Below are 56654 nucleotides of genomic sequence, written 5' to 3'. Positions count from 1 at the left end.
CCTCGTCTGTGCTCGAGGGAATCTGCAATCGCAGTGCTGGTCCATCCTCGTTGAGCCAAATCGATAATGCTCGGAGCGTCAGCCTCGCTGAACCACGGTGTGGCATCGAACTCGATGCAGCGAACATTGTCGGCGGTATGACAAGTGGCGTGGATCATTGGATTCCTCCGTTTACCGGCTAGCTACCTGCGCCAGCATCGCGCTTCTCACATCGCTGCCTCGCACGCCCTCAGGCCTTGACCAAGTCCCCCAGCAGGTTCGCCGCCACCGTCAGCTTGGCGAGGGTCAGGCCGCTGGCAGCGATCTCCTCCACCGAGCGGCGGATACGCGTCGCCTCGGGGTGAGCCGCGAGCCAGGTCTCGACGGCCTGCTGGCCAGACTGGCCGGTTGCCAGCATATCGGCGGCCAGTCTCCTTTCGGCGCCGGCGATCTGCTCGACGGCGCGATCGATGGCCATGCGTTCGAAATAATCGTTGGCCGGCACACTGCGTGCGGCGGCGATGATGCGGTCGAGACGGAAATTCGCCTCGGCGGCGTAGAAGGTCGCAGCGGCATCGCCGATGGGGCGCGTGGTGCGCTCGGCAACCGTCACGATGTCGGGAGCCGAGACCAAAGCGTCAAGATCGGCGAGCTCTCCGGCGAGGCCGGCCGGGACACCGGCGTCGGCGAGTTCCTGCCGCCGCTTGACGCGCGCGGCTTGCAAGTCCGGCGGCAAGGCAGTGTCGAGCCCGGCGACGATCTGGCGGATCGCCGGGCCGAAGCGCGCGACGACGGCCTCCAACCCGTCCTTGAAATCGGCATTGCGCACGTACCAGACCATGCGGGAGAGCAGGAGATCCTGCACTGAAGCGTAGAGGGATAGCTGCAGCTGCCCGTCGATGCAGGCGTCGAGCGCGTCGATCGCATCATTGAGCCACTTCAGGCCGTAGCATTCATCGACCGCCACATAGGCCATGACGATGGTCGGGATATCGGCGTCGGTCTCGTCGATCAAGCGCACGACGCAGGCCGGGCCGCCGCGATTGATCACCGCATTGGCGAGACTGGTCGCGATGATCTCCCGCCGCAGCCGATGCAATCCGGCGGCGGTCGGGAATTTGTCCTGAACCTCGCGCGGAAAATACTGGGAGAGTTCGCGGGCGAGATAGGGGTCATCGGGCACGCTGGTGACGAGCAGGTCATCGTAGAGGGTCAGCTTGGCGTAGGCGAGCAGCACGGCAAGCTCCGGCCGCGCGAGGGACTGGCCGCGCCGTGTGCGCTCGGTGAGCGCGGCGTCGTCGGGCAAGAACTCCACAGCGCGACTGAGCAAGCCGCGCTGTTCGAGCGACTGCATCAGGCGAGTGAGGAAACCGGTCTCGGCCACACCCTTGCGCTCGGCCAGCGACAGCGCCAGCGTCTGCAGATAGTTGTTGCGCAGCACCAGCACGCCGACCTCGTCGGTCATCGCGGCAAGCAGGCTGTTGCGGTCAGTGGGACTGAGGCGTCCCTCGCGTTCGGGACGCGCCAGCGCGATCTTGATGTTGACCTCGACGTCGGACGTGTTCACGCCGGCCGAATTGTCGATGGCGTCGGTGTTGAGCTTGACGCCCTTCTGCGCCGCTTCGATGCGACCGCGCTGGGTAACGCCGAGGTTGGCCCCTTCGCCGATCACCCGGGCGCGCACGTCGCCACCCGCGATGCGGATTGGATCGTTGGCGCGGTCCCCGACCTGGTCGTCGCTTTCCCCGGAGGAGCGGACATAGGTGCCGATGCCGCCAAACCACAACAGGTCCGCGCGAGCCTTCAGGATCGCCGTCATCACCTCGAAAGGCGTGGCTTGCGGCTTGTCGAGATCGAGCAGCGTGCGCACTTCCGGCGCAAGCGGGATCGCCTTGAGCGAGCGCGAGAACACGCCGCCGCCCTGCGAGATCAGCGACTTGTTGTAGTCCTGCCAACTCGATCGCGGCAGATCGAACAGGCGCTTGCGCTCGGCGAAGCTGGTCGATGGATCGGGTGAAGGATCGATGAAGATGTCGCGATGATCGAAAGCCGCCACTAGCCTTGTCGCCGGCGAGAGCAGCATGCCATTGCCGAAAACGTCGCCCGACATGTCGCCGACGCCGACCGCGGTGAACGGCATGGTCTGAATGTCGGTGCCGAGCTCGCGGAAGTGGCGCTTGACCGCCGTCCAGGCGCCGCGCGCCGTGATCCCCATCTTCTTGTGATCGTAACCCTGGCTGCCGCCAGATGCGAAGGCATCGCCGAGCCAATGGTTCTTCTCGGCCGAGATCGCGTTGGCAACATCGGAGAAGGTGGCGGTGCCCTTGTCGGCGGCGACGACGAGGTAGGGGTCGTCGCCGTCGTGGCGCACGGTGGATTCGGGCGGCACGACGATGTCGCCGTCGAGATTATCGGTGAGTTCGAGCAGCGAGCGAACGAAGATGCGATAGCTTTCGGTGCCCTCCGCGAGCCAGGCGTCGCGCTTGGAAGGCGGCGGCAGGCGCTTGGGCACGAAGCCGCCCTTGGCTCCGACCGGCACGATCACGGCGTTCTTGACCTGCTGCGCTTTCACCAGGCCGAGGATCTCGGTGCGGAAATCCTGCGGCCGGTCGGACCAGCGCAAGCCACCGCGCGCAACCTTGCCGAAGCGCAGGTGGATACCTTCGACACGAGGGGAATAGACGAAGATCTCGTAGAGCGGTCGTGGAGCGGGCAAGTCGTCGATCCGGCGCGCCTCGAACTTGAAGGAGATCACCGGACGCGGGTGTCCATCCTCGCCGATCTGCCACAGATTGGTGCGAACGGTAGCCTGCACCAGATTGGTGAAGCGGCGCAGGATGCGGTCTTCATCGAGCGAGGCGACGGATTTGAGCTGTTCCTCGACCTCGGCAAGCAAAGCCGCCTCGCGCGCCGCGCGCTCGGCCTCCGTCAAGGCGAGGCGCGGATCAAGGCGGGTCTGGAACATCGCGACCAGACTGGCCGTGATCGCGGCGTTCTTGCGCAAGGTCTCCCACATGTAATCCTGGGTGAACGGAGCGCGGATCTGGTGCAAATAACGCGACAGCGCCCGAATGGTCGAGACTTCCCGCCAACTTAGGGCGGTGCGCAGGATCAGGCCGTTATATCCGTCAGATTCGGCGCGATCGGTCACCACCGCCATGATCGAGGCTTCCAGGCGATGGCTGAATTCCGGGTTGATCTCGATGGGCAGGCCGTCACTGGTCTCGATCGTCATGTCGTGCAGCCAGACCGGCGCAGGCCTGGTACCGGGCACGACCTGATAGGTGCGTTCGTTGACCACACGCAGGCCGTGATTTTCGATCACCGGCACGCGGTAGGATAACGACAGCGGTACGGCGTCCGAAAACACCTTCAGGCCGAAGCGCCTCGGATCGTCGCCTTCGATGCGGTAAACCGAAATCGTCACCGGGCGCGCCGGCGTCAACTTTTCGACGGTCGTGATATCGGCGATCGCCTGTTCCGCGCCGAACACCTCGGTATAGCCGCCGCTGAAGGCCTGGGCATATCGGTTGGTGAGCATGCGCGCCCGCATGCCATCGGTCGACGCGGTAAGCGCGGCCTTCAGCTTGTCGGCCCAGGTCGCGGCAATGGCGCTGATCCCGGCTTCGAGCAGGGCGCGGTCGACGACGGGCGTTTTGCCTTCATAGCGTCCGATGATGAAGTGGACGCGCGCAAGCGCCCCTTCCGGGAATGATACGTAGGAGGCGGACAGCTTCCCTTTGTAGGCCTGCGCCAAAAAGGCTCCGACGCGCGTGCGGACGTCGGTGTCGTATTTGTCGCGCGGAATGAAGGTGAGGATGGAGACAAAGCGATCGAACTTGTCGACCCGCGGCAGCGCCCGGACGCGCGGACGCTCGTAGAGGATCAGGATCTCGATGACGAAGTTGTAGAGCGTGTCGACGTCGATCTGGAACAGCTCGTCGCGCGGATAATCTTCGAGAATATGCATCAGCGCCTTGCCGGAATGACCGTTCGGGTCGAAGCCCGCGCGCTGCAGCACCCGCGAAACCTTGTGGCGAACATAAGGGATCTGCCGTACCGAGCGAGTATAGGCGCCCGAGGTGAAAAGGCCGACGACGCGCAACTCGCCTTCGAGCCGGCCGTCGGGCGAGTAGAGTTTGATGCCCACATAATCCATCCGGGTGCGGCGATGGACGCGGCTGGAGACATTGGCCTTGATGACGATCAGCAGGGTCGGCTCGTGCATGAACTCGCGGATTTCCGGTGTCATCACCACCATTTCGCTGCCGCGACGCAGGACCTTCACGTCCGGATCGCGCAGAATGCCGAGGCCTTCGCCGGTTGTAATGTCGTCCGACGCGTCGCTGTCGGGCGAGAAGCGATATTTGCGCACGCCGAGGAAAGTGAAATTGTCCGCGCAGAGCCATTGCAGGAACTGATTGGCTTCGGCGAGTTCGTCGATCGGCAGCGGCGGCGGATTGGAAGAGAACGTCTTGATCGCTTCCTCGACACTGTCACGCATGACGCGCCAGTCGGCAACGCAGGCGCGGACATTGTTCAACGTCCTGGTCAGGCCGTCGATCAGCTTCTGGCGATCGGAATCCGCATCCAGGCGGGTGATGTGGAGATGAATCAGGCTTTCGCGCGCGCCCTTTGCTCCGTCCGGCAGTGCTTCCCCGTAGAATCGCAGCAGCTTGCCTCCATCGTCGCGCTCCACCGCGATGATCGGGTGAGCGACCAGGGTGACCTCGAGGCCCTGATCGGCGAGCTCCGCCATGGTGGAATCGAACAGGAAAGGCATGTTGTCGTTGAGAATTTCGAGCACGGAAATCTCGCGTCCGTTCGGCAACGTCGGATTGACGACGCGGATATCGGCGCTGCCGGCCGTGCGCCGCTGCACGTGCTCCCAGGCCTGCTCCGCCAGCAGGGCAAGCGAGGCGGCATCGTAATTGGCGAGATCCTCGATATTGGTGTAGCCGAACAAGGGCTCGGCAAAGGCCCGGGGGCTCTTGCCCGCTGGCACGCTGCCCGCTGCATCGCGGATCAGGGCTGCCCGGGCCTTGTCGTCACGCCACGCCATAATGTCCTCCATTTGCCGTGCCGTCCGATCGCAGCCGCGACCATCCGCTTGATTCTGGAGTGCATCTCTTCGTGCGTCGCGATCGAATGCTACGCGAAATCCTAGCTTCGACGGCTGCCGACGACAATACTACGATCCCGCAGCGAACGGCGCACGCTGTCGTGAGGCGTGCTGAATTTCGCTTGCGACAGCGGGTGGGCCGAAGACGGTGGCCGAACGACTGGGGCAGGAAAAATCACATGCAATTTCAATTATGTAATGGGTTCGCGCCACCGTTCGGCAGGGATGTCGTATCAGACGGTGGCAGTCAGCGACGGCGGGCAGCGACTGCGCTCAGGTCAGGTCTTTCGGCATCGTGATGCCGAAGCGGAGAATCTGGCGATGGATGGTCGAACGATCGACGCCGCGTTCGCGTGCCACCTGCGAGACATTCCAGCGATTGTTGCGCAACGCCGCAAGTAGCGCATCGGCTTGCCGCGACGTCGCCGCTCTGCCACGTACCGGCTTTCCGGAGATATCCTCACCCAGGGGATGAGCGATCCGGTCCGGCAGATCGGCAAGATCGATCGTGCCGTCGTTCGACAGCGCGCAACCATGATCGAGCGCATTGATCAGCTCGCGGATGTTGCCGGGCCATTGGTACTTGAGCAGCGCGCTGCGCGCGCTTGCCGTCAGCGCATAGTTGGCCTTGTGCTCCGTCGAAAGCCGATGCAGGGATTGATCGATCAGCCACTCGATATCGGTGCGCTGACGCAGCGGAGGCAGCGCAAGCACCGCGCCGTTGAGGCGGAAATAGAGATCCTCGCGGAACTGCCCCGCCTTCACAAGCGCGACGAGGTCGCGATGGGTGGCAGCGATGACGCGGACATTGAGCGGGACCGGCCGGGTGCGGCCGACCGGGGTCACCTCGCGCTCGGCGAGCACGCGCAACAGGCGCGTCTGCGACGAGATCGGCATGTCGCCGATCTCGTCAAGGAACAGGGTGCCGCCGTCGGCTTCGAGCACGAGGCCCTTCTTGCCCTTGGCCGCCGCTCCGGTGAAGGCGCCTGCCTCGTGGCCGAACAGCTCGCTCTCGATCAGGCTTTCCGGCAGCGCGGCGCAGTTGACGGCGACGAACGGTCTGCCTGCCCGCGCACTGACCGAATGCAGCGCCTTCGTCAGGTGCTCCTTGCCGGTGCCGGTTTCGCCGGTGATGAGCAAGCCCATCTGGGTGTTGATGAGCTTGGCGGCGCGCGTCACCACGTGATGCATCGCGGGATCGCCGCGGAACAGGTTCCGTAGTGGCGCCGGAAGCGCCGACTCACTGCGGGAGGACGCCGGCGCCGCCAGCTTGTTCGGGGGCGGCAAGGTCTGCGCGAACAGCGTCGTGCCGCTGTTGGCTAGTCGTAGCGTGCGTTGGCCGGTGGGGCGCGAATGGGCGAAGCGCGGCAGATCGTCGATGGTGCATTCGAAGATGTCGGACACGCCGAAGCCGTCGGCCCGCAGGCGAAGGTCCGGACGCTTGGCCAGTTCGCGGGCGAGCAGCTGCCTTGCGCGATTGTTGAAGCCGATGATGTGGCCGCTGCTATCGACGGCCATCACATAGTCCGGATCGACATCGGCGAATTCCGCGGAGCCGGACAGCTTGATGATCCATTCCTGCCGGAAACGGTTCAGCAGATTCGCATTCTCGATCTTGTGAGCAAACGACTTGACCAGTTGCAGCGCCAGGAACTGGCTGGCCTTCGGTTCCGGCGAGCGCAGCGCGGAGATATCCAAGACCGCAGCGAGCTTGCCGCTGGGATCGAAGACCGGCGCGGCCGTGCAGGTCAGCGGAATATGGGTGGCGTCAAAATGGTCGGATTGATGCACCGTCAGGGCTTCTTCGGTCGCGATGCAGGTGCCGACTGCGCAAGTGCCGGCATGCGGCTCGTTCCAGTCGGCGCCGAGATAGAGGCCGGCCCTGCGAAGCGTGTTGTTGAATGTCGGGTCGCCGATGAAATCCACCGTGATGCCCCTGGCATCGGTGAGCAGCAGCACATAGCCGAGTCCGGCGATCTGACGATACAGCATCTCGACGCCGAAGCGCGCCGTGTGCAGGAACTCGTCCATGGCGTCGCGATGCTCGCGCAGCCGCCCGGACGTTACGATATGAGCGTCGCGCAGCACCAACGGATCGAGCTTGTGTTCGGAGACGCATCGCACCCACGACTGATGGATGATTGCGTCACGCGCGCTGCTCTGGCCGTCCGCAACGCGAACCAGCTCGTCGATGTGCGCAGCCCGCTCCGTCGTCACGGCTGATGCTCCTGGATGTTTCCCCGCACGTTGTTGCGTCGAGTGTCACTCGGATTGTGCCGCCGATCAAGTTTGTTGCGTGCAACACCTGTTGCATGACGCAACAAGTGAGGCGGCCTGGCGCCGACAGCTAACGCGAGGAAATGCCGAGCGTTTTTCGAGATTCGCCGCAATGGCATGAGGCTTGCTGACACGGTGGTCGAGGCAAGATTCGACCTCGCTAACAAACGCGCCGGACCCACGACGCAAAGGCGATCGACGCCGGCATATGGGAGAATGAAACCATGCTCACGAAGGCCCCGGACGGAAAGATCACCGCGCTGCTCGACGAGTTCAACGTCGCATTGTCGTCGGGTGACATCGAACGCGCGATCGCGCTGTTCCAGACCGATTGCTACTGGCGCGATCTGGTCACCTTCACCTGGAACATCAAAACCATGGAAGGCAAGGATCAGATCCGCGACATGCTTCAAGCGCGGCTTGCGGATAGCAAACCGTCGGGATGGCGCATTGCCGATGGCGAAGCCGCGAGCGAGGCCGGCGGCATCATCGAGAGCTGGATCGAATTCGAGACCGATGTCGCGCGCGGCTATGGTCACCTGCGCATGAAGGATGGACGCATCTGGACCTTGCTCACCACCATGGCCGAGATCAAGGGACATGAGGAAAAGTCCGGCTCCACCCGTCCGCTCGGCGCCAAGCACGGCCATGGCAAGGACCGTAAGAGCTGGCGCGAGGAACGTGACCAGGAAATCACCGAGCTGGGTCATGCAAAACAACCCTATGCGCTGATCATCGGCGGTGGCCAGGGCGGCATCGCGCTTGGCGCGCGGCTGCGGCAATTGAACGTGCCAACCATCATCATCGAGAAGAACGAACGCGCCGGCGATTCCTGGCGCAAGCGATACAAGTCGCTCTGCCTGCACGATCCGGTCTGGTACGACCATCTGCCCTATATCGACTTCCCGAAAAACTGGCCGGTGTTCGCGCCGAAGGACAAGATCGGCGACTGGCTGGAGATGTACACGAAGGTCATGGAGCTCAACTACTGGAGCTCGACCACGGCGAAGTCGGCCAAGTATGACGAGAAGGCCGGGGAATGGACCGTCGTGGTCGAGCGCGACGGCAAGGAGATCACGCTCAAGCCGAAGCAGCTCGTGCTGGCGACCGGCATGTCGGGCAAGGCGAACTGGCCCACCTACAAGGGGCAGGACATCTTCAAGGGTGAGCAGCAGCATTCCTCGACCCACCCGGGGCCGGAGAAATATCGCGGCAAGAAGGTGGTGGTGATCGGCTCCAACAACTCCGCCCACGATATTTGCGCGGCGCTATGGGAAGGTGGCGCCGACGTCACCATGGTGCAGCGCTCGTCCACGCATATCGTGAAATCCGACACGCTGATGGATATCGGGCTCGGCGCGCTCTATTCGGAGCAGGCGGTGGCGAGCGGGATGACCACGCGCAAGGCCGATTTGATCTTCGCCTCGTTGCCCTACAAGATCATGCACGAATTCCAGATCCCGCTCTACGAGCAGATGCGCGAGCGCGACAAGGATTTCTACGCCGCGCTGGAGAAAGTCGGCTTCATGCATGATTGGGGCGACGACGGCTCCGGCCTGTTCATGAAGTACCTGCGCCGCGGTTCGGGCTATTACATCGACGTCGGCGCCTGCGATCTCGTGATCGACGGTTCGATCAAGCTCAAGAGCGGCAAGGGCGCTGCGGTGCGGGAACTGACCGAAACCGGCGTCAGGTTCGTGGACGGCAGCGAACTCCCCGCCGATCTCGTCGTCTATGCCACCGGCTATGGCTCGATGAACGGTTGGGCCGCCGACCTGATCTCGAAGAACGTCGCCGACAAGGTCGGCAAGGTCTGGGGTCTTGGTTCCGATACCACCAAGGACCCCGGCCCGTGGGAGGGCGAGCAGCGCAACATGTGGAAGCCGACCCAGCAGGAGGCACTTTGGTTCCACGGCGGCAATCTGCACCAGTCGCGGCATTACTCCCAGTATCTGGCGCTGCAACTGAAGGCGCGGATGGAAGGCATCCCAACCCCGGTCTACGGCTTGCAGAAGGTTCATCACCTCGGTTGATCGACCGGGCGATAACGAGGTGTCGGGCGGATCGTCGTGCGATCCGCCCCCCGACAGATTGGATGGAGATCGAACTGTGCCGATCGCCGTCCAGCTTCGGGCCGATGCCTGCGAGACAGCCGGCACCGATTGCCTTCCCGGTTGACCACGATACTGGCCGGTCTGCCAGCTTCCCGCAGACCGGCCTCGCCTCAATGATGAGCCGACACGCTCTTCATGCATTGGGACAAGAGATCGGCACCGGCAAAGTGGCCTACATCGCCCAGGCTGATCATGCCAACCATCCGCTTGCTCTTGTTGATCACAGGCAGTCTGCGAATCTTCAGCGTTTCCATGTGATGTATAGCTTTCGTCAGATCGTCGTCTTCCCGGCAGCAGTGGATGCCTTCGGTCATCACATCCCGCGCTGTGGTGCGCGCAGAGTTGAAGTCCTTGCTCGCGAGACCTTTGCAGACGAGGTCGCGATCCGTCACCATCCCGATCAGACGATCGTCTTGCCCGATCGGAATGCAGCCGATGTCGTGCCCTTGCATCAATTTCGCGATTTCGGTGATTGGCGTGTCGGGGCTCACCCAATCGACGCCCTTGTGCATCACGTCCTTGACTTTCATGGAGGACCTCCCGTCCAAGGCAGCACCCCCTCGCTCGCAATTATACAACAGAGCTGGCGCGACTGCATGCGTGCTGCGCCTTAAGGCACGATGAAACCGGGTCGAAGCGTTATCGCGCTCGAGCCCCTTGCTTGAGCATGATCTCCGCGCAAGCGCGTTCCTCCCTTGCCTCGGGGAAGAGCCGCTTCGCACCCCTCCGGATCATGCTCCAGTCGGGGCGCACAGATAGATGGTCCCGCTGTCACGCCGCCTCAGTCATGCGCACTGAAGCTGCCATGCAGGGAACCGGCGGTCAGGCGTGCGAATTGCGCACGACCGAGATGAAGCAACGTCTCATGATCGCCGGCTTCGATATAGATCTCGGGCTGCATCCGGATGCTGTCATCAACGATAACGTCGAGCCCGTAGCAGCTACCGGCGGCGGGAACCGCCCCGTGCGTACAGTCCGTGAACAGCCGATCGATCTCGCCTTCAGCGGCCATGGCGATATCGTCACCGAATCTCGCCCTGAGATCCGCCAGCCTGAGGTGATGCGATGCCGGCAGCACGGCGAGCAGGTACCCGTCGTTGCGGCGCAGCACAATGGCCTTGGCCAAGCGATCGCCCGAGACGTGACAAGCCTGGGCGGTAAGGGCTGACGACATCGTCAGTACGTGCGGGATTTCGTCGTACTCGATGTTTTCTGCAGCGAGATAATTGTGCAGTTTGGAAGAAATGGTCATGGCGTCACCTCCGGTGCGACATGCAACCATCCACCGTGGTCCTGCCCGCCGCACGATGAGCGGCTGCGTGGTTCTCAAGACAGAACATAGGTCTTGTCGCAGGACACTGCAATTCGATCCCTAACGGGGGCGCCGCGCCAAGTTCAAGTTCCGGGCCTTGTCCAGATTGCGGGCCTCGGCCAGCGCCGCCGCGCTCGGCAACAGGGCCGACGCAAGGTCGGCCTCGGTGAAATCTGCGCCGGCGACATTGGCGTCGGATAGGTCGGCTCCCGCAAGGTCAGCTCTATGGAGGCTGCAGTTCGCCAAATTGGCATTCTGCAGTTGCGCAAATTCGAGATCGGCGCGCGAGAGATTGGCGCCGCTTAAATCCGCGTTCCGCAGATCGGCGGATTTGAGCACGCCACGCATCAGGCCCATCGATTGGTTGCGCATATCAGCGCTCAGATCGGCGCCCGCAAGCCTGGCCCCGATCAGGCTGGCACCGGAAAGATCGGCGGTTATCCGAGCGCCGCTCAAGTCGGCGCCGCCAAGCTTGGCGCGTTGCATCTGCGTGCCGAGCAGCGATGCCTTGACGAGGGACGCCCCTGTCAAGTCTGCGTCGATTAGCCAGGCCTGGTTCAAGATAGCCCGATCGAAGCGGGCGCCTTTCAGATTGGTCTGGTTGAGCTTTACGAGATGAAGGTTGCCGCCGGAGAAGTCGAGGCCCGAGAGATCGAGGTGCGACAGTCGCTTTCCATCCAAATCTGCAGTGCGTCCGTCCCCTTGAGGGATCGATTTGAGGAGCGCATCGACCTCGGCGCGCGTCATCTCCGACGCCGTCATTTCCGGACTGTTGAGGTCGACACTCCGCAGCATGTCCTGCGACACGGCGTCAGTCGAATCAACCAGCACCGCCGCTATTGACACAAAGGCAAATGCGAGACGAAACGACATCGCCGTCTCTCCGCCGCTCAGAAACCCGGTATTGTCTCTTGTATTCTCCGGGTTGGCCGCGCCGTCAGGTTAGCTGGCCGGCTCCGGCCTATGCCAGAGTATGAAACCGGATATCGATCCTGGCAATGCCAGTGACCGTCTCAGCCGGAGCAGGACGAGGCGAACCAAGCCAGGCGCGGAATATGGTCGGGCACCTTCATGCCGCCGGAGGAATGGCGCCGGCTCAACCCGAGGCCTTGTCCCGATTGACGGGACGCCGCCAACACCTCGCGATGCATCACCGAGCCAGTTAACGCAGGATCAGCCGGCCGCGCTCGTCAACTAGCGCCGGAAAACGGGCCGCGAGAGTAGCGGTGAGCGGCGCATTCTGCTCGGCCACTTGAAACGTCATTCGGCCGAGCCGGTAGCCCGCCCCGAAGGCGGCGGCGAGATTGTCGGACGAGACCACGACAACGGATTTAGGCTTGCTCGTGTCGGTGAACGTCACCAGCGTCGGATAGTCCTTCGGGCGCAGGACGCCGGATGGCTTGGCTTTGACAGCCGCGCTCATGGTTCTCGCGTTGTCGCCGGACGGAAGTGGCGGCGCCAGCTCGCGATAACCGAGAACCTGGACGACGATATGCGTCATGCTGCTCAGATAGCTGTAATTTCGATCGTAGTTCGTCGCGAACAGAACCTTTCCGTCGCCAAGATCCACAAATGGGGCTTCGCCGTGCATGGTGAAGCCACCACCCCAGTCGGAACCACCGGCGCCCGGCATCGGGATCAGGAATTCCCGCTCAAGGCGCAGTTCCATCACTGAAGAGCCGGACTTCAACCCGCCGGGGGTTTCGACCTCGATGGTCATCCGGTAGCGCAAAGATGCCTGCGGCGTACTGCATCGGACCAACAGCCACGCCAATGCAATGGCCATGACGGCAAGAATGACAGGCCGTTTCAAAAGGACACCTTTGCGCAGCCAGCAATCGGATATTGGCCGTCTTTCGCTTCGCTGATCATTTGGCTGCCACCGGCAACCGCCTTTGCGGCGGATCTGTCAATTCGATACATCCACCCGCACATGTTTGAAGTCGTACCGTTCAAGATCGGAGCGGGAGATCGAGACGACGAGGTCGCTGACGTCGCCGCATCTGAAATGCGTGAGATTGTTGCTCGGAAATTGCAGCAGCATGACCGAGTTCGGCTTGTCTTCGATAAAGTCCGCGCACCAGCCGCGCGGGGCGCCGCCGATCTGGAGCGTGGCTTGCTCGGCGTCGAACGCCCAGTCGGTCTCAAGCGGATGCCGGGCCGCCGGGATCACTGCATCGGGATCGTCGGCGTAAAGCTGCTTGGCGATTTCGGAGCGCAACACCCTGTACCCCGTCGACCAAAACTCCGGCAGCGCCTGATCGGCCGCACGCTCATCGAGCAGCCGATAGAGCGCGGTCCACTCGTCGGGCACGAACGCGGCCTCGCTCTGGCGATCGCGGATCCTGCGCATGACCGCTTCCAGCTCTGCGACGAGCGCCTCGGCCTTCTGCTGCCTGCTCCGTGCGATGGCGGGCCTCTGGCCCTCGCTTGCCTCGGCCGTTCCGAACCTGCGCAATTGCTCATGCGCCCAGTCGCGCTCGCTCTCCGCGCGCCCGCGGGCGTCTGCCCAGCTTTCGGGCGGCGGCAGCCCGCGACCATGCGCCATCGTCGTCTCGAGCGCCGCGGCGTTGTCGATCCAGAACGCGTAGTACAGTTTGCGAATCCCGCGAACCCGCGCCGCATAGGCTTCCCAGTCCTGCGGAAACTTCTCCCTGTATTCCAGCCAGCCGGCGAGATCGGCTGAAACGCCCCTGTCGGGCGACGGCATCCGTACGTCGGCCTGAATATCTCGTTCAAGGTCCTGAATGAGCCGAACCAGCCCGGCATATCTGCGCCCTTGCTCGGTATCGGGCGGAAACAGAGGCGCTTTCGATTTCACCCAGATCGGCGCCAGAAAACCCTCGCCATTGGCGAGCTCGATTTCCGACTTGTCGAGCGCCGCAACGAAGCTGCCGCCACGCTGCAAGGTGATCTCGTTGTGCAGCTCCCTGATGCGCAGGACCAGTTCGGCGTGGGACAGCCAGCTTTGCAACGAGAATGGCTGCTCCGCTTCGGAACGTGCCAACGCCTCGCGCAGCCGTTCCGCTGTTTCAGCGAGTTGCTCGAACGCAGTCACCAGCTCCTTGCGCGGCTGCTTGAGCCGCGCTTCCTGCTGCCGCGCCGCGTCGGTCAGACGCGCCGCCCACGCCCTCGATTGGGCAAGCACCTCCTGCACGAGCAGTTCGAGCGTTCTCCAATCGATCGGCTGAAGCTCCCACGATGCGATGGCGAAAACTGCATCGGCAGAAGGATTGCGCCGCAGCCGGTTTGGAACGCAGCTTTCGCCGTCGACGGGATGCACGAAGTCGAGCGGCCATCTGGGCGGCGGTGCCAGCAGCCCGTCATACTTGTCATCGACCCAATACAGACCCGTGGCGCTCTTCTGCCAGGCGCGTTCGTTGCGACGTTGCGGTCCGAGCGTCGGTTGATGGATCACTTTCACGTCGATACGGCCGGACACGGCTGCGAAAAATGCCAGCCACCCCGCCCTCGGACCGACGCCGCCCCACAGGCTGGGCGGCAAGGACGCGCAATTGATCTGGCAAAGAAACTGATACGGCTGGCCGTCCCTGCTGGGCCATTGGAAGGGATCAGGAAGTTCTGGATTGCCGCCGATCCAACCGATCTCGGCTGCCGCCGGACAAGCCGGAATCGCAGCGCGCAGCCAGACTGCATTCTGGTCATGCGCGGCCGGGTCCTCATCCGAGGCCTTGGCAAGCATCTCCAGATTGTACGTTAGGAACTTGGCAATAAAGTCCTTCATCGCGCGCCGCTCCTCAACCTGGGCCGGAATATTGGCGTCGATTCAGGATTGCGTCATCCAAATTCTGTATCTTGGAAAGCGAGTTCTTAATTCCTGCGGACGGGCGCGCTTGATCAGGTAAAGGCCAGGACTGTGCTACGCGCCATTTCGCCGCACGTTGGGCGGCGCGGCGCGACCGCAGCGGCGCCGCTCACATCGACGATCGCACGAACGTCCGTCCAAAGTCGCCGAACGCGCCATCGACCGCTGACCTCTCGAGCCGATCGTCGCTCCAGCCGAGCCATTCCGTAAACACCTCGCCTGTGTGTTCGCCGAGCATCGGCGGCGGCGTGGAAGGTGGCGGCGGTTCGTCGCCGAACCGCGTCGGCCTCGCGATGAACTTCACATCTCCCGCCGCCGGATGGCTGATGGTCTGGACCATTCCCCGCTGCGTGAGTTGAGGCGTTTCGCAGACCTCGCCGACCGACTTGATCGCGCCGCACGGAATGCCCGCCGCGCCGAGCGCCTGCAGCCAGTCGGCGCGACTTCGCCGGGCAAAGATCGGCGAAAGGATCGCGACGAGCTCGTTGCGGCTCGCCGCACGCTTCGGAGCGGTTGCGAAGCGGATGTCCTCGCGCAGCTTCGGACGGCCGACGACGCCGCAAAACGCCGCCCAGAACTTGTCGTTCGCGACCCCGACATTGATCCAGCCGTCACTCGCCTCGAACGGTTCATACGGGCTGATGGTCGGATGGACATTGCCGCGGCGCTTCGGGCTTTGTCCCGAGGCGAAGTACATGCCGGCGTTGAACGTCAGCAGCGACGCCATGGCGTCGAGCATGGAGACGTCGACCCGGCCGCCCTCGCCGGTGCGGCTCTTGCGCATCAGCGCGGCCAACACCGAATGCGACGCATAAAGGCCCGTGACGAGGTCCGCGATCGACGTGCCGACCTTGGTCGGCGGTCCGTCCGGATCGCCGGTGATGTCCATCACGCCGGATTCGCCCTGCAGAATCAGATCGTAGCCGGGGCGCGCGGCGTCGGCACCGGTGCGACCGAATCCCGAAATGCTGCACAGGATGATGTCGGCCTTTCGGGCGCGCAGCGCGTCGAAGCCGAGCCCCCATTTGTCCAGGGTGCCGGGGCGGAAGTTCTCGATGACGACGTCTGCGACGGATGCAAGATCGAGCACCGCGTCGCGCCCAGCCGGCGACTTCAGATCGATGGCGCAGCTTCGCTTGTTGCGGTTCACCGACAGAAAATACGCACTCTCGCCGCCGACGAAGGGGGGTCCGTAACGGCGGCTTTCGTCGCCTTGACGCGGATCCTCGATCTTGACGATGTCGGCGCCGAGATCGCCGAGCTGCATCGTGGCAAACGGGCCAGAGACCACCCGGCAGAGGTCGAGGACCCTGATGCCCGACAGCGGCTCGCGATCAGACGATCGCATCGGCGAGGTCCTTCATCGACGGCACCAGGATATCGGGCTGATGCGGCGTGATGCCGAACGGGCGGCTGCGCCGATCGATGAAGGCCGTCCGCATGCCGGCGGACTTGGCGCCGATGCAGTCGAAGGCATGATTGGCCACGAACAGCACCTGCGCGGGCTTCACGCCCATGATCTCGGCCGCTTTCGTATAGGTCGCGACATGCGGCTTGAACGAATTGGCTTCGGCCACCGAGATCACGCGATCGAACGGGACCTTGTGGTACTGCTTCGCGGTCTCGAGCATGTCCGGATCGCCGTTCGAGAGCACGACGAGCTTGTACTTGCGTTGCAGCCGCGCGAGTGCGTCCGGCACCTCTGGAAACGGCAACAGCTTCTCGATCTCGCCCACGAGGTAGCGCACATCGTCCATCGTATAGTCGATCTTCGCGCGGTCCATGACGTGGGCAACCGCGCGGTGCCCGATCTCGCGATAGGGCGTGTGCTCGCGATGCAGCAGCGCATCGATCATCGAGTTCTCGAAATGCGTGCGACGCCACCACGTGACGAAGGAATTCGGATCGCCCTTCCAGCCCTTCTTCTCGAGGAACGGCGCCGCGATCCTGGTCAGGCCGCCCTGCATGTCGACGACCGTGCCGTACTGGTCGAACATGCAGATCTTCACGTCGCGCTTGATCGTCTCAAAGCTCATTGGTGCCTCCTTGGTCCTGATCGATTGATACGCGCTGCGCCATCATGGATGAAATGGATTTGTTATCTCTCGTCATTCACGATATGAATGATGAATGAACCTTCGATCCATCGACCTCAATCTGCTCGTCGCGCTGGACGCATTGCTGACCGAGCGTCACGTCACCAAGGCGGCAGACCGGGTCGGCCTCAGCCAACCCGCGATGAGCAATGCGCTTAACCGGCTGCGCGCGATGTTCAAGGACGAACTCCTGGTGCGGACCACAACCGGGATGAAGCCGACGCCCCGCGCCACCGAACTGGCGGAGCCGCTGCGCCAGGTTCTGCGTCAGGTCGAGCGCGTGATGGCGAGCGACGCCGGCTTCGATCCAGACCGGACCGAACGCACCTTCACGATCAGGATGTCGGACATTCTCGCATGCCTGCTGCTGCCGCGGCTCGCCGCAACGCGGCCGCCGGAGGGCCGAATTTCCTACAACACGATCCATCTGCCGCCCGCCCTGACGATCGATGCGCTGGAGCGGGACGAGATCGACGTCGCGGTGAGCATGGGGCTCGAGCATTCCGCATCGATCCGTTCGGAAACGCTGCTGCGAGACCGCATGGTCTGCCTGATGCGACGCGGACACCAGATCAAGCGCGCACGGCTGACTTTTGAGCGCTTCATCGCGCGGGAGCACATGAAGGTCTCGATGAGCCCGACCGATCTTCGCTTCGTCGACGACGTGCTCGCCGAACGCGGCCATCGAAGACGCATCGCCCTGAACGTGCCGCATTGGCTGGTCGTGCCCCATGTCTTGAAGAAGACCGATCTGCTCGCGGTGATGCCGAGGCACCTCGCGACCGTGCTGATGGACGATGATCTGAGGATGGAGGAACTGCCGTTCGAATCCGCGCCGTTTGACTGGATGTTGTACTGGCACCGCAGATACGATCAGAGCAACGCCAACGGCTGGCTCCGCGACCGGATCAGGGCGGCGTGCTCCGACCTGAACTAGGCGCCGAGGTCCGCCGGCCTCCGCGCCATGGGCGATTGACGTGCTGCCTCGGCGTCCGTGACGGCCGATGCGTCCTCTAAAGAGCGCCCCTTGGTCTCGAAACCGAACACGAGGAAGACCACGGCTCGGAAGACGAGGATGCCGGCCAGGGTCGTCAGCACGCCGGTCAGCCCCTGCCAGGCGAAGGTCGCAACCACGACGTATTGAACCAGCGCGGTCGCGATGCGTCCGGATGTGGCGCAGATCGCCGTGCCGCGAAGCCGATACCGCGTCGGAAACAGTTCGGGGACGTGCATCGCGAACCCGGTCGCCAGCATCACGTAGATCGCCGTGATCAGCAGGAAGCCCACACCCGCGAGCGCAACACCATCCGGCATGTATGGATAGGCGATACCGAGCGCCGCTGCCGCAATCGACGAACAGACGATCGACAGCCTGCGTCCGAGCCGGTCCGCCAGCACGAGCCCGATCAGCGATCCGACCGGGCCGCCCAGCGCCATCACCGTGGTGTAGCCCAGCGAGGAAACCACGCTGTGGCCGCCCTTGACCATGAAGGTCGGCAGCCAGCCGATGAACCCGTAGAGGCTGAAGCCGACGACGATGTGCAACAGGCTGCCGAGCAGCGTGCGCGCGAGATACGGCGGCTGGAACAGACGCCAGACCGCGCCGGGAGACTCCTGCACCGGCGCGCGGGCAGCGACGGCAGGCAGTGTCGCCTTGCGCGCGGCCTCGACTTCGATCGCCGACAGGATCTTCTCGGCTTCATCGGCGCGTCCGTTGGCGGCGAGCCAGCGCGGCGATTCCGGCATCGACTTGCGCAGAATCCAGACGACCATCGCAAGGCAACCGACAAGGCCGAACATGTAGCGCCATCCAAGCGTCGGGATCACCCACAGGCCGACCATGGAGGATACGAACAGCGAGAAATTGGTGATCACGGCCAGCAGCCCGATCCAGCGTCCACGCGAGGAAGCCGGCACGAATTCCGTCAACGTCGCGTAGCCGACCACGATCTCTGCGCCGAGGCCAATGCCGATGATGAAACGCAGGCCGATCAGGACCATCATGTTCGGCGCGAAGGCCGCGGCGATCGAGGCGAGGCCAAAGATCGCGAGGTTCATCTGATAGGAGAAGCGGCGGCCGAACCGATCGCCGAGGATGCCGGAGCACCACGCGCCGATCGTCATCCCGACGAAGGTCGCGGAGACGAATGCGGCGTTGAGCTCGAGCGTCGACCAGCCTGCCTTGAGCACGGCGCCCAGCACGCCGCCGGCCAGATAGATATCGAACGCGTCGAGGAACATGCCGGCGCCGATCAGGGCCAGGATGCGCCAGTGGAATCCGCAGATCGGTAGCCTGTCGAGGCGCGCGCCCGCGTTGATGTCGATGTCGGCGGATCGCGCCATGCCAAACCTCCCTGCCCGGCCTTTGGCAGCCGGATGCTCCGGGCACCGATTGATGACGCGCAGGGGGTCGTCGTCCAATTCAAATCGAAAATTCGACTATTTGGCGCAGTGATGAAGCTGACGCGACCGCACCGTCGCGTTCCATCCTGACACCGAGCTGACTTGCATTCGCCGTCGTTAACGATCCCGCCGTCGCGCGAACTCGAAATCACGGTGTCAGCACAAACATTCACAACGGGTTCATGTCGCCGCCACTATTCGACTCCAACGCTGGGGGAAGAAGATTGGAGTATGTGCCATGCGCCGCATCGCCGGACTGCCTTTCGCCTTGGCTCTCAGCCTCTGCTGTCTCTCACCGCTCGCGCCAGCACGCGGGCAGCTTGCCATCGGCATCACCGTCAATGCGGCGCCGCCGCCATTGCCGGTCTATGTCCAGCCGCCGATCCCCGCGCCCGGCTACATCTGGACTCCGGGCTATTGGGCATGGAACGACGACACCGGTTACTACTGGGTGCCCGGCACATGGGTGCTTCCGCCTGCGCCCGAATTGCTGTGGACCCCCGGCTATTGGGGCTGGAGCGACGGCGCCTACGCCTTCCACGCCGGATATTGGGGCGCGACCGTCGGCTTCTACGGCGGCATCTCTTATGGCTTCGGCTACACCGGCGTCGGCTATGAGGGCGGCTACTGGCGCGGCGGCAGCTTCTTCTACAACAGCTCCGTCAACAACATCTCGAACGTCTCGGTCACCAACGTCTACAACAAGACCGTCGTCAACAACACGACCAACGTCAGCTACAACGGCGGCACCGGCGGCACCACGGTGAAGCCGACGCCGCAGCAGCTCGCGGCCCAGAGCGGGCACCACATGGCCGCGACCGGCGAGCAGACGCGACACGCGGAAGCGGCGATGAAGAATCCGGCGCTGACGCTCACCAACAACCATGGTCATCCGGCGGTCGCGGCGACCGCGCACGCAGCACGGTTCAGCGGCGCCGGCGTGGTGGCCGCGCGCCCGGGCAAGCCGATCGCGGCGCCGCCGCCCCGACATGCGCAACCCACGGCCGCACACGCCTTGCCAACGGGACATGCTCTCCCGACGGGGAATGCTCCGCCGCCAGGACATGCCCTGCCGACAGCAAATGCTTCGCCGGCCGGACACGCTCTACCGACGGGGAACGCTTTGCCGCCGGGACACGCCTTGCCGACTGCGCATACTCTCCCCGGTGCCGGCGCACATCCCGCACCCGCGCCGCACGTCGCTCCGCCGGCGTCAAGACCGCAGCTCGTGCAGCATGCACCGCCGCAGCCACGCGCGGTCGCGCATCCACCGGCGCCGCGCGTCGCGCAAGCGGTTGTGCATCGGCCCGCGCCCCCGCATGTGTCACGACCGGCGCCGCGGCCTCATCCCGCTGCGAGGCCGCATCCGGCGGCACGCCAGCACTCATGATCGGGCTCATCGGCGTGCCTGCAAGGGCACGCCGATGTCGTATGAGACCCCATCGCGCGCACCACGACCGCGATGCGATCATCATCCCTGACTTTTGGGCGCGAAGCGCGCCGTCAAGCCAGCGCGTCGGCCGCACAGCTGATCCCGTCGTAGATCTCCTCGAGATCCGCCTCGGTGACGCAATAGGGCGGCATGACGTAGATCGTGTTGCCGAGCGGCCGCAGCAGCAGATTGCGGCGTTCGAAGAAGGCCTGAAGCTTTGGGCCGATGCCGGCGAGATAGCCCGCATCGCTCGCCTTCAGATCAAGTGCGGTGACGGTCCCGGTGCGGCGGACGTTCTCGAAGCGCGCGTCGGCACGGAACGCGGCGAGCAGACGCTCCTGCATCGCAGCCACCGCGGAGACGCGCGCGCCTGCACCGTGTTGCCAGAGCTCGAGGTTTGCTTTTGCAGCAGCGCAGGCGACCGGGTTTGCCGTGTAGGAGCTGGAGTGGAAGAAGGTGCGCGAACGATCACTGGAATAATGTGCGTCGTAGATCTCCGCACGGCACAGCGTCACCGCGAGCGGCAGCGAACCGCCGGTGAGGCCCTTCGAATAGCAGGCGATATCGGGCCTGACGTCCGCCTGCTCGCAGGCGAACAAGGTGCCGGTGCGGCCCCAGCCGGTCATCACCTCGTCGGCGATGAAAAACACGCCAGCGGCTGCGCAGATGCGTTTCATTTCCTTCAGCACCCAGGGCGGATACATCAGCATCCCGCCCGCACCCAGGATCAGCGGTTCGACAATGAACACTGCCGCGGATTCCTTCCTGCACGCGGCTTCGAGCGCGTCGAGCGTCGTCTGTTCATAGCCAGGCGCCGGAAACGGGATCGACGCGACGTCGAACAGCAGCGGCTCGTAAGCCCTGTTGAAGACGCCGCGCGCGCCGACCGACATCGTCCCGACCGTGTCGCCATGGTAGGAGTTTTCCATCACGATGATCTGCGTGCGCGTCGCGCCGATATTGTGCCAGTAGCCGAGCGCCATCTTCAGCGCCACCTCGACGCTGGTCGAGCCAGAGTCGGAGAAGAACACGTAATCGAGCCCGTCGGGCGCCAGCTTCAACAGCTGCGCGGCGACCTGCTCGGCCGGATCGTGGGTATGGCCCGCGAAGATGATCTGGTTGAGCTGCTCCGCCTGGTCCTGGATCGCGCGCACGATGTGCGGATGGCAATGGCCGTGGGTCACGACCCACCAGGATGCGATCGCATCGATGATGCGGCGATCATCCGCGGTGTAGAGATAGGCGCCCTCCCCACGCACGATCCTCGTCATCTCGCCGTGCAGCGCGTGCTGGGTGAACGGGTGCCAGATCGGCGACTTCCGAGCGGATGTCATGGATTGAAATCTTCCCGCCGGAACGACGCCTTGAACGCTGCCTGCAGCGTGTCTGCCGCAAGCGGAGCAAGCCAGGGCAACCGGCCTAGCCGGCGCACCTGCCCGATCTCGCAGATCGCGCGCTCGCTCTCGGGATTGCTCTCGCCGATGAATGCGATCCCGTGAATGTCGATCCCGCGCGTGCGCAGCGCCTCGACCGACAACAGCGAGTGATTGATGGTGCCGAGCGCGGTGCGGGCGCACAGCACGACCGGAAGGCGCCATCGCGCGAAGATATCGATATAGAGCGTGTTGCCGTCGAGCGGCACCATCAGCCCGCCGGCGCCCTCGATCACCAGCGGACGGTCCCCGGCATCGGGCACGCCGAGCGCGGCAGCGTCGATGCGCACGCCGTCGAGTGCGGCAGACTGATGCGGCGAAGCCGGCGTTCGAAGCCGGTAACGTTCCTGCACGATGCGATCCGCCGGGAGCCCGCCAAGCCGTGCGACCAGTTGCGCATCGGTTTCCTCCTCGAGGCCGGCCTGAACCGGCTTCCAGTAGCGCGCGCCGAGGAAGCCGGCGAGGCCCGCGCAGAACACCGTCTTCCCGATCCCGGTATCGGTGCCGGTGATCACGATCCGGCTCGTCATCGCGACCAGCCTTTGGTCTCGTCGACCAGCGCGTCGAGCAGCGCGCGCACGTCGTCCTCGTCGACATTAAGGGTCAGCGCAATCCGCAACCGGGCAGAGCCTGCCGGCACGGTCGGCGGCCTGATGCCTCTGATATCGAAGCCGCGCGCCTGCAGCGCAGACGCCAGCTGCATCGCACGCGCATTGTCGCCGACGATATAGGGCACGATCTGCGAGCGCGACGGGCTGCGCCAACCGCGCAGGTCGAGCTCGCGATGCGTGAACGCGACCAGTTTTGCCAGGCGCTGCTGATGCAGGGGCTCCTGCTGCAGGATCAGCAGCGCCTCGCGCACGGCGACGGCCACAAGTGGCGACGGTGCAGTGGCGAAGATGAACGGGCGGCAGCGATTGACCATGAAGTCGCGCAGCACGGTCGAAGCGGTGACCAGCGCGCCGGCGGCGCCCAGCGCCTTGCCGCAGGTATGAACGATCACGAGGTTCTCGCGCCCCTCATAGGACGCCGTCAGCCCACGCCCCTGCTCGCCATAGACGCCGGTGCCATGCGCCTCGTCCACCATCAGGAACGCGTCGTGCCGGTCCGCGATGGCGACGAGGTCGTCGAGCGGCGCGACGTCGCCATCCATGCTGTAGACGCTTTCGACCACGATCCAGGCCCGGCCCGTGCCGCCCTCGGCACGCCAGCCGCGAATGGTGTCTTCGACCGACTGGGGATCATTGTGCGCGCTGATCCGGAATTCGGCCCGGCCGGCCCGCGCGCCTTCATGGATGCTGGCGTGCACGAGAGAATCGAGCACCAGGAGATCGCCGCGCTGCGGCAGCGTCGTCAGCACGGCGAAATTGGCGACATACCCGCCGCCGAAGAACAGCGCCGTCTCGGCTCCAAAGAACGCGGCGGCTTCGGCCTCTAGCCGTTCGTGCTCCTCGCAATTGCCGCGCAGCAGCCGCGACCCACCGGCGCCGATCGGTGTGCCGGCCCCGAGCGCGGCCGAGACCGCATTCTTGATGCGCGGCGCGTTCGCGAGCGCCAGATAGTCGTTCGAGACGAAATCGATGCCCGCGCGCGGCTTGAGACCGCGCAGCCGATCGTCCTTGCTCAGGGCGTGCAAGGCCGCGGCGTAATCAGCGACCTTGGCCGCATGGATTGCGCTCATGCTTCTCTCTCAGATTTGTAGTTGGTCGCGCGGCGAATCCCGCCGCGCGCGTGCCGGAGGTGCGCTCAGGCGAGGGCGGAGTTGATGCCGAGCCGGTCCAGCAGATTGGCGTCGCGATCGCGCTGCGGGTTCTTGGTGGTCAGCAGTACATCGCCGATGAAGATCGAATTCGCGCCGGCGAGGAAGCACAGCGCCTGCAGCTCGTCGGTCATGTATTGCCGTCCGGCCGACAGCCGCACCACGCTCTTCGGCATCATGATCCGCGCGGTGGCAACCAGACGCACCAGCGCGATCGGATCGGGCCGTTCCGCGGTGTCGTTGACCGGCACGCCCTTGACCTCGTTCCACAGATTGATCGGAACGCTCTCCGGATGGCTGGGAAGATTGGCAAGCAGCATCAGCATGCCGAGCCGGTCATCGACCTGTTCACCCATGCCGATAATGCCGCCGCAGCAGACCTTGATGCCGGCGTCGCGCACATGCGCGAGCGTATCGATGCGATCCTGCAGGGTGCGGGTGGTGATGATCTTGTCGTAGAACTCGGGCGAGGTGTCGACGTTGTGGTTGTAGAAATCGAGGCCGGCGTCGGAGAGACGCTCGGCCTGCTTTGGCGTCAGCATGCCGAGCGTGACGCAGGTTTCCATGCCGAGGCCCTTCACCGCGCTGACCATGTCGCAGACCTGATCGAGATCGCGGTCCTTCGGACTGCGCCAGGCCGCGGCCATGCAGAAGCGGGTTGCGCCGGCATCCTTGGCGCGCTGCGCGACCGCGACAACTTCATCCCGCGGCATCAGGCGGGTGGCCTTCAGGCCGGTGTCGTAATGCGCGCTTTGCGAGCAGTAGCCGCAGTCTTCCGGGCAGCCGCCGGTCTTGATGCTGAGCAGGCTCGCGGTTTCGACATGGTTCGGATTGAAGTTGGCGCGATGCACGCCTTGCGCCTGAAACATCAGATCCGCGAACGGCAGGTCATAGAGCGCTTCAGCCTCGGCACGGTCCCAGGTCTTGCGGGGCGCTGCGCTGGTGCGGCTGTCGGTCCGTTCGATTTCCACGACATCAACCATATGGCTTGCTTTCTCGTTTGCTGTGGATCATAGATAATCTGGTATATTATCTATGATCTGTGGACTTAGAACGATGCTAGCCGAGCCCGAACGCGCGCGCACCCGTTTTTACGATAGATAATCTATGACGAGCGAAGGCGCGAACACGACCACCGCGGGGCGCATCGCCGAAGCGATCGGCGAGCGCATCATCAACTGCGAATTGCTGCCGGACGCGCCGCTGCGGCAGGATCATGTCGCGCGCGAATTCCATTCGAGCCACGTGCCGGTGCGCGAGGCCTTCAGGCAATTGGAGGCGCAGCATCTCGTTGTTGCGGTGCCGCGACGCGGGGTGCGGGTCGCGCCGCTCGACACCAGGTCGGTGAAGGAAATCGCCGAGATGCGCGCCGCGCTCGAGGTGGTGGCGTTGCGCAATGCCGCCCCCAGGCTCACATCGGCCCATCTGGCACGGATCGAACTCGCCATGATCCAAGGCGACAATGCCGAGACGGTGCAGGATTTCGAGATGGCCAATCGCGCCTTTCACCATGCGCTGGTGGCGCCGTGCGCGATGCCGCGGCTGCTTGCCAGCCTCGACGGCCTGCAGCTTGCGAATTCGCGACTGGTGTTCGCGATGGCGCGCAACGCCGGCTGGCGGCCGCGGCCGAGCCAGGATCATCGCGTGATCCTGCAGGCGCTGCGCGCACGCAACATCGAACAGGCCTGCAGCCTGCTGGCGCGGCATATTCAGACTATCGAGCGGCTTGCCCTGCCGGCAGCGTGATCACTTTGCTCCGAATCGAGCGGCGGACTCCGGTTCACCTCGCCCCGCGTGCGGTCGCGTGCGGGGAGAGGTCGGAACGCATCGGCAGATGCGTTCCGGGTGAGAGGGGGAGTCTCCGCGAGAGTATCTGTCTCCGCGTGTGCGGAGGCAGCCCCTCACCCCAAACCCTCTCCCCGTAAGAACGGGGCGAGGGGACGCGCCGCCTTTGCGACCGCCATTCAATCTAATCCCATCACTCTCTAAGCGATCGCGACGATCTCCAGCTCCTGATCGCCCGAGCCTGCGACGTCGCCCAGGGCTTTGCCCATCAGCGACCTCGCTACCGGCGAGACAAAGGAAATCGAGCCTGCCTTTGGATCGGCTTCGTCCTCGCCGACAATGCGATAGGTCTGCACCCGCCCGTCGGCGCGGCTGAAGGTCACCGTGCTACCGAAGGCAACGGTTTCGGTGGAAGCAGGGTCAGGCACGACCTGCGCGGTGCGGAGCCGCTCCGTGAGATAGCGCGCGTCGCGCAACGGAACCGCCGACTGCCGCCGCCGTTCGTTGACGTCGTCCAGCTGCTGCGCGGCCTCTAGGGCCTCGCGTGCCGCCTGGAGCTCACGCTCCAGCGCCTTGCGTCCTGCTTCGGTCACCAGGTTGGGATGCGGCGAAATGGGGCGGTCCGGCAACAGCGTTTCGGACGCGGTCTCGGCACTTTCTTCCTTGGTGAAGGCAACGCTCAATCCAGAACTCCATCGATGAGGCCAGCAGCATAGACCCGCCCCACGCGCCTCCCTAATGCGCGAAGGGATTAGGCAGTATCTAATGCGAGGCAGGCTGTTCCGCCTTGGTCCGTCTGCCGAAGCGGTTCTTTACACCCTCGCGCCAGCCCTGGAAGGTGACGAACAGCATCGGCACCAGGAAGATGCCGACCGAGCTTGCGGCGAGCATACCGCCGAACACCGCGGTGCCGACCGCACGGCGGCTGATTTCCGCGGCACCAGTCGCGACCACCAGCGGCACCAGGCCGAGGATGAAGGCAATTGATGTCATCATGACGGCGCGGAAGCGCATTTGTGCGCCCATCGTCGCGGCCTCCGCGATCGGCTTGCCGGCCTCGCGCTGCTCCTTGGCGAACTCGACGATCAGGATGCCGTTCTTGGCGGCGAGCGCGATCAGCACCACGAGGCCGATCTGACCGTAGAGATCGAGGTTGAGGCCCGCGAGCTTGATCGCAAGATAGGAGCCGAACACGCCGACCGTGACCGATAGCAGCACGGGAATCGGGATCGTCCAGCTCTCATACAGCGCGACCAGGAACAGATAGGCAAACAGCACCGCGAGGCCGAGAATGATGCCGGTCTGGCCGGAGGCCGCCTGCTCCTGATAGGCCGTGCCGGTCCACTCGTAGGAATAGCCGGAAGGCAGCGTCGACTTGGAGAGCTCGGCCATCGTCGCGATCGCGGTGCCCGAGGACACGCCCGCCGCCGGGCTGCCGTTCACGGTGACCGAACGATAATTGTTGTAGCGCGTGATCACCTGCGGTCCGGTCACGATGCGCAGGCTTGCGATCGAGCGGATCGGCACCATCTCGCCGCCGCTGTTGCGCACATAGATCTGCCAGATGTCGGGAATGTCGCGGCGATCGGTGGCATCGCCCTGCACATTGACCTGCCAGGTGCGGCCGAACAGGTTGAAGTTGTTGACGTAGATGCCGCCGAGCGTGGCCTGCAGCGCGGTGAAGACGTCGGCCATGTTGAGGCCGAGCGCCTGCGCCTTGGCGCGATCGATATCGAGATAGACCGACGGGTTGGTCGCGGTGAAGGTCGAGAACACGCGGGCCAGATTCGGATTGCGGTTCGCCGCGCCGATCAGCCCGCCCATCACGCTGCTGAGCGAGGCCGGATCCTGCCCTTCGAGCGCCTCGAGCTGATATTCGAAACCGCCGGAGGTCGAAAGCCCGATGATCGGCGGCAGGTTGAATGGCAGCACCGAGGCCTGACGGATCTGCGATCCCCCGACGAAGGTCTGCCCGATCGCAGCCTGCACCGAGTCGGTGACAGCCTTGCGATCGGCGAACGCCTTCATGCGCGCCACCATGAATGCCGAATTCGGCTCGCTGGCACCGTCGAGCAGCGAGAAACCGATGATCGACAGCACATGGTCGATCGCCGGATTCTTCTTCAACAGCGCCTCGACCTGCTTGGTGACCTCGCTGGTGCGTGCCACCGACGCGCCGTCGGGCAATTGCACCGCGATGAAGAAGGCGCCCTGATCCTCCTCGGGCAGGAAGCCGGTCGGCGTGATCTTCGACACGCCGAACACCGCGCCGGCAAACACCAGCACCGCGACCAGCGACAGCACCGCCACACGAACCAGCCGTTGCACCACGCCGGCATAGCGGTCGCGCACCCAGTCGATGCTGCCGAGCACCCGTCCCATGATGCCGCGGCGCGGCCCGCCGTGGCGCAGGAACACGGCGCACAGTGCCGGCGACAAGGTCAGCGCATTCAGCGCCGAGATCACCATCGCGGCGCTGATCGTCACCGCGAACTGGCGGAACAGCGTGCCGGAAATGCCGGGGATGAACGCGATCGGCACGAACACCGAGAGCAGCACCAGCGAGATCGCGATGATCGGCGCCGTGATCTGCGCCATCGCCTTCTTGGTGGCGTCGGCCGGCGATAGCTCCGGCTCCTCCTCCATGACGCGCTCGACGTTCTCGACCACGACGATGGCGTCGTCGACCACGATGCCGATCGCCAGCACCATCGCCAGCAGCGAGACTGTATTGGCCGAGTAGCCGAGCGCCAGCAGCACCGCGAACGCGCCGATCAGGCTGACCGGAACCGCGACCGCCGGGATCACCGTGGCGCGCAGATTGCCGAGGAACAGGAACACCACGATCACGACGAGCACGAAGGCTTCGCCGAGCGTCTTCATCACCTCCTTGATCGTATCGGACACGAAGGTGGTGGAGTCGTACTGTACGAGATAGGTCAGCCCCGGCGGAAACCGCTCCGACAGCCGCGCAAGCGTGGCCTGCACCGCCTTGGCCGTGGTCACGGCATTGGCGCCAGGCGCGAGATAGATGCCCATCGGCACGCCGGGATTGCCGTCGATCCGCGACTCCGAATCCATGTTCTGCGCGCCGATCTCGACACGAGCAACGTCCCTGATCCGCAGCACCGAGCCATCCGGATTGGCCCGCAGCACGATGTCGCCGAACTGCTTGGATGTCGTCAGGCGGCCCTGCGTCTGCACATTGAACTGGAACTGCTGGTCATTGCTGATCGGACGCGCGCCGATGCGGCCGACCGGCGCCTGCACGCTTTGCGCCCTGATCGCGGCGATCACGTCCGACGGCGCCAGGTTGAGGCTGGTCAGGCGCTGGGTGTCGAACCAGATCCGCATCGAGTAGTTCAGCTTCGCGAACAGCGAGGCCTGTCCGACACCAGGCGTGCGCGAGATCGCGTCCAGCACGTTGATGATGGCGTAGTTGGTGATGAACAGCGGATCCTGATCGCCGCTCTTGCTGTACAGCACGATGAATTGCAGCACCGCCGAGGATTTCTTCTGCACGGTCAGGCCCTGCGCCTGCACCTCGGTCGGCAATTGCGCGAGCGCGCTCTGCACGCGGTTGTTGACGTTGACGGTGTTGATATCGGGATCGGTGCCGAGCGCGAACGAGACCGTCAGCGTGTAGCTGCCGTCATTGCCGCTGGTCGACTTCATGTAGAGCATCTTGTCGACACCCACGACCTGCGCTTCCAGCGGCTGGGCGACGCTCGATTCGACCACTTCGGCCGATGCGCCGGGGAATACGGCGGAGACCGTGACCTGCGGCGGCACGATGTCCGGAAACTGCGCGACCGGAATCTGCATCAGCGCCAGCGCGCCCGCGATCGTGATCACGAACGCGATGACGATCGCAAGCCGCGGACGATCGACGAAGACGGCAGAAATCATGGGTTATTGCCCGTCGATTTCGGCGCGCTGCTCGCGCCGCCATCCGCCGAAACCTTCATGCTCGACTGGATCAGCGCGCTGACGGGCCCCGGCGCCACCACCTCGCCCGGCTTGACCTTCTGCAACCCCTCGACGACGACCTTGTCGCCGAGCGAGATGCCGCCCGTCACCGCCGCAATCGTTGCGGTCGATTGCCCAAGCTGGATCCGCCTTTGCTCGGCCTTGTTGTCCGCGCCGACGACATAGACATATTCGCCTTGCTGGTCCGACAGCACCGCCGAACGCGGGATCGCGAGCACCTCGACCGGCTGCACGCCTTCGAGGAGAACGGTCACGAACTCATTGTCGGTGAGTTCGCGGAGCGAGCCGCCGGCCGCGACGGAGGTATATGTCGGCGGATTAGGGATGGTGCCGCGCAGGGAGATGGTATCGGTGTTCTGCGCGATCGTGTTGTTGACGAAATTCAGCTCGCCGGTCTTGTCGAAGAGCCGGCCGTCCGGCAACCGCAGGCGGATGACGACGGCCTTGAAGCCGCCGCGCGTCGCATAACGGTCGCGCAGATCGAGCGCCTCGCGCACCGGCACGGGAAAGGTGACATACATCGGGTCCTGGCTGACGATGGTCGTCAGAGTTCCCGAGCTCGGCGTCACGACGTTGCCCTCGGTGACCGCGGTGCGTCCGATCCTGCCGTCGATCGGCGAGTGGATCATGGTGTAGTCGAGATTGATCTGGGACAGGTCGACCTGCGCCTGCGCGGCCTGCACCTGTGCCTCGAGGCTCTGCTGGTTGGCGACCGCCGCATCAACATTGGATTGCTGGCCGGCCGGGCCGCCCATCAGGGCCTTGGCGCGATCGGTGGTCAGCTTGGCGTTGACCAGCGTCGCCTGCAATTGGGCGACCTGTGCCTTCTTCGATGCGAGATCGGCCTCGAACGGTCCGCGCTCGAGTTGATACAAGAGATCACCGGCCTTGACCTCGGAGCCCTCGACAAAGTTCCGCTTGTCCAGGAACGCGGTCACACGCGCCACCACGTTGACGCGGTTGGGGGCTTCGATGCGTCCGAGAAATTCATTGGTTTCGGTGATCGGCCGCTTCACCGCCTCGAACACGCCCACGGCAGGAGGCCCGGGCGGCCCCGCCTGGGCATGGGCCGCCGATACTCCCGCCGCCATTAGTCCCGCCGATACGAGAAACTCTGCCAAGCCACCGAGCATGCGTTCCGTACCACTCATGCAGTCCAACCCTTCGGCTACCAACAGACGCTACGAGACGGATATGACGTCGAGTTCCCTCAGACCCGAAGGTCAGGATGGGCAGTGCGTTGCAGCAGATCATAACGCGGCCAATCCGACAATGCTGTAAGCTGATCGCGATCGTTGCGCCGATCCCGACGACAGCCAGCTTTGTGAAGCGCTGCGACGCCACCATGACACAGCCATTGCGGCCGCGCGGACCGGCTCAGTGCATGCCGCCGTCGCCGAAAGCTCCCGTCAATGTGATCCCACACGAGCGCACTCTCGGTACCCTCGAGGTCAGGCTGCGCTCACAACGCGATGGCGTTCTTCAAGCGAGAGGTGTCTTGATAGGCTGGCGACGCCAGACGTTCGGATAGCCACGGCCGCGCGCGCTTGCCGCTGACCTCGTGCACACCGTCGAAGATATCCATGTCGATCAAATGCGGATGGCCTGACGATGCGTAGACCGACTGCATTTGAGAAAACTTTTCATCCCGCCCAAGTTCCAGCGCGTTTGCACCGTCACGGCTCCCGATCTCGACGAACAGCGGGCACGGGCAGAGCAAGTACGCCAGCTCCGCGCCGGCGTACTTGGCGCGGCCGTTGCTGAAATGAATGTAAGCCGCGAGTTCGACGCCGAGATTCCTGGTGATCACGGATGACATCAGGAACTTCTTCTCGTCGCGCATATATCCGGACACGACAGTCGGCCGCATCTGCCCCGTCGCGGCTTCCAGATGCAGCGCGAGAAAGGCGCCCCAGGACACCCCGTAGACGCCGACATTCAAACCCGACACGCCGGTGAGCTTTCTGCAAACGATTTCGCCGGCGTCGAGCGATGCGCATGACACGTTGTGGGCGGAGATGCCGTGAGATGCCAGCATCGCGGCGATGTTGTTCTGGCTCTCCTGATTTCCGATCTGGACGATGTAAGGACACCAGACGACGTAACCGTCCCGACATAGCCGTTTGCCGAGCGCGTTCATGTAGTCCTTGTCGGCATCGTCGAAGCAGCGCTCCGGCGTGCTCGCCATGCCGTGGCCGAGCAGGATCAACCCCTTGAATTCTCCGTCGGGAATTCCAAGACATCCGCGCACCGGCACGCCGCATTCCAGATCGAACTCGACCTTCACGACCGAGAAGCCATCCGCCGGCGCGCGCCAGAGCACCCGGATCTCGTCACGCGACGGCCGATAAAGCCGCCGCGCCCGGAACAGAGATCGCATCTCTCCGCGAATCTCCGAACCGGTTGCGACCGCATGCAGCCTGCCGCTTGCCGCGATATCGAACAACGACCGGCAGAACTGATCGTAGCCAAGGGTCGGCAAGTCGACATTCGCGCATGATCCCTGGCAATGGCCCAGCGCCAGCCTGTCGCTGCCGGCCCGCGACGAGGGGCCGACCAGCGTCATCAACAATCCGGAAAGCGCCCTGCGGCTGATCATCGGCCCTCCCCGAGCCGACGATGGCTCGCATGAATGTCAGAGGTGGCCGCTTAAAAAGCGCGATCAGACCCGGTTTGAATCGTCATCGCGCCTTAGGCCGCCCGTTAGGCATGATCCTTTTCGAAAAACCGCTTCGCACTTTTCCGGATCATGCCCTAGCTGGCGCCACGGATTGCGCGGATACAAATTAAAGGATGTTCATGCTCGAACGATCGCGTGCAACGTTGCAAATGTGTGACGCCGGCGGGCTTGGCGCAGCGCCAGTCATGCCAATCCGGTTTCGGGATGCTTCGGAATGTTTCCATCTGTCACGTAGCTTCGATTTTGCCGCGCGCGGCGATGATCGTCAGGCCCTGATTATCGAGTCTTCATCAAGTCTCTATCAAGTCATGGGGCCGCCCCGCCGACCTGGCATCGAGCTTCGCCTCCGTCGTCCGTGCGCCGGCGGCCGCGCGCCGGATCGCAGCCGAGCGAGCGAGACCCCGGCCGCCGCGCGAAAATCGCGAAGAAGAGGCGGCGAAAACGTCGGAATTCCCCCTGATGCGCGTGAACGCGCACCGGAATAACCCGGACTCGTGGCTCGGGCTGAATTGCTTTACGCAATATTTCCGGGGTCGCCGGGTTTATCTATTGGGCAACAACGGTTTTTGGGATGACCGATGGCGAACGACCTGCACGAGCATCTGATTGAACTGGCCTATGAGGCCGCGGTCGTCCCCGAATTGTGGCCGAATGTCCTGCATCAGGTCGGCGCGATCGCGCGTGCGCGCGGTATCGTGCTGTTGACGGCGGCCCCGCACGACGTCCGCTGGGTCGCGTCCCCCGACATGCACGACGACACGGTGGCCTATGTCGAAGGCGGCTGGCACGAGCGCAACGGGCGATTGCCGCGCCTGCTCGCGGCCAACCATGCCGGCTTCCTGCGCGACATCGATGTGTTCGATACGCCCGAGGAGGTGCAGCAGGATTTCCAGATCCGCGAATTCTTCCGCCCGCGCGGGCTCGGATGGGGCGCCGGTACTGCGATCCCGGTGCCGAGCGGCGACGTGCTGATCTACAGCGTCGAGCGCGAATACCAGCACGGGCCGATCGAGCGGGAAGCAATCGAGCAGCTCGACGCGCTGCGGCCGCATCTGGCGCGTGCCGCGCTGCTGTCGGCGCGGCTCGGGATGGAGCGCGCCAGGGCGGCGACCGAATCGCTGGCGATGCTCGGCCTGCCCGCGGCAGTGCTGCGGCGCGGCGGCCGCCTGATGGCAGCCAACACGCTGTTCGACCGCCTGGTGCCCGACGTGATGCAGGATCGCGGCGAGCGCCTGACGCTGGCGGCGACCACTGCCGATGCGCTGTTCGCACAGGCGCTGGTCGCGCTTGATCAGGGACTGATCAGCGTGGAGGTGCGCTCGGTGCCGATCGCGGCGCAGGAGGATCGGCCGCCGCTGATCGTGCATCTGGTCCCGATCCATGGCGCGGCGCGTGACCTGTTCGACCGCGCGGCGGCGATCGTGATCGTGACGCCGGTGGTGCCGGCCGAGGTGCCGACCGCGGAAGTGCTGCAGGGCCTGTTCGACCTGACGCCGGCGGAGGCGCGCGTTGCGCGCGGCATTGGCGAGGGACGCACCGTCGAGGCAATCGCCGGCGCATTCGGCATCTCCCGCGAAACGGTGCGCAACCAGCTCAAGGCGGTGCTGGCCAAGACCGGACTGGGCCGGCAGGTGGAGCTGGCCAGACTGCTCGCCGGCGCGAAGGTGCCGCCGGGGTCGTCAGGAGACTAGCGCACGCCGCGCAAGCCTCGGTGCAGGGGTCGATGCGATCCTCCGGGAATTCGCAAAACGATCGCATGTTCAAACGGTGCCGGTTACGCTAGGGGTAGCGTCCCTCCCTCCGTGCGCCCGCCCGGCGCATGTCCAGTCAATGAGTGCAACTGAATGGCCGAAGCCGACCTCGACGCCGTCATCCGGCAAACCGCAAAAGCGCAGACCAAGGCCGTGATGGCGGCTGCCAAGAAACGCCAGGCCGCCTGGGTCTCTCGCGCCGCCAAGGCCAAGGACAAGGAGACCAAGGCGCGCTTCCGCTTCCTGGCCAAGAGCACGATGCTGAACGCAACCGCGACCGCCAAGCGGTTGCAGAATTCGGCCGAGAACGCCGCGGACGCCTATGCGCGCGCCATGAAGAAGGCGATGGAAGAGCCGCCGCCGGCCAAGAAGCCCGCGAAGAGGAAAACCGACGGCTAGTCGATGCCGCGTTACGTCGCCCTGCTGCGCGCGGTCAATGTCGGCGGCACCGGCAAGCTACCGATGACCGAGTTGAAGGCAATGTGCGTCGACGAGGGATTTGCCGACGCGCAGACCTATATCGCCAGCGGCAATGTCGTGTTCTCCTCGAAGCTCGGCGCGGCCAAGGTCAAGGCCACGCTGGAGCGGCGGCTGCAGGCCTATGCCGGCAAGCCGGTCGGCGTCGCCGTCCGCAGCGCGGACGAGATCGCCGCGGTGCTGAAGGCCAATCCGTTTCCGAAAGCGCCGCCGAACTATACTGTCGCGATCTTCCTCGACGAGCCGCCGCCCAAGGACGCCTTGAAGGGCATCAAGGGCCAGCAGGACGAAGAGGTGCGGCTCGGCAAGCGCGAGATCTATGTCGCCTATGGCAGCGGCATGGGCCGCTCGAAGCTGAAGATCCCCGCCGCCGCCAAGGGCACCGCGCGCAACATCAACACCATCGCGAAGCTCGCCGAGCTGGCGGCGGGTGACAACGAGGGTTAGTTCGCCCATTGAAATCCGTCATCCTGAGGAGCGCGCACTTGCGCGCGTCTCGAAGGATGCACGGCCCGGCTGGTGGCCGATTCATCCTTCGAGGCTCGCTCCGCTCGCGCCTCAGGATGACGGTCAAGCAGTCTGACAGCTAACTCTCCCGCACCGCGAATCCTTCGGCGCTGAGCCTTGCCAGCACCTCCTCCAGATGGGCGCGGTCGCGGGTTTCGATCACGAGCTCGAGCAGCGTCGCCTTCGCCGGAAGATCGGAGAAGGTGCGCTGATGCGAGACCTCGATGATGTTGGCGCCGGCATCGGCAAGCAGGATCGACACCGCCGCGAGCTGTCCGGGCCGGTCGACGATGTCGAGCGCCAGTTGCGTCAGTCGTCCCTCGCGCGCGAGCTCGCGGGTCAGGACCGAGGCAATCAGCCTGGTGTCGATATTGCCGCCGGTCAGCACCAGGCCGACTGAGCTGCCCGCAAAGCGCTTGGGAGCTGCGAGCACCGCCGCGAGACCGGCGGCGCCGGCGCCTTCGACCACCGTCTTTTCGATCGAGATCAGGGTCGCGACCGCGCGCTCGATCTGGTCCTCGCTGACCAGGATGATGTCGTCAACGAGCTCGCGCACGATTTTCGTGGTGATCTGCCCGGGCGCCTTGACCGCAATGCCCTCGGCGAGGGTGTCGCCGCGCATCGGCAGCTGCTCGCCTTTGACCGCATTGTACATTGACGGATAGAGCTGGGCCTGCACGCCGACGACCTGGATCGACGGCTTCAGTGCCTTCGCGGCCGTGGCGATGCCCGAGATCAGCCCGCCGCCGCCGATCGGTACCACCAGGATATCGAGCTCCGGCACCGTCGCGAGCATTTCAAGTCCGATCGTGCCTTGCCCTGCAATGATCAGCGGATCGTCATAGGGATGGATCAGGATCAGGCCCTTCTGCGCAGCATGCGAGCCAACGAACGCGAAGCATTCTTCCAGCGTCTGCCCGGTGATGATGACCTCGGCGCCGTGCCGCCTGGTGTTCTCGATCTTCACCATTGGCGTGCCGATCGGCATCACGATGGTGGCGGGGATGCCGAGCCGCTTGGCGTGATAGGCCACGCCCTGGGCGTGATTGCCGGCCGACATCGCGATCACGCCGCGCTTCCGTTCCGCGGGCGAAAGCGCCTGCAGACGATTCAGCGCGCCGCGCTCCTTGAAGGTCGCTGTGAATTGCAGGTTCTCGAATTTGAGGAACAGGCGGCAGCCGCAGATCTCGCCCAGCGTGCGGCTCTCGTTGCAGGCCGTGACCATGACCGCATCCCGGATCACATCCGCGGCACGGCGTATGTCGGCAAGGGTGATGGCGGCGGTGTCGGAAGGCTGCGGCATCGGGTTTCGCTTTGGTCCGTTTCGTCGGACGGAACCTAGCGGGTTTCGGCGCCGAACACGACCGCGTTAGCGTGCGGCTAACACCCGTTCCTCCGCCCTCGCCGGCCCGGCCGGCTGAACTTCATCGCATTTCGGGCATACCAGCGCGGTGCGGAAATGCTTGTCGAGCACAATGGTTCGCGTCCTGCCGCACTGGCAGCGCATCGGCTTATCCATGGAAAACCGGCCCGGGTTCGAGATGCAAGGAGAGCGTGCGCCTGGCTACCCCGGTCCGGTTAACCCAATATGACTTGCCGCCGGATAATTTGTCGCGCGGCTAAAAGAGACCGGCGCTGAGATCGAGGCCGTAGCCTGCCCTGAGCGCCGCGACGAGCAGGACCGCCAAGGCGAACAGCAGGAGATGCCGGGCGATGCTGCTCCGAAGCGAATTGGCCGGAAACGCGCGTGCGATCGATTGAGCCAAAGCAGTCATTTGCGACCTCCAGAGCCACGTCCCGAAGGTAGGTCGCGTGCAGCGCAGTGAGGTTCAATGCGGCTCGCGGATCGGCCGGCGGCGCGCCAATGTGCTCTGTTCGGGATCACTCGGTGCCCGCACCCGATTCTTGAAGCGGTGACCGACCACGATCAGCCTGCCCTCGGCGCGGATTACGGTATCGGCCGATGGCGCGGACGGCAGATTGTCTTGCGTGACCGCTTCCAGTGCACGCAGGAACTCGCGACCGGCCGATGTGATCTCCCAGCCTTCGACGTCACGGAGCACATAGCCATGGCTAAAGATGTCGAGTTCGGGGACCCGCGACGCCAGACGTTTGATCCGCGCATGCCAATCGTCGCCGCTCGATGAGAGCACGGCGAGATCGTGCTTAAGTGAATTGATTGTGGCTTTGCCGCGGACGTGACTGGCCAATATTTTTAAGATCGCAACCTGTATGCTCAACTCGACGCCTCGACCGCCACGGTTCTTTTTGTTCTGCGCAGCCGACCTGGAAATTATCGCGCTGATGACTGAGGCGTCCAGTCATCAGCGTCAGATATCCAGAACCCGACAAGACGGTATCGACTTACGCCGCGCGTGATGGGCCGACGCGGCGCTCGGGCCGGTGCGACGACATCGATTCCTCCTCCATATCCTGCGGCGCGCCCCAAAATTCCTGCACGGTGGGCCCGTTCTTTAACCTCTTGTCGCGCAGGAAGCCGAGGATTTCGTGCGGCCAGACCCGGCGGCCCATCTGCGTGTACCAGCGCATCGCGTGACGAAGTCCGGCGTCGCGGTGGAGCAGCACGCGGAGCAGCGCCTTCGGGCGGCACTGCAGCACCATCTCGGTGAACTTGAACCAGAGCAGCACGCGCCATGGCGGCATGTGCCGGGTCGCCAGCACCTGATGCTTGTAGTCCCAGAGCCTGCGATCGGTCTGGATGACGCGCCGCTCCGCCGCGAGACGGAAATACGGCGTCCAGCGATGCGGCGTGACGTAGAGCATCTGGATCTGGTCGGGATCACAGGACAACAGCTGCCTGAGACCACGCCAATGATCGCGATCGGTCTCCTCCTCGAAGCCGACCACCCACGTCGCCATCGACAGGATGCCGTGCTGGCGCATCAAACGGATGGCTTCGCGATCGATCGTGGTGGTCGCGCCCTTGCGGATCAGCTCCAGCGTCTTCTCGTCGGTGTTCTCCATGCCGAGCAGGAAGCGCTGCCAGCCCGCCTTCTTGTAGAGATGCAGGATATCGGCGTCGCGCACGATGTCGTCGGCGCGGGTCGAGCCGACCAGGATCAGATCGACATCCTCCGCGATCAGGGCCTCGAGAAAGGCCCGCCACGCCTTCTTCGAGACGGTCGGATTCTCGTCGGCGAAATTGATCACCTTGACGCCGTGCTCGCGATGGAGCCGCGCCAGCTCCTTCGCAAAGCGCACGGGATCGCGGTGCCGCCACCGCGTCCAGAAGCCGCGCTGGCCGCAGTAATTGCACAGATGCGGACAGCCGCGCGAGAACTGCACGACGACGGCGCACAGGCCGCCCCAATAGCTGTAGCGCGCGTGATCGATCAATTCCCAGCCGACGCGATAGGCATCGAGATCACGGATGACAGGCGCAGGCGGCATCACGCGCGGCCCGTAATCGTCGCGAAATGCGATGCCGTTGATGATGCGGAGATCCTCGCCGGCCTCCAGCGCCCGCATCAGACGCCGCGCCGTCTCTTCGCCCTCGCCGCGCACGATCGCGGTGACGTAGCGCTCCTCGCGCAGGATGTCGCGCCAGTGATAGGTCGGAAACACGCCGCCATAGACGATCCGCACACCGGGCACGGCCTTGACGATCGCCTGCGCCACCTCGGCGATGACCGGATGGCCCGACGTCGAGCCGGAATGGCCGAACAGCACCGCATCCGGTGCAAATCTCGATGCCTCCGCCACGATGGCTTGGACCGGCATCGGCCCGAACTCGGCATCGATAAGACCGACGTCGTGGCCGTCATCGATCAGGGGGCCGCCGATCGACAACAGGCCAAGTGGCGGCAGATGGTCGTCGGGGATCCGGCTGCCGATCGCCGGGTGCGGCACGTTGATGAGAAGAATGCGCATGGATGATCGCTCCCGCTTTGGTTGGCGTGATCGTTCGTCCCCGCATCTTGAGAGAGAGAGCCCAACCCCCCGGCCGGGCTTTAGGAAGAGAGCAGTTGGCGCGGCTTGACGCGTTAGAGGTTCGGCACCTCCGCCGGCGCGATCGCGGTCAGTCCGCCGAAGCGGCGCTCGCGGCGATGGAAGGAGCCGAGTGCGTCGGCGAGATCGTCGGCATCGAATTCGGGCCACATCCGCTCGGTGAAATGCAGCTCGGCATAAGCGCCCTCCCAGAGCAGGAAGTCCGACAGCCGCTTCTCGCCCGAGGTGCGGATGATCAGGTCGACGTCGCGCAGCCCGGCCTCGCCGGTAATGAGATCGGAGAACGTCTCGCGGCTGAGCTCGCCGGCGCCGGCCGCGCGCGCGGCGGCGTTCAGGATGGCGTCGCGCGCCGAATAATCGATCGCGATGCGCAGATGCAGCGTGGTGCCGCCGGCGGTCTCGGCCTCGGCGCGCGTGATCGCGGCGGCGATTCCGTCGGGCAGCCGGTCGCGGCGGCCGATCACGGTGAGGCGAACGCCGTTGCGCACGAGCGCAGCGATCTCGTTGGCGAGATAGAAGCGCAGCAGGCCCATCAGTGCCGCGACCTCGGCCTTCGGACGGCGCCAATTATCGCTCGAGAAGGCGTAGAGCGTCAGCGTGCCGACGCCCTGGTCCGGCGCGGCCTCGACGATGCGGCGGATCGCCTCGACGCCGGCCTCGTGTCCGCGCAGCCGTGACAGGCCGCGCCGCGTTGCCCAGCGGCCATTGCCATCCATGATGATGCCGACATGGAGCCTGAAGGCGGCTTCCGGCTTGAGCGCGACGTTACTTTGCATCACAAAGTCTCCGGACAAAATGAGATGGTTCAAACCGGCTGGATACCGAGGCGGCCAGCTGCGCGGTCGTCCTTGCCGGCGGCCTTTTCTGCCGTGCCGGCGGCCCTCTCGGCCGTGCCGGCGGCCTTGGCCGCGTCACGCACCAGCTGCTCGAGCACGGCGAGATAGTCGAGGAAGCGGCGACGACCGCTCTTGGTCAGGCGGCAGGTGGTGTGCGGACGATTGCCTTCATAGCCCTTGATGACGTCGACGAGACCGGCCTCCTGCAGCACCTGGAGGTGCCGGCTGAGGTTGCCGTCGGTCAGGCCGCAGAGCTGCTTGAGATCGGCAAAGGCGAGCCCCTTCGGATGCGCCATCAGCGAGGTCAGCAGGCCGAGCCGCGCCTTCTCGTGGATGACGCGGTCGAGGCCGTCATAGGCGAACGGCGCGGTGGTCAGGTCAGTCTTCGGCATCATGGCCTCCGGAAGCGAAATAGAGCAGCGCTGCGAGCAGCAACTGGCCGATCGCGAATGGCAGTCCCATGGTCCAGGGCGACAGCGCGTGGCTCTGGCTTGCGATCAAGAGCACCGTGAAGCCCGACAGGAAATACCAGGCGCCGCCGAGCGCGATCGTGCGCGGCAGCAGGCGGACCGAAGCGAACACGCCGAGGCTGACCAGCACCTGCCACAGGCCGGGCAGCATCCACAACGTCTCGGGCGCGAACTTCCATTGCAGGATCGCGAGCAGCACGCCGGCGATCGCCGCGGGAACGAACTGCTCGATCGCCTGCTGGACCATCGCGTCCGCAAGGCCGGAATGATGCCGCCGCGAGCGCGCCTGCATCTCGATCCAGATCAGCACGGCGGAGACCAACGCGGCCGCCGCCCAGCCTGCGAGGAACGCGATCGGATGAGCGGTGGGATCGGCGAGCCAGAGATATTGCGCAAGCGCCGTGACCAGCGCGATGCCGCTCGTGGCGGCGACGGTTGCCGGACCGTAGCCGCGGAACGCCGTTCCGGCCGCAATCTGGCTGCGGATGGCGAGGATATCGGCCAACGCCTTGTCGAGGTCACGCATGATTCGCCCGAACTTTGTATTGCAAAGTATACGGGATCACCAAGTAAACGCAAGCGGCATCGCGCGGCTTGCCGAGCGTGATATTTAACAGCCGGTTACTGCGCGGATTGCGGCGAAACCGTGCCGCGTCAGACCTTCACCAGGCTGGCGAAGCCGCCATAGATCATCCGCTTGCCGTCGAACGGCACGTCACCCATGCTCATCGATGCCAGGCGCGGATCGGCCATCACCTTGGCGTTGATCCGGTCGCGCTGGGCGCGCGACTTGTAGGTGATCCAGGCAAACACGACGGTTTCGCCGGCCTTCAGTTTCACGCTCTGCGGAAACGAGGTCAGCTTGCCCGGCTTGACGTCGTCGGCGACCCATTCGCGATAATCCAACGCGCCATACTCGCGCCAGACCTTGCCGGCCTTCTTCGAGAGTTGCGCATAGGCTTTGAGTTTCTTCTTCGGCACGGCGACGATGAATCCATCGACGTAAGGCATTGGGCGGTTTCCTGCTGTTTGGGCTCCCTCTCATTGCGAGCGCCAGCGAAGCAATCCATCTCTCCAAACGCTGAAGATGGATTGCTTCGTCGCTTCCACGCAAAATTGCCCTGCAATTTTGTCGCGAGCCCCTCGCAATGACGATCAGCTGTGACAGCAGGATGCCTGAACCGGCGCCGGTTGGTACTGGTCACGTAGCCGCACCCAATCCATCGGATAGGGCAATCCTTCCTCGTGGCGGCCGAGTGGCGTCAGGTCGAGATAGTGATAGGCGGCATTCATCATGTCGAGGCCGCGCGCGAAGGTCGAGTAAGTGTGGAACACGCTCCCTGTCTCATCGCGGAAGAACACGCTGATGCCGGGCAGTTCGGGACCATAGAGCGGCGTCGTTCCATAATTGTATTTCGCGTTCCCCGCATCGATCTGCGCTTGCGTGAACGACACGCCGTAATCGTAGTTGAAGTCGCTCTCTCCCGAGGAGACCCAGTCGAAGGTCCAGCCCATCCGCGCCTTGAATGCGTCGAGCTTGACGAGCGGCGCCCGCGAGATCGCGATCATCGTGGTGTCGCGCGCGGCGAGATGCGGAACCATGCGCTCGAAACCGTCGGCCCAGAACGAGCAGTTCTTGCACGCCGCGTCCCACTCCGGCGCGAACATCACATGCTGCACCACGAGTTGCGGCCTGCCCATGAAGAGATCGCCGAGCGTCATTTTGCCGCCCGGCCCGTCGAACACATAGTCCTTGTCGACCTTGACCCAGGGCAGTTCGCGGCGCTGCCGGCTGAGCGCTTCGCGGGCCTGGGTCAGTTCCTTCTCACCGGCCATCAGCGCCTTGCGGGCTGCGATCCATTCTTCACGCGAGACGATCATGTGCTGTTGCATGGGATGCTCCTTTGCAGGTCAGGCGTCGACGAAGCTTTCCAGATTGCCGAGGAATGCGGTCCAGCCGCGCTGGTGGTTGTCGCGGGCGGTCTCATCGACGAACTGCGCGTGATGGAAGGTGAGCAACGTACCGCCGGCATCGGGCTTGATCGATATCGTTACCTCGGATTCGCGTTCGGGCGTCGAATGCCAGGCCCAGCTGAACACCAGCTTCTCGTTCGGCACCACCTCACGATAGACGCCGCCGACCTCGTGATATTCGCCGTTGGTGCCGATGAATCCGATGCGATAGCGTCCGCCGACGCGGACATCGAGCTCCGCACGCGTCGTGGCCGGCTTGACCCCACCCGGTCCGAACCACTGCGCTAGATTTTCCGGCTCGGTCCACGCGGCGTAGACTTTTTCCGGCCGCGCGCGGAGGCGTCGCGTGAGGGTGAGGCTTGGGCGCGCGGCGAGGCCGGCGTCGGCGGCGACTGCGGATTGGTTTGCCATGGTTCTTCCTCCACAAAGGCGGCAAGGCGATCGAGATTGTCGGACCAGAATTGCGCATAGCGATTGAGCCAGTTCATCGCCTGCTCCATCGGCCGTGCGGTGAGCCGGCACGCCACCGTGCGGCCGGTCTTTTCGCGCGCGACGAGACCCGCATCGGTGAGCACGTCGAGATGCTTCATGATCGCCGGCAGCGACATCGCGAATGGCTGCGCCAGCTCGCTCACCGACAGGCTTTCCTGGTCGCCGAGCCGCGCCAGCAGCGCGCGACGGGTGGGATCGGAAAGCGCCGCAAAGGTGCGGTCCAGCGTCTCATCCTGATACTTAACCATGTGGTTTAGTATAGGCGCAAACGGCGTGACGTCAAGTGCGCGGCTTCACGATCACGTCAGCATGGACCCGACGCGAGGGACGAACGTCAGGAACAGTGGCGACAGACTGCCTTGCGGTGATGCCGCAACGCTAGTCGGGATAAACGGTCCGGTGCCGACGCTGATAGCGGCCCGGTGGTGGCGGCGGCGGTTCGCTGAACAGGAAGCGCGGATTCTCGCCGCAATAGAGATAGCGGCCGGACACGCTCGCGAGGCATTGCTGGTAGGTCCGGTAAGCGCATTCGCCGGGATAACCCAGGCTCGGGCCCTGCGCGCACCATGGGTAGTCATAAGGATCGGCGGAAGCGGGCGTGATACTCGCCGCGCCTGCGAGCGTCATCGTTCCCAGAACAAGCATTGCCAATCCCGATGCGCGCATGATCCGGCTCCTCGGACGCCGCAGTTAGCCAGGTGCGGCATCTTTGATAAGGTTCCTGAAGGTCATTTTATTCCGCGTCAAGGCCGACGAAACCGGCTTCGGCCAGGGACCGGCTGTACCACGCGGGCCACGTTTGTCCCGCGCGATCCAGCATCGCGCCTCTTGCGAGGCCTACTCGACCTTGAGGCCGGCGAACTCGACCACCTTCTTCCACTTGTCGGTTTCGGCCTTGATGTCGTTGCCGAAGGCTTCCGGCGTCTGGATCAGCGGATCGCCGCCGAGCTCGACCAGGCGCTTCTTCATGTCGGGTTCGGCGAGTACGGCGTTGATCTCGGTGTTGAGCCTGGCGATAACTTCCTTCGGCATGTTCTTCGGCGCGCCCATGCCGAACAGCGCGCTCGCCTCGTAGCCCTTTACGGTTTCGGCAACCGACGGAACATCGGGCAGTTGCGAGGATCGCTCCGTTGACGTCACAGCCAGCGCGCGCAGCGCGCCGGAGCGGATGTGCTGGATGATCGAGGGCATGTTGTCGAAGATCACCTGCACCTGGCCGCCGAGCATGTCGGTGATCGCGGGCGCGGCGCCGCGATACGGCACATGCTGCATCTTGCAGCCGGTCATCGCCATGAACATCTCGCCGGAGAGATGCACCGAGGTGCCGTTGCCGGAAGAGGCCATGTTCACCTTGCCGGGATTGGCCTTCACATATTCGATGAACTCGGCGACGGTCTTGGCCGGTACGTCCTTGTTGACGGTCATCACGTTCGGCACGCGATTGAAGGAAGCAACCGGCGCGACGTCGCGCACGAAGTTGAACTTCAGATTGGCGTAAAGCGAGGCATTGATGTAATTGGCCGGATTGACCAGCAGCACGGTGTAGCCGTCCGGCTCGGCGTTGATCGCTGCCTCGGTGCCGATATTGTTGCCGGCGCCCGGCTTGTTCTCGATCACGAATTGCTGCCCGAGCCTCTCCGACAGCCGCTGCCCGACCAGGCGCGCGATGATGTCGGTGGCGCCGCCCGGCGGATAACCCACGATCCAGCGCACCGGCCGCGCCGGATAGTCGGCAGCGGAAGCGCGGCCGATCGCGAATGTCGAAATCCCCGACCCGATCAGGCCCAGCGCGGTACGGCGTGAAATCATGAAGTTTCTCCCAATCCAGCAGGGTTTGGCGCCCTGCCCGTTTCTGTTGCGTTGCGTGCGGCGCGGTTTTAACAAACAATGCCTGAAGCGACCAGTGCGACACGTGCGCCGCCGACCGCGACGAAAGACTAAGCTTCGGCTCTGATCGCACCAGAACCGGCGACCACATCGCTCGAAAGCACTCTGGACCGAAGAGGATCGATCATGTCCGTCAAGGTGAATGGGCTCGACCATCTCGTGATCAACGTCACCGATGTCGTGCGCTCGGTTGCCTGGTACAGCAGGATCCTCGGCATGGAGGTGAAGGTGTTCGACCCGGGCAAGGGCAAGACACCGCGCACCTCGCTGGTGTTCGGCAACCAGAAGATCAATGTGCGGCCGCGCGATGCCGACAAGGTGGACTGGTTCACCGCCGATCACGAGGCGGCCGGCAGCGACGATCTCTGCTTCCTCACTTCGAGCACGCCCGAGGAAGTGGTCGCACATCTGAAGGCCAATGGCGTCAGAATCGAGGAAGGCCCGGTGGCCAAGCAGGGCGCGCGCGGCACGCTGCGCTCGGTCTATTGCCGCGACCCCGACGGCAGCCTGATCGAGATCTCGTCGTACGAGAAGAACGCGACGTAGCTTTCGTTCGTCCTTGCGAACCGGCGCGGCGTGCGAATGCGCGCCCGATGACGGATGCCGCGAATAAATCGATCTCTTCCGTGCGGCGGAACAGATTGCTTCAGCGCAAAACCGCTTTGCAGATCCCGATTTGCTCTCGGCGCACGCCGATGGCAGAACTGCTCCAACCAAGATCAATGGCGGCCGGCAAGGCCGCGCGGGAGGACATATGAGCAATTCAAAAGCAGTGCCGGGCGTCGTGGGACCGTTTGCGGGGCTCGACGTGCCTTGGCTGCTGCGGATGCGCGCCGAAGTGCGCCGCGACCATCCATTCCTGATCTGGGCGCCGTTCGACACGGCGGCACGGCGCTGGAGCTACGGCGAATTCCATGAGCGCGTCGGCGCGCTGGCTGCGGGCCTTGCGAAGCGCGGCATCCGGCAGGGCGACTATGTCCTGATCCATCTCGACAATTGCGTCGAAGCGATCATGTCGTGGTTCGCCTGCGTCGAGCTCGGCGCCATCGCCGTCACCACCAACACCCGCTCGGCCGCCGCCGAGATCGAATATTTTGCCGGCCATTGCGGCGCGGTCGCCGCGATCACCCAGCCGGCCTATGCCGAGCTGATATCAGCCAACTGCAAGGGCCTGCGCTGGATCGCGGTGACCTCGCACGACGCCGGGCAAGCGCCGGCACAAACGCCCGCGCACGGCGACAGTTTTGACGCGCTGTTTGCCGACAGCGCCGACCGGCCGCGTCGCCCAACCGATCCGCTCGCCCCCTGCAGTGTACAATACACCTCCGGCACCACGTCGCGGCCGAAGGCGGTGCTGTGGACCCACGCCAACGCGCTGTGGGGCGCCAAGATCAACGCCGCGCATCAGGATCTGCACGCCTTTGACGTGCACCAGACCTATCTGCCGCTGTTTCACACCAACGCGCTGGCCTATTCGATGCTGGCGAGCCTGTGGGTCGGGGGCACCTGCGTGATCCAGCCACGCTTCTCGGCGAGCCGCTTCTGGCCGGTGGCGCTCGAGCATGGCTCGACCTGGACCTCGACGATCCCGTTCTGCATGAAGGCGCTGCTGGAGCACGAGGTGCCGAAGAAGCACAAATTCCGGCTCTGGGGCACTGCCGTGAACGAGCCGCCGGCATTCGCGATGTTCGGCATCAAGATCATCGGCTGGTGGGGCATGACCGAGACCATCACCCACGGCATCATCGGCGAGGTCGATCAGCCCAACACGCCGATGTCGATCGGCCGCGCCGCGCCGGAATACGAAATCCGCATCGTCAATGACGACGGCGCGCCGACCGGCGTCGGCGAGACCGGCAACCTCCTGATCAAGGGCATCCCGGGCCTGTCGCTGTTCGCCGAATATCTGCACAACGAAAAGGCCACGCGGGAAAGCTTCGACGAGCTCGGCTACTTCATCACCGGCGACCGCGTCACGATGCTGGAGCGCGGCTACGTCAAGTTCGGCGACCGCTCCAAGGACATGCTGAAGGTCGGCGGCGAGAATGTCGCGGCCTCCGAGATCGAACAGGTGATCGCGGTGGTGCCGGGCGTACGCGAAGCCGCCGTGGTGGCGAAGAAGCATCCGATGCTGGACGAGGTGCCGGTCGTCTTCATCATCCCGCAGGCCGGCGTCGCCAAGCTGCCCGTCGACCTCCACGACAACGTCATGGCCGCTTGTCGCGCAGGCCTCGCCGACTTCAAGTTGCCGCGCGAAATCCGTTTCGTCGACGAGATGCCGCGGTCGACGCTGGAGAAGGTCGCGAAGGCGGAGCTCAGGAAGATGGTGGAGTGAGGCGGACTTGATCGCGTCATTCCGGGGCGATGCGTTAGTATCGAACCCGGAATCTCGAGATTCCGGGCCTGGTCCTTCGAACCATCCCGGAAGGACAAGTACTCAATTCACCTCGAACCGGATCGGCAGCTTCTTCGGGCCGTTGACGAAATAGGCCTGCGTCATCTTCACCTCGCCGTCGAGCGACAGCGACTTCAGGTGCGGCAGCAGCTCCTCGAACAGGATGCGCATCTCGAGCTTGGCGAGGTACTGACCGAGACAGAGATGCGCGCCATAGCCGAACGCGACATGGCGGTTGGGCTTGCGGTCGCTGCGGAAGCGATCGGGGTCCTCGAACACCTCCTCGTCGCGATTGCCCGAGGCGTAGCACAGCATCAGCCAGTCGCCCTTGGCGATCTTGCGGCCGCCGAGCTCGGTATCTGCGGTGGCCGAGCGCATGAAATGCTTGACCGGCGTCATCCAGCGGATCGACTCGTCGACCAGGCCCGGAATCAGGTCCGGATTGGCCTTCACCTTGGCGAATTCCGCGGGGTCCCTGGCCAGCGCCCAGATCGCGCCGGCGGTCGATGATGAGGTGGTGTCGTGGCCCGCGGTCGCGACGATCATGTAATAGCTGGTCTGGTCGTGCTCCGGCATGTACTCGCCGCCGATCTTCGCGTTGGCGATGACGGTGGCGAGATCGTCGCGCGGGTGCTGGCGGCGATCCTCGGTGATCTTGCGGAAGTAGGCGGAAAAGTCGGCGATGATCGCCTGCAACATCGCGGAGACCTGCTCCGCGCTCAGCGCGTCGCGGACGCGCGCGGTGTCGGGATCCTGCGGCCCGAACAGTTCCTGGGTCAGCTTGAGCATGCGCGGCTCGTCCGCCTCGGGCACGCCGAGGATCTCCATGATGACGTGCAGCGGATAGCCGAGCGCGACATCCTCGACGAAGTCGCAGGCGCCGCCCCTCGCGAGCATGCGTTGCACCGTGGCGCGCGCGATCTCGCGGACGCGGGCCTCGAACTTGCCGAGATTGGCCGGCATGAACCAGCCTTGCGTCAGCGCGCGATATTTCGGGTGGTCTGGCGCGTCCATCTGCACCAGCGAGCGCACCAAATTGGGCCCGCCGGTGATCTTGCGAACGCGCTCCTCGAGCGCCTGCGTCGTCAGGGTGGTCGGCCGATCGGCGTTGTGGAATAGCTCGTTCTGCCGGCTGATCGCCTGGATATGCGCGTGCTTGGTCACCACCCAGAACGGATCGAACTTCTCGGGCCGCGCGATGCCGAGCGGGTTGTTGGCGCGCAGCCAGCGATAGCTGTCGTGGATGCGGTCGTCCGCATAGGCGACGGGATCGACGAGGGTTGCCGCGATGTCGGCGGGGATGTCGAAATCCCCGGTCGTTGCCGTATCCATGATCGTCCTCACCCGTCGGAGCATCGGTCTTGCCGATGATCACCGGAATCTAGGCGGAGGTAAGGAGCGCGACTTGCGTTGATTGGCTAGAGCCATCGCCTCAGCCGGCATTGCGACGACGAAGCGACGAAGCAATGACGGGGTTGAGGGCTCAATAATGCCCGAACGCCACCGGGCGGAACGCCTGCAGCAATTGCTGGTCGAGCTTGCCGCCCATCTCCTCCATCATGGAGAATGCCTTGGCGTGGGTGAACTGCAGGCGGTAGGCGCGCTTCTCGACCAAAGCGGCATAGACGTCGACGATCGTGGTGACGCGGACGATGTCGCTGATCTGGTTGCCGCTGAGGCCGTTCGGATAGCCGGTGCCGTCGAGGAATTCGTGGTGATGCAGGATCACGTCGAGCATTTCCGGCGGGAAGCCGCCCTGCGCGGACAGCGCCTCGTAGCCGCGGCGCGGATGCTCGCGCATCTCGGCCATTTCCTCCACCGTCAAGGCGCCGGGCTTGTCGAGCAGCGCGACCGGGACGAAGGCCTTGCCGACGTCGTGCAGCAGCGCGGCGCGGGCGAGCCGGCGCTGATCGTCCTCACGCATGCCGAGGTGCTGCGCGAACGCAACCGCAAAACCGGTCACGAACAGGCAATGGCGATAGGTCTCCTGGTGATGGCAGCCGACCGTGGTCAGCCATTCGCGCAGCGAGTTGTGCTTGATCGCCTTGAGGATCTTGTTCTCGGCGGCGACGATGTCCTCGAACTTGAGCGGCTCCCCGGCGCGCATCCGCTCGAACATCTTGACCATCACGCCGTGCGCGGCTTCGACGCCGCGGTTGAGCGCCTTGCCGCGATCGGTCTCGTCATAGCCGCTGTCGTCGGGGAATGCGGCGCGGATGCGCTGCAGGATGCCGCGCGCATCGAACGGCCGCGAGATCGTGTCGGTGGCGCCGAGCGCCCAGGCCTGCATCGAGGCGTGATGCAAGGCGTCCGCCAGCACGAACAGCCGCGGCATCTCGCGATAGGCGTCGGCCTGCAGCTTGGCGCGGACGAGTTGCACGGCTTCGGGCGAGCGCAGATTGATGTCGACGACGATGCCGGAGAGATCGCGGGCCGGCTGCTCGGGAATGTCAGAGGTCGGAACGGTATCGACCTCGCCCACCGAGCGCAGGATGTTGGCGAGCTCGTTGCTCTGATCGCTTCGATCTGACGCCAGCAGGAGGCGGCGCTTCGAAGTCTGGTTGTTGGCTAAGGCAGTCATGGCATCCCCGTCGCGGTAACGACCGACGCCGGACGCTACCTGACGATGCGTTCCCTCCGGCTTAATGGGGATGCTGAACGGCGGCTGAGCGCAATGGATACAATTAGAGCGATCGCCGAATCCGCCAGCAAAATCAGGCCGGCCGGAAATCGATGCAGTTGCGCAGATCGGCGGTGAATCATGAATTTCTGCGGCGTCAAAGTTGATGCCGTCACTGCCCGGCCGACGCGCGGAGCAAAGAAAAACGCCGGAGAGCTCGTGCTCTCCGGCGTTCTTGTTCGTTCAGGCCGTTACGCCTTCATCGCCGCCTTGACGGCTTCCGCGGTGATCGGCAGGCCGCGGACGCGGGCACCGACCGCGTTGAAGACGGCGTTGCCGATCGCCGGCGCCACCACCGTCACCGCGGGCTCGCCGACGCCGGTCGCCTTCTCGCCATTGGCGATGACGTTGACCGCGACTTCCGGCAGCTGGCTCATCCGAAGCGGCGTGTAGCTGTCGAAGTTGGTCTGCTCGATGCCGCCGTCCTTCAACGTCGCCTTCTCGAACAGCGCCAGCGACATGCCCCACAGCGCCGCGCCCTCGACCTGGGCGCGGATGCCGTCGGGATTCACCTGCGTACCAACGTCGGTCGCAACCGTCAGCTTCTTCACCGTCACCTCGCCCGACGGGGCGACCGCGACATGGGCGACGCAGGCGGTCCAGCTCGCCGTGGCGCGCTCCTGCGACGACACGCAGGCCACCCCCATGCCTTCGCCCTTGGGCAGCTGCTTGGTGCCGTAGCCGGCAAGCCCCATCGCAGCGAGCAAGGTGTTGCGGAGACGCTGCGCGCCGCCGTCATTCTTGCCCTTGCCGTCGAGCAACGAGATGCGCAGCTGCGCCGGGTCCTTGCCGGTCGCATGCGCGATCTCGTCGATCATGCTTTCGACCGCCCAGAACGTCCAGCCCGGCGCCACCGAACGGAGCTGACCCGACGGGGTGGCGTTGTGCGCCATCTCGTTCTTGATCGCCCGCACATAGTGGTTGGGCACGGTGTAGAAGAAGTCCGCTCCGTTCACGGTGAAGGAGTCGAGCGGACCCTTCTTGTCGACCGACGGTGTGAGGAAATCGGGGATTCCCCAACGCGCGGTCGGCCAGGCCGAGACCACGTCGTGGCTCATCGCGACGATCTTGCCGTCGCCATCCATGCCGGCTTTCACCTTCTGGTAGGTCAGCGGACGCGAGAAATCCATCGTCATGTCGTTTTCGCGCGTGTAGATGACCTTGACCGGCTTGCCGACGGCCTTCGCCGCCTGCACCGCGGGCACCATCATGTCGGCGTCGAGACGCCGGCCGAAGCCGCCGCCCAGCCACATCTGGTGCATCACCACGAACTTCGGATCGATCCCGGCTGCGCCGGCCGCAATCGCGCCGGAGCGCGTCGCGAACTGGTTGCCGGAATAGATGTGCAGGATGTCGCCCTTGAACTCCGCGGTGGCGTTCATCGGCTCCATCGGAGCGTGGATGTTGATGTTGGTGGTGTATTCCGCCTCCAACACCTTGGCCGCCGAGCCGAAGGCCGCCTTGGGATCACCGTCCTTGACGAAGAACTGGCCGGAATCGTCCAGTCCCTGAAGCCGCTTGGCTTCCGTGAGCAGCGATTCGCTCGACAATTTTGCGTTCGGACCGCCGTCATAGCTGATCTTCAGCGCAGCCGCGGCCTTCTTCGCCTGCGCATAGGTGTTGGCGACCGCGACGACCCAGCCGGTCGTGGTTGTGGTCTTGTCGTCGAGGGTGACGGCCTTGATGAAGCCGGGCAGCTTCTTGGCCGCGCTATCGTCGACCGACTTCACGGTGGCGCCGTACCGCACCGGCGGCGTGACCAGCGCGCCGTAGACCATGCCCGGCACCATCACGTCGATGCCGTACTTGGCCGTGCCGTTGGTCTTCGACGGGATGTCGAGTTGCGGCACCGAGACGCCGATCATCGTGTACTGGTCGGGCGTCTTCAGCTTGATCGCCTTCAGATCATCCGCCGTGAAGGTCTTGGTCGCCTTGCCGCTCTTCACCACTTCGGCGAACGACATCGACTTCTTCGACTTCGCATGGCTGATCCTGGAGTCACGTACCACCAGCTCGCCGGCCGGCACGCCCATGGAGGCCGCCGCCGCCTCGGTCAATGCAATGCGGCCGGCTGCGCCGGCGCGGCTCATCGCGTCGAAGTTCATCATCGTCGACCAGCTGCCGCCGGTGATCTGCGCGCCCAGCACGGGATCGTTGAACTTCGGATCGTTGGAGGCGAGTTGAACCCGCATGTCCTTCCAGTTCGCGCCGAGCTCTTCGGCCACGATCTGCGCCATGGTCGAGGCGACGTGCTGGCCCATGTCGGCCTTGCCGCAGGTCACGGTGACGAGACCGTCGGGCGCGATCGAATACCAGACGCTCGGCTCGAAGTTGGCGGGCGCGGGTGCCGCGAGCGCCTGGTCGATGCCGGACCCGGCGTAGCCGAGCACGAGGCCGGTTGCAGCGGTGCCGACCAGGAAGGAACGGCGGCTGAGATCGGTCGTCTCTGGCGCGAGGTTTTTCACGTGCTTGTTCATGTGGCCCTCCGCTCGGATCCGGTGGCCGATGCGGTGCGCATGTCGGACGCAGCGCGCATGATCGCCTTCTGGATTCGTGAATAGGTCATGCAACGGCACAGGTTGCCGTCCATATGCGCGACCACTTCTTCCTTGGTCGGGTTGGTATTCTTCGACAGCAGCGCCGCCGCCTGCATGATCTGGCCGGACTGGCAGTAGCCGCATTGCGGCACCTGCTCGGCGACCCAGGCCTTCTGCAAGGGATGATCGCCCTTGGCGGAGAGGCCTTCGATGGTGGTGATCTTCTTGCCGACGGCGTCGGCGACCGAGGTCTGGCAGGACCGCACCGCTTCGCCGTTGACGTGAACCGTGCAGGCGCCACACAGACCGGCGCCGCAACCGAATTTGGTGCCCGTCATCTGCAATTGCTCGCGGATGACCCAAAGCAGCGGCGTGTCATTGGCCGCCTCGACGGACATATTCCGTCCGTTGATATTGAGATTTGGCATCTCTCTCCCCTTCCGGTGTAGGAAGCCGCTTACGGCGGCAACTCACTGTTGGGTCTTGGCCGGCGCCCACCGGGTAAGCGACAGTTGCCGAAACAATGATCCGGTTCCCGGCTGGAGGCAATCCAATTTGGAATTGCTCGAAAAGAATAAATTTCCGAAGATGCCTGTTGTGCGATGCGGCAACGGCATGACGCTTTTTGCAATGCCAGCGTTCGTGTCTAATCGCCAGGCGCTTGCTCAAAGCGTCGGCAGCAAGCACCGGCAACGCCGTCCGATGACAGCGGCAAGAGAAACACAAGGAGCCCGTCAATGGCCAAGCTCAACCGCAACGGCGTCGAGATCTACTACGAGATTCACGGCAGCGGCCCGCCGCTGATCCTGACCCACGGCTATTCCTCGACTTCGGCGATGTGGCAGGGCCAGATCGAGGCGCTGTCGCAGCGGCACAAGCTGATCCTGTGGGACATGCGCGGGCACGGCCAGTCCGACTATCCCGACGATCCCGATGCCTATAGCGAAGCGCTGACGGTCGGCGATATCGCCGCTCTGCTCGACGCCGCCGGCGCCGACAAGGCGATCGTCGGCGGGCTGTCGCTCGGCGGCTACATGTCGCTCGCCTTTCATCGCGCCCATCCGGAGCGGGTGCGGGCGCTGCTGATCATCGACACCGGCCCGGGCTTCAAGAAGGACGACGCCCGTGAGGTCTGGAACAAGCGCGCCCGCGAGACCGGCGACCGCTTCGACCGCGAAGGGCTCGAGGTGCTTAGATCGTTGAGCGCCGAGCGCGCGTCGGTCACCCATCGCAACGCCAGGGGCCTCGCGCTCGCCGCGCGCGGCATGCTGGCACAGCGCGATGCACGGGTGATCGAATCGCTGCCCGGGATCCAGGTGCCAGCACTGGTTGTGGTCGGCGCCGACGACACGCCGTTCCTGGCGGCGTCCGACTACATGGCGGCAAAAATCCCCGGGGCGCGGAAGGCGGTGATTCCGAACGCCGGCCATGCCGTCAACATCGACCAGCCGCAGGCCTTCATCGCCGCGGTGCTGCCGTTCCTGGATGGCCTTGAAGCCGGCGCGCCGGGAAAGCCCGCGCCATGAAGACAATCGCCGTTGCCTTGTTGCTGACTGCGGCGACGACAGGGGCGAGCGCGCAGAAGCTGCCGTTCGTCACAGCCCCGTCCACTTTCACTGCGACGTTGTCGAACACCACGCCGCTGGTGTTCGGCATGGGCGTTGCGGACGCGCAGCGCGCGCTCGGCACGCCTTTCACCTATGTCAGCGGACGGCCCGGCAACGAGATCTTCCTGACCTTCCGCGACCTCGGCGGCAGCGGGCTGTTTCCGCACCACGACCGCCTCTTCCTGCAATTCCGCAAACACCGGCTGACCGGCTGGAAGGCCGACTGGGGCGAGAACTGGATGTGGCGCTAGAGCATGGTCCGGAAAAGTGCGAAGCGGTTTTCCGAAACGGCCATGTTCAAACGAAGAGCCAAAGCGCGACGACGATGTCATCGCGCCTCATCATCGAGAGCTTCATGCACCCCCCAAACTGACAAGGATGGACCATGGGACAAGACATCAAACTCAAAGCTTCGGACGGATTTGAACTCGGCGCCTACCGCGCCGATCCTGCCGGCGCGCCGAAGGGCGCGGTCGTCGTGATCCAGGAGATTTTTGGCGTCAATCACCACATCCGCTCGGTCTGCGACCGGCTGGCGAAGGAAGGCTATGTCGCGGTTGCACCTTCGATCTTCGACCGCATCACGCCGAACTTCCAGAGCGGCTATTCCCCCGACGAGATCGCCGAGGCGCGGAAGTTCGTTGCCAATCCGGACTGGGCCGCGATGCTGCGCGACAGCCAGGCGGCGATCGACGCGGTGAAGCCGGTCGGTCCGGTCGGCATCATCGGCTTCTGCCTCGGCGGCAGCGTCGCCTATGCTGCCGCCACCAAGCTGGCCGGGCTGTCAGCCGCGGTCGGCTATTACGGCGGCGCCGTCGTGCGCTTCGCCGACGACAAGCCGGCGGTGCCGACGCAGCTACATTTCGGTGAGAAGGATGCCGGCATTCCCCTGAGCGATGTCGAGACCATCAAGTCGAAGCGGCCCGAGGTCGAGGTCTTCATCTATCCCGGCGCGCAGCACGGCTTCCATTGCGACGAGCGCGCCAGCTACGACAAGGCAAGCGCCGACATCGCCTGGCCGCGCAGCATGGAGTTTTTCGCAAAGCATCTGAAGAAGTGACGCTGCAAGCGTCATTCCGGGGCGATGCGCAGTATCGAACCACAGATGCGCAATTGCGCATCGGGGAATCTCGAGGTTCCGGGTCTGGTGCTAACGCACCATCCCGGAATGAAGAAGGACACTATCCTTCTTCAGAACCAGCGCTCGCCGACGAATACCGTATCGCCCGGGCTCATCGGCGTGCCCAGCGGCACCACAAAGCGCCCGGAGCCGGACGCATCGGTGTGGGTCAGCGTCACGCTGTCGCGGCGGGCACGCGGCGAGAAGCCGCCGGCAATCGCGACCGCGCTCTCGACCGTCATGTTCGGCACGTAGGGATATTGGCCGGGGGCCTGGACTTCGCCGAGGATGAAGAACGGACGATAGGACTCGATCTCGACCGCCACCGAAGGCTCGCGGATATAGCCGTTGCGCAGCCGTGCCGAGATTTCGCCGGCAAGCCCGGCCGGCGTGCGGCCGCGCGCCGGCACCGAGCCGATCAGCGGCATGGTGATCGCGCCCGCGGCGTCGATCGCATAGGAATTGGTCAGGCCTTCCTGGCCGTAGACCACCACGCGAAGCTTGTCGCCGGGGCCAAGGTGATAGCCGTTGTCGTAACCGGCGGGGGGTCCACCCGGGGAGGCGGCGGCATAGACGACCGGGGCGGCGGCCGGTGCGGCATAGCCATAACCAGGGGACGTGCTGGCGAAGGCGGAACGCAATGCGCTGATCGCACCGCTGCCGCCTGCATCGGCAACCGGAGCGGGTGCGTAGGCCGGGCCGTAGGTGACGGCATCGACGCCTTGCGGGCCGACGGCGACGGGACCGGACGTGCTCATGCAACCAGACAGCGCGAGCGCAGCCACAACGGCAGTGATCGGCAATCGTAACGCGCGTGCAACCGGCACCGGACCTATCCCTCAACGGCGAGACAGGCCCAGTCTTGCACCACTTATGGTTAACAAAGGGTTTTCGAGGATCGAGCGGGAGGCCGGAACAGCCGGCCTCCCATTGGCTTGGAGCCGTGCCCGGGAAGAGCGCAAACCGGCTTTCCAGAGCGAGCTCTTTCTCAACAAGACGATCAGGCGGTGACGCCGACGCCGATCGGGCAGGACACGCCGGTGCCGCCGAGCCCGCAATAGCCCGCCGGATTCTTGGCGAGGTATTGCTGGTGATAGTCCTCGGCGAAGTAGAATTCACCGGCTGGCGCGACCTCGGTGGTGATGGCGCCGAGGCCCTTGGCGGCAAGCGCCTTCTGATACATCGCCTGCGACTCATCGGCGGCTTTGCGCTGCGCGTCGCTGAACGTGTAGATCGCGGAGCGATATTGCGTGCCGATGTCGTTGCCCTGGCGCATGCCCTGCGTCGGGTTGTGGCTCTCCCAGAACGTCTTCAGCAGCCTCTCGTAGGAGATCTTCTTCGGGTCGAACACGACCAGCACCACTTCGGTGTGGCCGGTGCGCCCCGAGCATACTTCCTCATAGGTCGGGTTCGGCGTGTGGCCGCCGGCATAGCCGACCGCGGTGGTGTAGATCCCCTCGCCGAGTTCCCAGAACTTGCGCTCCGCGCCCCAGAAGCAGCCGAGCCCGAACACCGCCTGCTCGAGGCCTTGCGGATAAGGCGGCTGCAACTTGCTGCCATTGACGAAATGGGTGATCGCGGTCGGGATCGGCGTCGCGCGGCCCGGCAACGCCTCGGCGGCGCTTGGCAACGCAGTGGTCTTGCGCATGAACAACATGGACACCTCCAGGCGGGACATCGGCCGACGCGGCAACGGCCTGCGGGCCGGCTGTCACCTATATATGTCCTTACGCGGATGATGGCA

At 64.5% G+C, this 56654-nt stretch carries 49 protein-coding genes and 1 pseudogene (1 of these 50 only partly in view); 12 read left to right on the top strand and 38 right to left on the bottom strand.

Translation table 11 applies throughout. From position 1 onward, the window contains the following. From ACVMB1_RS35170 to ACVMB1_RS35160, 3 genes are all read right to left on the bottom strand, one after another. Nucleotides 1-158, bottom strand: the 5' end (the start) of a protein-coding gene (locus ACVMB1_RS35170) for a hypothetical protein (protein ID WP_076824610.1). Its footprint begins 163 nt before the window's first position; only the first 158 of its 321 coding nucleotides appear in the window; its start codon is at nt 156-158; its stop codon lies beyond the left edge, outside the window. Nucleotides 159-229: 71 nt separating this feature from the next. After that, a complete protein-coding gene (locus tag ACVMB1_RS35165) occupies nt 230-5053 on the bottom strand; it encodes an NAD-glutamate dehydrogenase (protein ID WP_076824608.1) in 4824 nt (1607 codons plus the stop codon). A 321-nt stretch (nt 5054-5374) separates the two neighbouring features. Further along, entirely contained in the window at nt 5375-7318 is a 1944-nt protein-coding gene (locus tag ACVMB1_RS35160) for a sigma-54-dependent Fis family transcriptional regulator (RefSeq protein ID WP_076824606.1), read from the bottom strand. 284 nt (nt 7319-7602) lie between these two features. Here ACVMB1_RS35160 and ACVMB1_RS35155 point away from each other — a divergent pair, with 284 nt between their 5' ends. Then, nucleotides 7603-9411 carry an NAD(P)/FAD-dependent oxidoreductase gene (locus tag ACVMB1_RS35155; RefSeq protein ID WP_076824604.1) on the top strand — a complete coding sequence of 603 codons (1809 nt, stop codon included), beginning with the start codon at nt 7603-7605 and terminating at the stop codon, nt 9409-9411. Nucleotides 9412-9602: 191 nt separating this feature from the next. Here ACVMB1_RS35155 and ACVMB1_RS35150 read toward each other — a convergent pair whose 3' ends face one another. From ACVMB1_RS35150 to ACVMB1_RS35120, 7 genes are all read right to left on the bottom strand, one after another. Next, the gene (locus tag ACVMB1_RS35150; protein WP_057015376.1) at nt 9603-10022 is read right to left on the bottom strand and encodes a CBS domain-containing protein; all 420 of its coding nucleotides are present in this window, start codon (nt 10020-10022) and stop codon (nt 9603-9605) included. Nucleotides 10023-10273: 251 nt separating this feature from the next. Further along, the gene (locus tag ACVMB1_RS35145; RefSeq protein ID WP_200844595.1) at nt 10274-10744 is read right to left on the bottom strand and encodes an aminoacyl-tRNA deacylase; all 471 of its coding nucleotides are present in this window, start codon (nt 10742-10744) and stop codon (nt 10274-10276) included. 120 nt (nt 10745-10864) lie between these two features. After that, the gene (locus ACVMB1_RS35140; RefSeq protein WP_076824600.1) at nt 10865-11677 is read right to left on the bottom strand and encodes a pentapeptide repeat-containing protein; all 813 of its coding nucleotides are present in this window, start codon (nt 11675-11677) and stop codon (nt 10865-10867) included. A gap of 289 nt (nt 11678-11966) precedes the next feature. After that, nucleotides 11967-12524, bottom strand: a complete 558-nt coding sequence (locus ACVMB1_RS35135; protein ID WP_076824598.1) for a hypothetical protein — start codon at nt 12522-12524, stop codon at nt 11967-11969. Between the two features lie 189 nt (nt 12525-12713). Next, a complete protein-coding gene (locus ACVMB1_RS35130) occupies nt 12714-14549 on the bottom strand; it encodes a DUF1963 domain-containing protein (RefSeq protein WP_076824596.1) in 1836 nt (611 codons plus the stop codon). A 190-nt stretch (nt 14550-14739) separates the two neighbouring features. Continuing rightward, nucleotides 14740-15978: a CaiB/BaiF CoA transferase family protein gene (locus ACVMB1_RS35125; protein WP_076824594.1), complete on the bottom strand. Its 1239-nt coding sequence runs from the start codon at nt 15976-15978 to the stop codon at nt 14740-14742. Further along, nucleotides 15965-16666 (bottom strand): haloacid dehalogenase type II, encoded by a 702-nt coding sequence (locus ACVMB1_RS35120; protein WP_076824592.1) that lies wholly within the window; start codon nt 16664-16666, stop codon nt 15965-15967. The genes ACVMB1_RS35125 and ACVMB1_RS35120 overlap by 14 nt, the downstream gene beginning before the upstream one ends. Before the next feature lie 94 nt (nt 16667-16760). Here ACVMB1_RS35120 and ACVMB1_RS35115 point away from each other — a divergent pair, with 94 nt between their 5' ends. After that, nucleotides 16761-17663, top strand: coding sequence for a LysR family transcriptional regulator (locus ACVMB1_RS35115; protein WP_076824590.1), 903 nt, complete (start codon nt 16761-16763; stop codon nt 17661-17663). Here the strand turns inward: ACVMB1_RS35115 and ACVMB1_RS35110 are convergent. Next, nucleotides 17660-19069 (bottom strand): MFS transporter, encoded by a 1410-nt coding sequence (locus ACVMB1_RS35110; RefSeq protein WP_456849692.1) that lies wholly within the window; start codon nt 19067-19069, stop codon nt 17660-17662. The genes ACVMB1_RS35115 and ACVMB1_RS35110 overlap by 4 nt on opposite strands. Nucleotides 19070-19367: 298 nt before the next feature. Here ACVMB1_RS35110 and ACVMB1_RS35105 point away from each other — a divergent pair, with 298 nt between their 5' ends. After that, nucleotides 19368-20519: a YXWGXW repeat-containing protein gene (locus ACVMB1_RS35105; protein WP_076824586.1), complete on the top strand. Its 1152-nt coding sequence runs from the start codon at nt 19368-19370 to the stop codon at nt 20517-20519. Nucleotides 20520-20632: 113 nt separating this feature from the next. Here the strand turns inward: ACVMB1_RS35105 and ACVMB1_RS35100 are convergent, their stop codons facing one another. The 4 genes from ACVMB1_RS35100 to bioB all read right to left on the bottom strand — a co-directional run bounded on the left by ACVMB1_RS35100 (nt 20633) and on the right by bioB (nt 24736). Then, nucleotides 20633-21895: an adenosylmethionine--8-amino-7-oxononanoate transaminase gene (locus ACVMB1_RS35100; protein ID WP_456849690.1), complete on the bottom strand. Its 1263-nt coding sequence runs from the start codon at nt 21893-21895 to the stop codon at nt 20633-20635. Beyond that, entirely contained in the window at nt 21892-22524 is a 633-nt protein-coding gene (bioD, locus tag ACVMB1_RS35095) for a dethiobiotin synthase (RefSeq protein WP_076824584.1), read from the bottom strand. Before bioD ends, ACVMB1_RS35100 begins: the two co-directional genes overlap by 4 nt. Next, nucleotides 22521-23675, bottom strand: a complete 1155-nt coding sequence (locus ACVMB1_RS35090; protein ID WP_076824582.1) for an 8-amino-7-oxononanoate synthase — start codon at nt 23673-23675, stop codon at nt 22521-22523. The genes bioD and ACVMB1_RS35090 overlap by 4 nt, the downstream gene beginning before the upstream one ends. Before the next feature lie 65 nt (nt 23676-23740). Beyond that, a complete protein-coding gene (gene bioB / locus ACVMB1_RS35085; protein WP_076824580.1) occupies nt 23741-24736 on the bottom strand; it encodes a biotin synthase BioB in 996 nt (331 codons plus the stop codon). Between the two features lie 124 nt (nt 24737-24860). On the opposite strand from bioB, the gene ACVMB1_RS35080 reads away from it, so the two are divergent. After that, nucleotides 24861-25499, top strand: a complete 639-nt coding sequence (locus tag ACVMB1_RS35080) for a GntR family transcriptional regulator (RefSeq protein WP_076824578.1) — start codon at nt 24861-24863, stop codon at nt 25497-25499. Between the two features lie 239 nt (nt 25500-25738). On the opposite strand, the gene greA is transcribed toward ACVMB1_RS35080, so the two are convergent. The 4 genes from greA to ACVMB1_RS35060 form a co-directional block, all read right to left on the bottom strand. After that, nucleotides 25739-26221, bottom strand: coding sequence for a transcription elongation factor GreA (gene greA / locus ACVMB1_RS35075; RefSeq protein WP_076824576.1), 483 nt, complete (start codon nt 26219-26221; stop codon nt 25739-25741). A 79-nt stretch (nt 26222-26300) separates the two neighbouring features. Continuing rightward, the gene (locus ACVMB1_RS35070; RefSeq protein ID WP_076824574.1) at nt 26301-29447 is read right to left on the bottom strand and encodes an efflux RND transporter permease subunit; all 3147 of its coding nucleotides are present in this window, start codon (nt 29445-29447) and stop codon (nt 26301-26303) included. After that, nucleotides 29444-30679: an efflux RND transporter periplasmic adaptor subunit gene (locus tag ACVMB1_RS35065; protein ID WP_244558656.1), complete on the bottom strand. Its 1236-nt coding sequence runs from the start codon at nt 30677-30679 to the stop codon at nt 29444-29446. Before ACVMB1_RS35065 ends, ACVMB1_RS35070 begins: the two co-directional genes overlap by 4 nt. A gap of 311 nt (nt 30680-30990) precedes the next feature. Next, the gene (locus ACVMB1_RS35060) at nt 30991-32127 is read right to left on the bottom strand and encodes a hypothetical protein (RefSeq protein ID WP_076824570.1); all 1137 of its coding nucleotides are present in this window, start codon (nt 32125-32127) and stop codon (nt 30991-30993) included. Nucleotides 32128-32786: 659 nt separating this feature from the next. On the opposite strand from ACVMB1_RS35060, the gene ACVMB1_RS35055 reads away from it, so the two are divergent. The 3 genes from ACVMB1_RS35055 to ACVMB1_RS35045 all read left to right on the top strand — a co-directional run bounded on the left by ACVMB1_RS35055 (nt 32787) and on the right by ACVMB1_RS35045 (nt 34883). Next, nucleotides 32787-33899 (top strand): helix-turn-helix transcriptional regulator, encoded by a 1113-nt coding sequence (locus ACVMB1_RS35055; protein ID WP_076824568.1) that lies wholly within the window; start codon nt 32787-32789, stop codon nt 33897-33899. A gap of 153 nt (nt 33900-34052) precedes the next feature. Continuing rightward, nucleotides 34053-34358 carry a hypothetical protein gene (locus ACVMB1_RS35050; RefSeq protein WP_076824566.1) on the top strand — a complete coding sequence of 102 codons (306 nt, stop codon included), beginning with the start codon at nt 34053-34055 and terminating at the stop codon, nt 34356-34358. A 3-nt stretch (nt 34359-34361) separates the two neighbouring features. Beyond that, on the top strand, nt 34362-34883 hold the full coding sequence (locus ACVMB1_RS35045; protein WP_057015355.1) for a DUF1697 domain-containing protein: 522 nt from the start codon (nt 34362-34364) through the stop codon (nt 34881-34883). Between the two features lie 139 nt (nt 34884-35022). Here the strand turns inward: ACVMB1_RS35045 and ACVMB1_RS35040 are convergent, their stop codons facing one another. From ACVMB1_RS35040 to ACVMB1_RS34980, 13 genes and pseudogenes are all read right to left on the bottom strand, one after another. Next, on the bottom strand, nt 35023-36246 hold the full coding sequence (locus ACVMB1_RS35040) for a threonine ammonia-lyase (protein ID WP_076824564.1): 1224 nt from the start codon (nt 36244-36246) through the stop codon (nt 35023-35025). A 316-nt stretch (nt 36247-36562) separates the two neighbouring features. Then, the gene (locus tag ACVMB1_RS35035; RefSeq protein ID WP_307720376.1) at nt 36563-36718 is read right to left on the bottom strand and encodes a response regulator; all 156 of its coding nucleotides are present in this window, start codon (nt 36716-36718) and stop codon (nt 36563-36565) included. A gap of 54 nt (nt 36719-36772) precedes the next feature. Then, nucleotides 36773-37183, bottom strand: coding sequence for an aminoacyl-tRNA deacylase (locus tag ACVMB1_RS35030; RefSeq protein WP_244558655.1), 411 nt, complete (start codon nt 37181-37183; stop codon nt 36773-36775). A gap of 124 nt (nt 37184-37307) precedes the next feature. Continuing rightward, nucleotides 37308-38834, bottom strand: a complete 1527-nt coding sequence (gene bchE / locus ACVMB1_RS35025; protein ID WP_076824562.1) for a magnesium-protoporphyrin IX monomethyl ester anaerobic oxidative cyclase — start codon at nt 38832-38834, stop codon at nt 37308-37310. 113 nt (nt 38835-38947) lie between these two features. After that, entirely contained in the window at nt 38948-39688 is a 741-nt protein-coding gene (locus ACVMB1_RS35020) for a di-trans,poly-cis-decaprenylcistransferase (RefSeq protein WP_057015350.1), read from the bottom strand. 29 nt (nt 39689-39717) lie between these two features. Beyond that, nucleotides 39718-40140 carry a transcriptional regulator gene (locus tag ACVMB1_RS35015; RefSeq protein ID WP_057015410.1) on the bottom strand — a complete coding sequence of 141 codons (423 nt, stop codon included), beginning with the start codon at nt 40138-40140 and terminating at the stop codon, nt 39718-39720. Beyond that, on the bottom strand, nt 40127-40744 hold the full coding sequence (locus tag ACVMB1_RS35010) for a hypothetical protein (protein WP_057015349.1): 618 nt from the start codon (nt 40742-40744) through the stop codon (nt 40127-40129). The genes ACVMB1_RS35015 and ACVMB1_RS35010 overlap by 14 nt, the downstream gene beginning before the upstream one ends. A 128-nt stretch (nt 40745-40872) precedes the next feature. Then, complete coding sequence (locus ACVMB1_RS35005; protein ID WP_028335567.1) at nt 40873-41229, bottom strand: DUF1428 domain-containing protein; 357 nt, start codon at nt 41227-41229, stop codon at nt 40873-40875. Between the two features lie 144 nt (nt 41230-41373). Continuing rightward, complete coding sequence (locus ACVMB1_RS35000) at nt 41374-42111, bottom strand: DUF899 domain-containing protein (RefSeq protein ID WP_076824560.1); 738 nt, start codon at nt 42109-42111, stop codon at nt 41374-41376. A gap of 18 nt (nt 42112-42129) precedes the next feature. Beyond that, nucleotides 42130-42492: pseudogene (locus ACVMB1_RS34995) on the bottom strand (SRPBCC family protein); the annotation flags it as partial. After that, nucleotides 42477-42932, bottom strand: coding sequence for an ArsR/SmtB family transcription factor (locus tag ACVMB1_RS34990; protein WP_076824558.1), 456 nt, complete (start codon nt 42930-42932; stop codon nt 42477-42479). The pseudogene ACVMB1_RS34995 and the gene ACVMB1_RS34990, both read right to left, overlap by 16 nt. A gap of 130 nt (nt 42933-43062) precedes the next feature. Continuing rightward, nucleotides 43063-43350: a DUF3551 domain-containing protein gene (locus tag ACVMB1_RS34985; RefSeq protein ID WP_076824556.1), complete on the bottom strand. Its 288-nt coding sequence runs from the start codon at nt 43348-43350 to the stop codon at nt 43063-43065. 171 nt (nt 43351-43521) lie between these two features. Then, the gene (locus ACVMB1_RS34980; protein ID WP_057015345.1) at nt 43522-44493 is read right to left on the bottom strand and encodes a Bug family tripartite tricarboxylate transporter substrate binding protein; all 972 of its coding nucleotides are present in this window, start codon (nt 44491-44493) and stop codon (nt 43522-43524) included. Between the two features lie 204 nt (nt 44494-44697). Here ACVMB1_RS34980 and ACVMB1_RS34975 point away from each other — a divergent pair, with 204 nt between their 5' ends. Next, nucleotides 44698-45117 (top strand): VOC family protein, encoded by a 420-nt coding sequence (locus ACVMB1_RS34975; RefSeq protein WP_057015344.1) that lies wholly within the window; start codon nt 44698-44700, stop codon nt 45115-45117. 208 nt (nt 45118-45325) lie between these two features. Beyond that, nucleotides 45326-46906, top strand: a complete 1581-nt coding sequence (locus tag ACVMB1_RS34970; protein ID WP_076824554.1) for an AMP-binding protein — start codon at nt 45326-45328, stop codon at nt 46904-46906. A gap of 102 nt (nt 46907-47008) precedes the next feature. Here the strand turns inward: ACVMB1_RS34970 and ACVMB1_RS34965 are convergent, their stop codons facing one another. The 4 genes from ACVMB1_RS34965 to ACVMB1_RS34950 form a co-directional block, all read right to left on the bottom strand. Further along, nucleotides 47009-48298 carry a cytochrome P450 gene (locus ACVMB1_RS34965; protein WP_076824552.1) on the bottom strand — a complete coding sequence of 430 codons (1290 nt, stop codon included), beginning with the start codon at nt 48296-48298 and terminating at the stop codon, nt 47009-47011. A 151-nt stretch (nt 48299-48449) separates the two neighbouring features. Continuing rightward, nucleotides 48450-49547: an HD-GYP domain-containing protein gene (locus ACVMB1_RS34960; RefSeq protein ID WP_076824550.1), complete on the bottom strand. Its 1098-nt coding sequence runs from the start codon at nt 49545-49547 to the stop codon at nt 48450-48452. A 290-nt stretch (nt 49548-49837) separates the two neighbouring features. Beyond that, nucleotides 49838-52123 (bottom strand): xanthine dehydrogenase family protein molybdopterin-binding subunit, encoded by a 2286-nt coding sequence (locus ACVMB1_RS34955; protein WP_076824548.1) that lies wholly within the window; start codon nt 52121-52123, stop codon nt 49838-49840. Beyond that, on the bottom strand, nt 52120-52611 hold the full coding sequence (locus tag ACVMB1_RS34950) for a (2Fe-2S)-binding protein (RefSeq protein ID WP_026192016.1): 492 nt from the start codon (nt 52609-52611) through the stop codon (nt 52120-52122). The genes ACVMB1_RS34955 and ACVMB1_RS34950 overlap by 4 nt, the downstream gene beginning before the upstream one ends. 309 nt (nt 52612-52920) lie before the next feature. Between ACVMB1_RS34950 and ACVMB1_RS34945 the strand changes: the two genes are divergently transcribed. The 3 genes from ACVMB1_RS34945 to ACVMB1_RS34935 all read left to right on the top strand — a co-directional run bounded on the left by ACVMB1_RS34945 (nt 52921) and on the right by ACVMB1_RS34935 (nt 54850). Beyond that, nucleotides 52921-53709 carry an alpha/beta fold hydrolase gene (locus ACVMB1_RS34945; RefSeq protein WP_076824546.1) on the top strand — a complete coding sequence of 263 codons (789 nt, stop codon included), beginning with the start codon at nt 52921-52923 and terminating at the stop codon, nt 53707-53709. Continuing rightward, complete coding sequence (locus ACVMB1_RS34940) at nt 53706-54041, top strand: hypothetical protein (RefSeq protein WP_057015339.1); 336 nt, start codon at nt 53706-53708, stop codon at nt 54039-54041. Before ACVMB1_RS34945 ends, ACVMB1_RS34940 begins: the two co-directional genes overlap by 4 nt. A gap of 134 nt (nt 54042-54175) precedes the next feature. After that, entirely contained in the window at nt 54176-54850 is a 675-nt protein-coding gene (locus ACVMB1_RS34935; RefSeq protein WP_076824544.1) for a dienelactone hydrolase family protein, read from the top strand. A gap of 131 nt (nt 54851-54981) precedes the next feature. On the opposite strand, the gene ACVMB1_RS34930 is transcribed toward ACVMB1_RS34935, so the two are convergent. Both ACVMB1_RS34930 and msrA read right to left on the bottom strand, forming a co-directional pair. Then, a complete protein-coding gene (locus ACVMB1_RS34930) occupies nt 54982-55737 on the bottom strand; it encodes a polysaccharide biosynthesis/export family protein (RefSeq protein ID WP_076824542.1) in 756 nt (251 codons plus the stop codon). A 173-nt stretch (nt 55738-55910) separates the two neighbouring features. Next, a complete protein-coding gene (msrA, locus tag ACVMB1_RS34925; protein ID WP_076824540.1) occupies nt 55911-56567 on the bottom strand; it encodes a peptide-methionine (S)-S-oxide reductase MsrA in 657 nt (218 codons plus the stop codon). Nucleotides 56568-56654: the final 87 nt, after the last annotated feature.

It is taken from the genome of Bradyrhizobium sp. USDA 4504 (genome assembly GCF_054063995.1).
The sequence above is the reverse complement of the archived record's forward strand: the minus strand, read 5'-3'. Positions and strand labels throughout refer to the sequence as shown.

What these genes read in the sequence shown, in the direction of transcription:
- ACVMB1_RS35165 (WP_076824608.1), bottom strand. Translation starts at nt 5,053, where the DNA reads ATGGAGGACATTATGGCGTGGCGTGACGACAAGGCCCGGGCAGCCCTG.
- ACVMB1_RS35155 (WP_076824604.1), top strand. Translation starts at nt 7,603, where the DNA reads ATGCTCACGAAGGCCCCGGACGGAAAGATCACCGCGCTGCTCGACGAG.
- ACVMB1_RS35150 (WP_057015376.1), bottom strand. Translation starts at nt 10,022, where the DNA reads ATGAAAGTCAAGGACGTGATGCACAAGGGCGTCGATTGGGTGAGCCCC.
- ACVMB1_RS35145 (WP_200844595.1), bottom strand. Translation starts at nt 10,744, where the DNA reads ATGACCATTTCTTCCAAACTGCACAATTATCTCGCTGCAGAAAACATC.
- ACVMB1_RS35140 (WP_076824600.1), bottom strand. Translation starts at nt 11,677, where the DNA reads ATGTCGTTTCGTCTCGCATTTGCCTTTGTGTCAATAGCGGCGGTGCTG.
- ACVMB1_RS35135 (WP_076824598.1), bottom strand. Translation starts at nt 12,524, where the DNA reads ATGACCATCGAGGTCGAAACCCCCGGCGGGTTGAAGTCCGGCTCTTCA.
- ACVMB1_RS35130 (WP_076824596.1), bottom strand. Translation starts at nt 14,549, where the DNA reads ATGAAGGACTTTATTGCCAAGTTCCTAACGTACAATCTGGAGATGCTT.
- ACVMB1_RS35125 (WP_076824594.1), bottom strand. Translation starts at nt 15,978, where the DNA reads ATGCGATCGTCTGATCGCGAGCCGCTGTCGGGCATCAGGGTCCTCGAC.
- ACVMB1_RS35120 (WP_076824592.1), bottom strand. Translation starts at nt 16,666, where the DNA reads ATGAGCTTTGAGACGATCAAGCGCGACGTGAAGATCTGCATGTTCGAC.
- ACVMB1_RS35115 (WP_076824590.1), top strand. Translation starts at nt 16,761, where the DNA reads ATGAACCTTCGATCCATCGACCTCAATCTGCTCGTCGCGCTGGACGCA.
- ACVMB1_RS35110 (WP_456849692.1), bottom strand. Translation starts at nt 19,069, where the DNA reads ATGGCGCGATCCGCCGACATCGACATCAACGCGGGCGCGCGCCTCGAC.
- ACVMB1_RS35105 (WP_076824586.1), top strand. Translation starts at nt 19,368, where the DNA reads ATGCGCCGCATCGCCGGACTGCCTTTCGCCTTGGCTCTCAGCCTCTGC.
- ACVMB1_RS35100 (WP_456849690.1), bottom strand. Translation starts at nt 21,895, where the DNA reads ATGACATCCGCTCGGAAGTCGCCGATCTGGCACCCGTTCACCCAGCAC.
- bioD (WP_076824584.1), bottom strand. Translation starts at nt 22,524, where the DNA reads ATGACGAGCCGGATCGTGATCACCGGCACCGATACCGGGATCGGGAAG.
- ACVMB1_RS35090 (WP_076824582.1), bottom strand. Translation starts at nt 23,675, where the DNA reads ATGAGCGCAATCCATGCGGCCAAGGTCGCTGATTACGCCGCGGCCTTG.
- bioB (WP_076824580.1), bottom strand. Translation starts at nt 24,736, where the DNA reads ATGGTTGATGTCGTGGAAATCGAACGGACCGACAGCCGCACCAGCGCA.
- ACVMB1_RS35080 (WP_076824578.1), top strand. Translation starts at nt 24,861, where the DNA reads ATGACGAGCGAAGGCGCGAACACGACCACCGCGGGGCGCATCGCCGAA.
- ACVMB1_RS35070 (WP_076824574.1), bottom strand. Translation starts at nt 29,447, where the DNA reads ATGATTTCTGCCGTCTTCGTCGATCGTCCGCGGCTTGCGATCGTCATC.
- ACVMB1_RS35065 (WP_244558656.1), bottom strand. Translation starts at nt 30,679, where the DNA reads ATGAGTGGTACGGAACGCATGCTCGGTGGCTTGGCAGAGTTTCTCGTA.
- ACVMB1_RS35060 (WP_076824570.1), bottom strand. Translation starts at nt 32,127, where the DNA reads ATGATCAGCCGCAGGGCGCTTTCCGGATTGTTGATGACGCTGGTCGGC.
- ACVMB1_RS35055 (WP_076824568.1), top strand. Translation starts at nt 32,787, where the DNA reads ATGGCGAACGACCTGCACGAGCATCTGATTGAACTGGCCTATGAGGCC.
- ACVMB1_RS35050 (WP_076824566.1), top strand. Translation starts at nt 34,053, where the DNA reads ATGGCCGAAGCCGACCTCGACGCCGTCATCCGGCAAACCGCAAAAGCG.
- ACVMB1_RS35045 (WP_057015355.1), top strand. Translation starts at nt 34,362, where the DNA reads ATGCCGCGTTACGTCGCCCTGCTGCGCGCGGTCAATGTCGGCGGCACC.
- ACVMB1_RS35040 (WP_076824564.1), bottom strand. Translation starts at nt 36,246, where the DNA reads ATGCCGCAGCCTTCCGACACCGCCGCCATCACCCTTGCCGACATACGC.
- ACVMB1_RS35035 (WP_307720376.1), bottom strand. Translation starts at nt 36,718, where the DNA reads ATGACTGCTTTGGCTCAATCGATCGCACGCGCGTTTCCGGCCAATTCG.
- bchE (WP_076824562.1), bottom strand. Translation starts at nt 38,834, where the DNA reads ATGCGCATTCTTCTCATCAACGTGCCGCACCCGGCGATCGGCAGCCGG.
- ACVMB1_RS35020 (WP_057015350.1), bottom strand. Translation starts at nt 39,688, where the DNA reads ATGCAAAGTAACGTCGCGCTCAAGCCGGAAGCCGCCTTCAGGCTCCAT.
- ACVMB1_RS35015 (WP_057015410.1), bottom strand. Translation starts at nt 40,140, where the DNA reads ATGCCGAAGACTGACCTGACCACCGCGCCGTTCGCCTATGACGGCCTC.
- ACVMB1_RS35010 (WP_057015349.1), bottom strand. Translation starts at nt 40,744, where the DNA reads ATGCGTGACCTCGACAAGGCGTTGGCCGATATCCTCGCCATCCGCAGC.
- ACVMB1_RS35005 (WP_028335567.1), bottom strand. Translation starts at nt 41,229, where the DNA reads ATGCCTTACGTCGATGGATTCATCGTCGCCGTGCCGAAGAAGAAACTC.
- ACVMB1_RS35000 (WP_076824560.1), bottom strand. Translation starts at nt 42,111, where the DNA reads ATGCAACAGCACATGATCGTCTCGCGTGAAGAATGGATCGCAGCCCGC.
- ACVMB1_RS34990 (WP_076824558.1), bottom strand. Translation starts at nt 42,932, where the DNA reads ATGGTTAAGTATCAGGATGAGACGCTGGACCGCACCTTTGCGGCGCTT.
- ACVMB1_RS34985 (WP_076824556.1), bottom strand. Translation starts at nt 43,350, where the DNA reads ATGCGCGCATCGGGATTGGCAATGCTTGTTCTGGGAACGATGACGCTC.
- ACVMB1_RS34980 (WP_057015345.1), bottom strand. Translation starts at nt 44,493, where the DNA reads ATGATTTCACGCCGTACCGCGCTGGGCCTGATCGGGTCGGGGATTTCG.
- ACVMB1_RS34975 (WP_057015344.1), top strand. Translation starts at nt 44,698, where the DNA reads ATGTCCGTCAAGGTGAATGGGCTCGACCATCTCGTGATCAACGTCACC.
- ACVMB1_RS34970 (WP_076824554.1), top strand. Translation starts at nt 45,326, where the DNA reads ATGAGCAATTCAAAAGCAGTGCCGGGCGTCGTGGGACCGTTTGCGGGG.
- ACVMB1_RS34965 (WP_076824552.1), bottom strand. Translation starts at nt 48,298, where the DNA reads ATGGATACGGCAACGACCGGGGATTTCGACATCCCCGCCGACATCGCG.
- ACVMB1_RS34960 (WP_076824550.1), bottom strand. Translation starts at nt 49,547, where the DNA reads ATGACTGCCTTAGCCAACAACCAGACTTCGAAGCGCCGCCTCCTGCTG.
- ACVMB1_RS34955 (WP_076824548.1), bottom strand. Translation starts at nt 52,123, where the DNA reads ATGAACAAGCACGTGAAAAACCTCGCGCCAGAGACGACCGATCTCAGC.
- ACVMB1_RS34950 (WP_026192016.1), bottom strand. Translation starts at nt 52,611, where the DNA reads ATGCCAAATCTCAATATCAACGGACGGAATATGTCCGTCGAGGCGGCC.
- ACVMB1_RS34945 (WP_076824546.1), top strand. Translation starts at nt 52,921, where the DNA reads ATGGCCAAGCTCAACCGCAACGGCGTCGAGATCTACTACGAGATTCAC.
- ACVMB1_RS34940 (WP_057015339.1), top strand. Translation starts at nt 53,706, where the DNA reads ATGAAGACAATCGCCGTTGCCTTGTTGCTGACTGCGGCGACGACAGGG.
- ACVMB1_RS34935 (WP_076824544.1), top strand. Translation starts at nt 54,176, where the DNA reads ATGGGACAAGACATCAAACTCAAAGCTTCGGACGGATTTGAACTCGGC.
- msrA (WP_076824540.1), bottom strand. Translation starts at nt 56,567, where the DNA reads ATGTTGTTCATGCGCAAGACCACTGCGTTGCCAAGCGCCGCCGAGGCG.